We start from the raw sequence: 57671 nt of genomic DNA, 5'->3' as shown, positions 1-57671 counted from the left end.
ACAGAGAGCGTCTGAGCCACCTTTACCAGATAAGGCACTCCCGCTACCATGTCGCGCACATTCCCAAAATTCAAGTTACAATCCTCTCCGGCCAATTCCACGCTTTCCAACGCCTTCACCTCTTCAAAATACTTTCGAACCTGAGCCGAAGACAAATCAAACGGCAAGCAAACCATATTCCACAGCCCCGACAACAAGTTCTGCCGTACTGTCACCGTGCCATACGTCCCATCCCGCACGTCAAAACGACTATCATCCTCACTCAACTCCGATACGTCACTGCCATAATACATCAGCTTCACATCTGCCAAACCAACCCAATTTGCCGTATTGCCGACACCGCCCACCAGTCCTATTTCAGCCGTACGAGAAGAGACCGCACCTTCCACCGAGAAATAATCCAGCACCGCAGATGTCACGTCAGTCTGCTGCCCGTTCAAATACAGAGCCACATTCATGTCTGCCACATCAGCACTGCTCAATTCCACCTTTCGGAATGCCGCAGCCGTCAATTCATAGTTTCCATTCGGGAGCGAACCCACCGTCTGGTAAATGGGGCGTTTCCCATCCTTCAGTTCATTACCCGGACCAATCCAGTTTTCATAGAACACACCACCTCCGTATTCCCCATTCTGTGCAGTATTGACCAAGGAACGGAAGTTCACCGTCCCGTCGTTCAACCAGCCGCCGTCCGCATTGCAAGCGGCATTATTCACCTTGAACGTCATGTCAAAAGCGATGCCGTTCAACGGTTCCGCATCTATCACGTACCTCTGGCGTGCGGACTCTAAATTCTCGCACGCTTTCTGCACAGCCGACACATCTACGGCTTTCTCAGCCTCCGTTGCGGCAGATGCAATGTTGTTCTTGAAAATCGTAAGCGAAGAACTCAATTTAGGGACAGAATTCCCGGCAATCTCCTCTGCCACCATTTTCCGGTTCCGATATACTTCATAAGCCACCATGACACTGCGGGCATTCTCTATTTCCTTCATCAAGCCAGACAACGCCCGCCCCAAAGAATCCACTGTAATGGAAGACACGTCTACCGCCACAGCCTTATCCAACAACGTTTCTACAGCTTGCGGCAAAAGTTCGCGGTCGAGTGAGCGAGCCACATCCACCTGTGCCTCCCACGTCTGTCGCAAGTCATCATCTCCTACGCCCAGATACTCCAATACGAAATCATTCATCACACACCACATTCCGGCATTATCGCATACTGCGCCCACGGTCAACTGTCCATCACCCACAAAAACATCTGTATAAATACGCGAAACGGTTGCATCGGCATTCAAGTCCTCTGCATTCTGCCCCAGATGCAATGCCGTATTCGCCCCATCGGCCCGCGTCTTATCCACACTATACACCGAAACCGGTAAACCACCGGTAGTCTTCACATACAACCGGAAGTGCTTATTGGATGTGCCCAAATCGCTTCGCGCCTGCATACTCACCCGGCAGTTTCCTAACGGAAGTCCTGTCAACAATTGATGACAATCAAAAGTGGTATGCCAGAACTCCATCACCCCCTGACTGAACTTAGGATAGTTCGCATCCGATACCGTAAGCGTCCACCCGGTCGTATTCCCAATGTCAAAACCAGCATTTTGTATCCGTGCCGTCAAATCGACCGGATGTGCAACAGACGCATTATCCAAACGGTATTGCTCCATCGCATCCAGCAAGGCATGATAAGCCGCCATACGTTCACGTGCCTCACCGGACACCAATAATACACGCGCCTCATCGACCGCCTTTTTCAGAGCACCGCCCTTGTCTTCACCATACGTCAACGTATCTGAAGCCGCCACCGCTTCTTCAAGCAACATGTACGGACTTTGATACTCCAAAGCCACGTCGGCAAACGACACCCACTGACATGCATTATTCAAACCGGACTCCACTCCCACCGTCAAATCTTGGTCGAGTACATCCGTCGCCACTTCCGTCTCACGCAAAACCTTAACCGACGTCACCGGAGACCTGTCGTCATTGGCAAACAATTCTATTACCCCTCCGTCGGCTCCTTTCTGTGCAACCGCCTTGAAGACATAGCGCCCAACAGGCAACCCGGATGCAGACGCATAAATCAAACCCTGTCCGGCCAAGAAATTGCCCGTACAATAACGTTCTATCATGTTCTCTCCCGTAGCATCCCCACGCTGCGCATCCGACCCGTCTATGGCAAACACACGATAATTACCACCTTCAGCATCGGTCATCCAATGCGTACGGTTATCAAACATCACGTCGGTTCCCGAAGGCAACAGACGCCCTCCGTCCGGCAAAACCGAACTGACATCCATAGCTTTGCCCGCATGGGGTAAATAGGCCTTCCAAGCCTTATCCAAATTCTCATAAGCCCTGAAAACCTCATCGGCCGAACCCGCTGCGGCAAAAAGCTCCAATGCTTCTTTCAACGAGGCATCGTCCACTCCCTCCGTCTCCACAAACTTCTTATACCTCTCGTACGCGTCCTTGTAGTCCTCATAATGCACCTGCAACAGGTGTATCTCTCCCAACACGCGTTGATAACGCACGGCCGTCTCTATCCCATCCGAAGCCGATTCTTTCAATCCGAGCAACTGCAGCCAAAGCGCAGGTGTCACCTCATCCTCCCGAATGGCATCCGCCTCTTTTCGCATAGCGGACAAATCAACTGACAAATCCGTCTCCCCAAGGTAAAGCAAACTAAAGTTATCCATGGCAAACCAATTCATACCATTCGCCGAATAAGCATAATTCTGATCGGTCATATTCTTGGCTCCGAAAGTCACCTTGCCCTCTTCGCCGACATAGAACTCTACCGTAAAACGTCCGGCCTCCCCATCCAGTGAAGCCACCGGCGTATTTACCCCGTCGGCATACAAATACACATCTTTTACATAATTACGGGCAGCCTCTCCGCTCTTGCCTTGTTGCGTGGCAATGACAGATGCCCCCAATTCATATTTACCCGGCTTCAAACCTTCAAGGGTCTGGAATATGTTAAAACGTTCCTGTCCCCAACAAGTCCGACCATCCTCCGAAGCCGTACGTTTACGTTCGATATAAGGTTGGCTTAACCCCGAAACTGACGACACACCCTTTTGAAAACCTTCCACGTCCACCGCCCACAGTTCAGGTTTCTCACAATCAGGGTCCGGCAAAGAATGAGTCAACTCATTCTCATTGGGAATAATATGGAAGGATTTCTCTATCACGACTCCCGACTGGTTGGTCAAACGGAATATCAACTCGTGCTCCTGGTCATCCTCTAAAGTATAGGTATAGGAACCTCCCGTGGCCAGCTGCCTGCCGTTCTCATCATACCATATTTCACTTTCTATGTAATTCCAGTTCGCATAAGAAGTGCTCACGGTCAGCGAACGCCCTTTTCCCATCAAGACTTCACTGCCTTCCACCACCTGACCGTTATATACGGCCGTTGAGGACAACGTTCCTTTAATCCCCTCACCGCGTACGGACACGGAAAACATTTGTGTACTCTCTATTCCATGGGTATTCGTGTACGTAAGACGATATATTCCGGAATGTTCAGCCGTGACTTGCCGTTGCTGTCCGGCCACCCCGTCATCCCATGTCCATTTTCCCGTATTGCTCTCCCCCTCGGGTAAAGTAGCCGACAAGGTCAATACAGCCCCCGGTTCCACATCTCGGATTTCCGCATATTTTCGGGTTTCTGTCTTTCCGGCTATCACAGGAAAAAGAATTGTAGGCACTTGTTCCGCAGTAACCGGCCGGTCACTGTACATCAAGTCGCCGAACCCTGTATGGTCATACCCACCGCTGTTGTTCCCATACGAACCACCGCCACGCTCCATACCGATAATCCCTTTCATCGTCCGGCAAAAGTTCATCGGGATTCCCATCCGGTTCTCGTAATGATTGATGAACAACTGCCAAATAGGGCGCCATTGCCCGCGTCCGGTAGCATTCAATCCCCCCATCCACCAATTCTGTTTATAAGGCAGGTCGTCCGTGCCACTATTGTATGCTGCCACGTATTCTGCCGCACCGGCTACCATCGCCGCACCGGCCTGGCCTGGTATCAGCGTATTCGTCAAATTGCAAAAAGCATTGTCTCCCTGATTGTAAGCCGACTCAAAAGCGTACGACAACAAGCCCAACGCCGCCATGGCATGCCCTTGATCGCGCCCGCTCTCTTGCATTTGGTTCAAATAACCTAAGGGGGCACGCTCATCTTTATGGAACCAAGGTATCAGTCCCCAACCATAGCCGCACAAACCCTGTCCGAACGCATCGGGATGAAGGGCCGTCACGCAAAGCGACTCATTGCCCGGACCTTCTTTCAACCAATACATACCGTAATTATATATGTCCGGTAAGTCGCATAATACCCCCAAAGAAACACAGAAAAGCGCATTTCCCAATCCCCAGTTACTATGGTAATGATACCAGTTTTGTTCGCGCTCTACCGTATCATGCCGACGTTCCAAAAAATCTTGTGCCGTAGTAAACCATACATCTATCATGTATTGCTTAAACAATTCAAAATCTTCTTCCGGCCATTTCTTATAATCGCGCATGATTTCGGCAGCATTGATAAACTGGTAACCGATAAATCCGGGAATCAACGAAACATTCGTATTGCCGGCAAGTCCTTTGTTATAGATACGGTAAGCATTCAATACGTCTATGGCCACGTCGCCATAGCCCTCATCTCCCGTAATCTTCCATAACAATGCACATTGATAAGCCCGCGCCGCATTACGGTAAGCATTCATATAATTCTCCTGACCGGATATTCCACGTGAAATATACTCGTTCACGCCCCAGTTATGTCCGTGGTCTCCATTTACGGGAGGAGCCGTACGCAAGGCTTCCAAAGCCTCCAAAGCATGCTCATCTCCTGAGGCCAAGCGAGCACGCACGGCCTCAAAGTCATCCTCCGAGTGTAGCAGGCCAGGGTGGCGGAAAGCTGCCTCTTGGGCATATAACGTGCCTGCCACGAGAGCTACACTAAATAAACACAATAATAATCTTCGTTTCATGACAATAAAACTTTTCTATCCATATATTTTCTTGCAAAAAGAATGCCGCCCTTTCCCCAAAAAGGATACAGCATCCCCTCTATTTCATAAAGGACTTACCAAATATCCCATCCTCCGTTTTTATTCGAATACGCCTCGATGATATCATGTTCAGAGGCGTTACCGCCATAACCGATATTCACGTCACCACCCGCATTCACACTGCAAGCCATCATATCCGAGACTTCCATCTTTACCATCTCCACACGGGGAGACACATACATTTTCTTTTCCATTGTTTATTGTTTTTATAAGTTCGTACCTTTTATTTGATTACTTTCTTTCCGTCCACGATGTAGATGCCGCGTTCCAAGCCACGGAGGGCTTCAGCCTTCTTCACACCGACCTTCACCTTCACACCACTCAGAGTAAACACATCAACTATCTTTCCGCCATCTTCCGCCGTGTTGCCCAACACTTCACCGACACGAGTCACCGATCCGTCTATTTCGATGAGCAAGCGGTTGACACCGGCAACCGGAGATTCCGAATCCACATTGATATAGGCGCGGAAGCCTTTTAGGCTTACCTTGTCTGCTTGGTCGGCCAAATAGAACATATCATCATTGATAAAGTATGCCCCTTGCGGTACTGTGGTGGCACCGTAGTTTCCGGTCATCGAAACCAAATTCATCGGGAAAACTTCCGGCTGTTTTGCACTGACCATCACCCCGTCTGCCTTGATTTCCGTCACAGTTCCTGCCGGTTTCACCAAATAAGGCACACCGGCTTCCACGGCATCCACCTTGCCGAAATCCAACGTAATGTCCTTTCCCGACGCTTGCATTCCACTTAACCGCCTTACCTCACCCAGTTTATTGGCCTCAATCTGTTCGGCAGTCAGGGCAAAAGGCACACAGAAAGTGTTCCACTTTCCGGCCACCAACTTGCGCTGAAGGGTCACATCAGCATACATGTCAGCTTTCACGTCATAAGCCTTGGATTCATCCAAAGCCAAAGCCTCGGCCTTGGGAGCCACTTTATAGAGTTTCATGTCGTTACAGCCTATCCAGTTGGCCAGATTGCCCTCTTCCGTCTTCACGCCCAAACGCATTTCCCCTTCCGTACTCTGACAGAAAGAGACCTCACGATAAGCCAATGCTGTAGACTTCACCTCATCTCCTCGTTTCTCCCCAGCATATAAAGCCACCTTGGCTTCACCCGTACCCGGCACATTATTCACCGGCCCCGCAAAGGTAGCCAGACGCATGGTATAAAATCCTGAAGACAAGTTTACCGTTTGATATATAGCCCATAAGCCATCCGGTAATACGCCATCGGCATAACATTCAAAGAAAGCATCCCCACTCGTTTCACCGGCTTGAGCTGCATTATGTTGTGCACGAACTCCCCAACCTGCAACATTCATATTATCACCGTTCCATCCTTCTACTGCGCTCCAACTTCCGAAACCTGAAACATCCGGATTCTTCAACATAAACGTCATGTCGAACTGTTGTTCACCCATAGGGATAGCCGATTGTACAAAAGCCCTACGAGCATTCTCCAAAGCATTATAAGCCTTTCTCAAATCCTCCTCCTTATCGCACGATGCTTTCCCTGCGTCCGTAATAGCGGTTGCAAATACACTCTTGATTTCATCCGAAGCCTCTGAGTTCTGTTCATACTCCTTACAAGTCTCAACCAATGCAGCAATAGGGCAATCCGTCATATAACAATGGCATACCTCATAAACCTGCTTCAAAGCCAGATATGCTTTTGCCCAACCGTCCACAGTCTGTTCCGGCTCTTTCGCCAAAGCCTCCGCCATACGTTCTTTAAATGTTTCTGGCAAACCGGACACATCCATAGCCTGAGCTTTTTCTTTCATATCATCGTACAACTCTTTCACTTCAATCATTCCGCTTCCGGTTTTTTCCAACCGGAAATTATCAAAGAACAAATAGCAATTTTTATAAGGAGAAAAAAGATTCACTCCGACTTTTAATTTTCCATCAAGAACCAAAACATTGTTAATATAAGTACGCCCAATCTCTTTGTCCTCATCCCAAATTCTAGCAACGTCCTCGTACTTTGCATTTCCATTGTCTGTCCATCCCATGACCTCACGCAATCCAACCTCTTTTCTTCCTGTTGCACCGTCGACATAGAAATTCACACGGCCACCAATTCCGGCTTGTCCTTGAACGGAAACATTATACACCCCATTAGGCAATTCTACTTCTTGCCAAAAATCCACTGCAGAACCATTAGCTTCCCAATATGGCATTCCCTTATCTATACGATTCGGTTCAGCATTCCTCTCCCATCCTTTCAACGCATCGTCAGTATCGCTGAAATCCGGATTTACCATTTTTGAAGTCAAATCTTCTATTTCAGATACCAAACTAGCTTTTTGGCTATCATAGATGTTTTCAACTTCTTCTGCCGTCAACGCCTTGTCATACAGCCCAAGCTTATCAGCCTTGCCCTCGAACGTTCCCGTAAACGTACCTTTTCCCACATAGAAATGAGTGAAATGGTTGGAAATGTTCTCCAATATGCCCGGATATAAAGTAGAAACGTCAGCACTCGAATTAGAAGGACCATATTCCACTTTCTTCCCATCCACATAGAACGTGCAGCCATCCTTTGTAAACACCATTGCAATCATGGCAAACCGACCCACAGGAATGGCATTGGACGAAGATCCACCAGGACCACCATTAAAGTCAATCCACGAACCATCAATCTTAGCCATGTTGTACACCATATAAGTATTGGCCTGGAAGCCTAACATTCCACTCGTATTTTGATCCTCATAACCGTCTGTTCCCAATCCAAATCCCCAAACGGAATTGTCTGCAGTTCCGGTACGATACACCCACAAAGAGATTGTGGCGCCGTTGTCAAGTGTCTTGTCTTTAAAAGGATTTGCGATTTGCACATACCCCATATTTCGATTATCTGAAGCCATAAAGTCCAAACATTGTTCCGTTTCGCTGACCATTGAAAATTCTGGCTTTGTCCCGTTGCCAAAGCTTTTCAGTTCATACCCCTCTGCCGTTTCCGACTGAAAATCATAAAAGGCCAAAGGGACGGGCAGTTCAGCATTTTCATCCATAGGCATAGCCCAAGAATTCTCAACTCTGTTGACATTCCGCACATCAGCCCATGTCATCTGCGCGGTACCAGCCATAGCACTCATCAGTGCCGCTGTGAAAAGCAAATTTTTGTTCATTTCTACATTTTTAATGAATTAAACTTAGGTTAATATCACTTTTTCATTTGTTTTTATACGGCTTACGAACATACACCACCAAGAAGCACAATGGAATCTTTGTTTTTAATTCTTTTAACCCTTATCGTCTAGTACATTAACATTCCACGCCATCTATCAATCGCAAAAAACCGTTCATAAAACACAATAAAACAAAGATTTGTTTGGAGAAATGGACAAAAAGCCTTATTTTGCAGAAATTTTCAGTCAGCCAACTTATCGGGAAAAAGGGCTGATTCACGAAAACAAGGAAGCGTATGGCATTAAAAAAATTCTTTGCGTGCTGTTTTTGCTTAGTATGTGGAATAACAACTGTTCCGGCTCAAAAGCAACTGACCGGAAAAGCCAGTTATTATTCCGACAAGCTACATGGAAGAAAAATGAGCAACGGCGAAAGATACCACCGCGACAGCATGACCTGCGCACACAAGAAGTACCCTTTCGGTACCCTGCTGAAAGTACGTAACCCCCTAAATGGGAAAGAAGTGGTGGTGAGAGTAACCGACCGCGGCCCTTTCTCGAAACGTTATGTCATCGACCTTTCCAAGGCGGCAGCACGCGAGTTAGGATTCATCCGGAAAGGATTTTGCCAAGTGGAAATCACGCGGATACACCCCAACCGCATCCCGTTCAGACCGGAAGATGCCGAAGAAATTCCGGAACTGCACTTGGAATACCAGGATATAGTGACCTACCCTGTACCGGCATGGCAGCAGGAAATGTTAGAAGAAAAAAAGCCCCAACCGACAAAAATCAAGAAACTTAAAATCGACAAGAAATAGAATTCAATTTGTAGACACAAAATGGAAAAGAAACTCAGAAAAGAGTCTGTTTGCGTACAGGCCGGATGGACGCCAAAGAAAGGCGAACCACGCGTTTTACCTATTTATCAAAGTACTACTTTTAAATATGACAACAGCGAACAGATGGCTCGTTTGTTCGACTTGGAAGACACGGGATATTTCTATACCCGATTGCAAAACCCCACAAATGATGCCGTGGCTGCCAAGATTGCCGAACTAGAAGGAGGCGTAGGTGCCATGCTGACGTCTTCTGGACAAGCGGCCAACTTCTATGCCGTATTCAACATCTGTCAGGCAGGCGACCATTTCGTCACCTCCAACACCATCTACGGCGGAACCTACAACCTCTTCGGGGTAACGATGAAGAAATTAGGCATTGAATGCACATTCGTTGACCCGGAATGGGACGATGAACGCATTGAAGCCGCCTTCCGCCCGAACACCAAATGTTTCTTCGGCGAAACCATCTCCAACCCGGGCGGCCACGTGTTCGACATAGAACGCTTTGCCCGCATGGCCCATAAGCACGGCGTGCCTTTGATTGTGGACAACACCTTTGCCACACCAATCAACTGCCGCCCGTTTGAATGGGGGGCAGACATCGTGACCCATTCCACCACCAAATATATGGACGGGCACGCCACATCGGTGGGCGGTGCCATCGTGGACAGCGGGAACTTCGACTGGAACGCCCATGCCGACAAGTTCCCGGGACTTTGCCAACCGGACGAAAGTTACCATGGGCTGACTTATGCCAAGGCTTTCGGCAAGATGGCTTACATCACCAAAGCCACGGCGCAACTCATGCGTGACTTAGGTTCCATCCAAAGCCCCCAAAACGCATTCTTGCTCAACCTCGGACTGGAAACCCTGCACCTGCGCATGCCGCAGCATTGCCGCAACGCGCAGGCCGTGGCCGAATACCTCGAGAAAAACGAACGAGTGGCTTGGGTGAACTACTGCGGACTGAAAAGCAACAAATATTATGAATTAGGGCAAAAGTATCTGCCGAACGGGTCATGCGGTGTCATCGCATTCGGTCTGAAAGGCACGAAAGAGGATGCCATACGGTTCATGGACAGCCTGAAGATGATTTGCATCGTGACGCATGTGGCCGATGCCCGCACCTGCGTGCTGCATCCGGCCAGCCATACGCACCGCCAACTCTCCGACGAACAGTTGCGCGAAGCCGGAGTGGCACCCGACCTCATCCGCCTGTCGGTCGGCATCGAAAATGTAGAAGACATCATCGAAGACATCCAACAGGCATTGGATGCATCGAAATAAGTGGCGGTAGACGTTGGCTGTGGTGAAAGCCAAAGCTTAAAGGTTATCCCTACAAAAACAACCTTCCCCGGAAAATGCAGACCAATACGTTTCCGGGGAGGCTGTTTTTTGAAGGACACGGTTCCTCAATGCCCTGATTTACCACCCAACTTCTTCCGCAAGATTTCGCGCACCTCGTCGACCGAAGCCCCGACAGCCAACAGGGTTCCGTCACTATCGACAAGGAAAGTACCTCCGCCGGAGTTTCCTATACCGTGTAAAGACCATATATTATTGGCATCCTCCACCTCGGCATAACAGGTCCATGGGTAGCCGTCTTTCCGCACCGCCTGTTCCATGTCGCTCCGGTGCTTCTCACGAGCTATGCCCACCACCGTGAAGCCCTTGTCCTTGAACTCCTCATAAACGGGTATCATGGATTTGGAATTCGCGCGGCACGGCCCGCACCACGAAGCCCACAAGTCCACAAAGGCTATCTTGCCACGTATCAGGCCGGACATACGCAAGGAGCGGCCGTCATTCCCCGTAATCTCATAATCGGGATAAGGCTTCCCCACGGCCAATGTCCGGCATTGGCGCAAAGCGTTCACGACGGCATGGTAAGGATGTCCCGGCAAATAACCGGCATAGACAGAATCATAAACCGCCCACAACACTTGTTTCAGGCTGTCCGGATGTTCGAAATAGTCCAACTCGGAACGCAAGAAGGACAGGCCGGACACCGAGGGCTTGCGTGCCGCCTCGCGAAGCCGCCACGACTTCTCTTCTGCACGGCAGACGGCAAGGTAGTCCTCCAAAGCCATCATCCGGGGCGAATAAAGCCTGCGGGACTTTTCCAGACTGTCCAGTTGCTTATAAATCTTATTTGCCTCTTCCTGCGTCTCTGCTGCCCTCAGGCGTCCATACAAGTCCTTGCCTGCCGGAGTATAACAATCATCCTCACTGTAAAGGGTATCCACTCGGGCATTGTACAGTGCATACTTGGGACTGAATATGCTATCGACCTGATGCTCCACATACAACATGATCCGGTTCTCCGTCCCGTCGGTCTCCACTTTCGGCCTTCCCTGCTCTGGAAAAGTAATATGCAGGGTGGCATTCTCCCCCAAGAACTTTGCAGGATAGTAACCTCCATTCAACCAGTCGTGCCACAGATAAAGTTCCCAAGCCTCCGCATGGTCTGTGTACAAATCATATTCAAACTTCCCGTTATGCACCGGAATAGAAATAAAAGGCTTTACCCTGGCATCCAACCCGTAGCGGTGCAACACGAGGCGGCTCGCCTCCGTCGGCTTCTCCACCATCCCTGTCAAGCGGCAATGCAGCTTGCCTTCACGTTCCTCCTTCAAGTTCACGCCTTTGATGAATCCACCGCCTTTTCCTCCTTCTATGAAGTCGAACGAAGTATCACGGCCATCCAACGGTGGAAAGACCAGACGGAAACTCACATTACCGGAATCGGGCATATACACGTGCTGCCCCAACGCCACCCCCTCGCAACGCCGCAAGGGATAGTCTAGCCCCGTCACAGCACCGCGCAAATGCAGGACGGAATCCAACTGAATCCAATACCCCTTGCGGTTATAAGCCTCCATATACAAGGTCGTAGTTTCCGGTGTGCACTCCACGCGGCTGATTTCCACCGTCTCCATGTTACGGTCGCCCACTATGGGGTTCTTCACATCGCAAACTTGCGCTTCCTGCGCCCTCAACAGCCCTCCGCCGCACAAGAGGACAATCGCCGACAATAGATAATTCAAATAATGTCTCATCGTTTTTCATTTATTAAAGTTTTCTTATCCCAAGTCCACGTTTCCGTATGGAAATAACGGCAATCCCTATTCAATAAAGCACATGCCGTTCAAGCCACCAATCATTATAGCTTGATAGAAACATGACCCCATGATGGAAGTAGCGGTAGGCAATGGTCATGGGTTCCACCATGTCGGGGTATTCCTTTTCCACTATGCCCCGCAAACGGTAGAAGTCGTCATTAAAGCTGTAGTCATTACCCGCTCCCCCGTCTTCTTCAAAATATAACTTCGACCAATAAAACTGCCAGAACCGCATGATGTCCCCTTTCAACTCACGAGACAATAGCCAAAGCATGATGAAAGGCATGTTTTCCTTTCCATGGGGAGTGTAATACCCACTTTCATGAGAAGAATCACCCATCACCCCATGTAATAGACTGCGCAAGTAATTGGGGCCATCGGCATCATAGTAAGCTCCCCGGACAACAGAAATGAGTTTGGCGCAATATGTGGTGTCGTTAATGGCAGTAAGTCCCCCAAATGCTTCTACATAGTCGTAGATGTTTTCTTCATTACGGTTGCCCACTTCATAATCCATGATGAGATATTCATTCCAATTTCTTGGAAAAGCCCAAAAGAAGTCCTCCTGTGCCTTTTGTGTGGTGTCAGACTTCAGCCGGTTATAGGCTTTGTGCAATTCAGCCGTCCGGCAAGAATCCCACTGAGCCATGCCGTGCAAGACAAAGCTATTGAACAAGATGAAAAATATTACATACCGTTTCATAGGCTTCATGGTTCAAAAGGTGTTACATCAAGGTTCCAACTGTCGTTTCAAGTCCTCCAAATGCAAACGGAACTGCTCTTCCGGCGCATAGCGCAAACCACTCCGCACCACATTCCCCATGCGGTCGAGCGTCTCGTAATGCGGAATCCCCAAGAAATTGAACAGCTCCATCAGACGGTTGAAGTCGTCGCGGCTCACCTGCACCACGTCTTCTCCGGACAAGTGTTCGTCCACATAGTTCCGGTAGTTCTCTTCCGGGCCTTCCCCTTCGGTACTGATAAACAGGAAATCCACATCGGGATGGTTGCACAAGGCCTCGCGCATCGGCTTGGAACGCTCGATGCCCGAACGGCAAGGCCCACAAAACATTCCCCAAAAGTCTATCAGGACATATTTGCCCCGGTACTTCTCCGTGAGGCGGCGCAACAGTCTTCCGCCTTCCGTATCGGGCAGGGCGTAAGCAAGCGTGTTGCGGCGGCGTGCCTGTTCGAGCAACCGCCCGGCCTGGACACGCAACACCTCACGGACCATATACGCCAAGCGGTTTTGGTAAATGCTGTCGTACATGGACGGTGCTTCACTATAATTGCGTCCTAAATCGGAAGACAAGGCACGCAGCACCACCAAACGTCCGAGCAGCGAAGGCTCGTCCGCCCCCAATATCGCAGTGTCCACGGCCATCATGGCTGCATCCTCTTTGGCCACGCTGTCCGGTTCCATGGAACCAACCAATACAGCAGGGCTGCGCATGACCGAAGAAAACTCATAACGGTTAAGGAATATATCCAAGTCGCGAAGCACCAAAGCGGATACATCATCGCAAGGCATCTCGCGCAGGAAACGGTAGTTGGCCGGATCACGGTACGGTGCCATTTTCGCCCGTATTTCTTCCCACTTCATTTTTTCATAGTCGATGGCAAAACTTTGGTTCATCTCGTAATCGAACACTGCCATACCATGCGCCAACCGCGTCTGACACTCCGCCAAGTGACGTTCCCACGGCGTATAACCGAAACGCCAAACCACGTAGTCCACCGCCCGTAACCGCTCGCGCATCCGTCTCATGGCGTTTTCCGTGAAATCTTTAAAACCGAGCGAATCCGAAACAGCGGAAAACTCGTCATACGGGTAAGCGCAAAGCTCCGAAACTCCGTGCTCCAAAGAACGCTTCCGCCCAAACGGGCCGGAAGGCGCAGAAGCGCAAGACACCGAACCATCCGCCCGCATGACCATCTCCGAGGTCTGTCCCGGCACAGCATAGAAATTCAACCACTTGCGGAAATCCTTGCCTTCTATCAACAGTGCCCCCTCCACGGGATACCAAGCCCAGAAACGAAACTCGAACGTGCCGTCCTCACGGACATCCACCACGAGGGGGACGCGCTCGCCAGTGGTCGGCTCACAACGGTTATACAGCATGGTGGAATAGCCTTGGCTGCGCGAATATCCCTCGATGCGGCCACGGACACAAGCTGTGTCTGCCGTGAAAAACAGCCGCTCCAACTCGGGTGTCATCACGAACGACTCCCGTTCCTCGGGCACCTGCGGAGCCTTCCCCTCTTCGTGCACGCCGTAGATATTAAACGCTCCTTGCATATTCCCTTCGATAAAATCAAAGAAACGGGTTTTCCGGGGCATAGGCTCAAACAACACCTTGAATTCGCCTTCACCGCTTGGAGGAGTCACATAATGTTCCCCCAACACAATGCCCTCGCCCCACAAGGCTTTATACTTCCGGTTGTCATCGCCCAGAAGCCAGGAATCCTTGGACATTCGAATCCACCAACCCGGCTTGTACCGCTCGTGGAAACTGATAATCGTAGCGGTGTCGGCAAACTCTACCTTCGTAATACGGATAGTGGAAGTGGTACTGCCCACCCAAGCCGGACGAGAGAACGTCCGCACCCTCCGCGCAACCGCCTCCGGGGAAGCGCAGCACAGCACGGCCAAAAGCAGCCATGCCCATAACGTTGTCTCGTGTGTTGTTTTCATTTCGGTATTCATCGTTTAAGTATTTCCTTTTTACGCCTTTATCTTACCACGACTTTCTTCGTCACCAAGTTGCGCCCGTCGGCCGACAACACTTGGACGATATAGAAACCGGGAGACAAGGGAGTCTCTACCGCCGACGCCCCACACGGGAAGTCCGCCACGCAGGCACCGGAGAGCGCAGCGACACGCACCTCTGCCGCCACGGGCGACGGCTCCACGCGCAACGTGCGTCCGGACACCGACACGACAGGTGCGGACACGTCCATCGCCACTTCGCCTATCCCCGTCTCGTCCGGAAGGTTGGCCGACCCGTAACGGTTCGTATTGCCGAATTTTACCTGATAGGGCCACTGTTCGTCGTTCGCGTCGTTGTCGTCCCACACTTGCCGCCAATATTTCTTCGGGCCTCCGCTCACCACAAAGTAAAGCCGTTTGCAGTCCACCGGACAATCGAAGAATATCGTGTCCTTCGGGTTACGGTACACAGACTTTCCCATGTCGCCATACACCCGGCTGCCATCTTTAAGCAACGCTACAAAACCGTAACGCCACTCCGCGTAGGTCGCATTCTTCACGCGATAGCCCTCCTGACGGTTCAACCCCTCGAAACAAGCGGAAACCCTCGTACCGACCCTTTTGGGCAAATTCAGCCGGATGATGTTATGCCCCGTGTTCTCAGGAGCCGCAGCGGGGCTGATGCGCCAATAATTGCCGGACACCTTGAGCATGGCGGGCAAGGGACGGCTGTCCACTTTCGCGGCCCCGTACTCTTCCAAGGCCGGAATGTCCCAAGTGGCGAAACGGGCTGCACAATCGTACATTTCGTCATTGAACTCGCTGTCCGTGATGCCCGTGAGGCGCATATAAGCCTCGACGGCATCCTCCGGGTTCCGGCTCTGGTTCCAAAGCCGCCCCATGAAGTCCATCCCGTGCTTGTAACACCAGTAATCCTGTATGAAATAGTTGTTGTAACGCGGCGATTCGTGCAGGATATGCTTGTGCACGTTTTGCAGGTAGCCGTCGAACCATTCGTTGTTGAACTGGTCGGCCGGCATGATTTTATAGGCCTGCCATTGCGCGCACTGCTCCCAAAAAGCACACCCGTTGCCGTTGCCCGGGGCATACATCCAACCGTTCTGGTTGCCGTTGTCGCAATGCACTTGGTATTGGAAACAGTGCCCTATCTCGTGGTAAAGCGTCTGCCAGTTGCGCGACGGGGCGGCCCAAGGCGTGAGGGTGAGCAAACCGATCAGGTCGTCCACGCCCGAACCGGAAGCTTCCCAGCCTTCAGGTTCATAACGCAAGCGGATGACCATCTTATAGGTGTCGGTCTTCGACCTGCCCCGGCGGATGAACTTCAGCGAATCCGTGTAGAAATCGAAGGCGATTTCGGCATTCCTCAGCACCTCGTCTATGTCTATCGTATGGTTGCCGCATGTGAACACGGAAGGATTCTCACCGTATCCTTTTTCCCAGAACAGGATCCAATTCTTCGACTGACGCGTACGCCCGATATAATAAGCATTGTCCGGGTCGTTGACATCTCCCATCAACCACTGGGCCGTATAGACTTTCTTGTCTACCGTCTGCGTGACATCCTGCAAAGCCTGTGCGGCCGATCGGATTTGCTCCTCGGTCTGTTCCGTATTCTCCCAAACCTCCTGTGCGGCTTGGATGGCCGTCTCCATCTTTCCCCGCTTTTCCTCGTCTTCTTCATACCAGTCCTTCACTTGTCCGGCATAGCGGAGCGCGTCGGCCAAAACATCATAGACGGCCGCCGAGGCCTCGATAGCCGTCACGGCTTCGTCCAAGGCGACTTTCGCTTCCGCCATGGCTTTTTCATCCGGATTCTCCGCCGCCGAGGCTTTTTCGGCTGCTTCTATGGCTGCTTCCACCGCCTGGCGGACCGCAGACTGGATATGTTTCGCCTGCAATTCCTTACGGACATCATCGGCATAACGCGACAAATAAGCCGCATAATCTTCCGGGGTGTTCCCGCCGAGATAATACAGGCGGACGTTGTCGAGACAAATCCAGTTGCCCGTAGCGTTTTCGGCTTTAAACCCGATGGTAACTTGCCCGTCCACCACCGTAAAGTAGAGGTCTTTGTGAGCCTTCATCGTATCCACTGGCATATCATAAATCCCGGCATACAAGGTAACGCCCGTCTGCTTCTCTCCGGCATTCACCGTGCTGTTCGTGCCTTTCTGCTGGATATTGCCCACGGCAGCACGCAGGCAGTACTTCCCATCGGGGATGCCTTCCAACGTCTGCCGGATACCCACATCCGGCACTTTGGACCCGATGTTCACCCAACGCTCCAAATAAGTAGTACCGGATTTGCCCGGAAAACTCGTGTTGGTCTGCGCGAGCATCCCATCGTTTTCCCAACCGGTCGTACCGTCCTCAAAATTGGGATTCATGATGCGCGAAGTCATGGTCAGCGGATGTTCCGGCGATGCGTTTTTATATTGGTAAGTCTGCGTGGCCTCCGTCAACCGTTGTGTCGAGGCCAAGATATCCGTAACTGCGGCATGCTCGTCTTCATAAACCGTCTGCGCTTCGTCTATCGCAGCTTTCAATTCTTCGGCATACACACCCGAGCCGTCACCGTAAGCCGCCCGCGCCGCCGAAAGGGCTGTTTCCAAGCCGCCCTTATCCATCTCATCGCAGAGCAAATTCACGTAATCCACCAAAATCTTGGCATGGTTGGCCGACCCTACCCCCTCGTTGGCCGCAAAACCGATGCGTATCTTTCCGGTGGTTTGTGCCGTAAGCGTAAAAATGAGCTCGTCCGTTTTCCACGACTGCACGGGGAAATTTTTCACGTCGGAAACCGTAGCGGTTCCGTTATCCGGCAGCCAGGCCAACAGGCTGTTTCCAGCACCGGACGTACCCACGTTATAATAAGCCGAAGACAAACGGTAAGTTCCTTTAGGAAGGGTCACACTTTGGGAATACACAAGCCGCATGCCCCAACCCGTCGTCAATCCAAGCGCACCGCCTTCCGAGCCTTCGTAGCCTGAAGCCGGCAGCGCGAAACTGTTGTTGAACGTCACCTCCGGATTATAAGCAAACGTACCGGCCACGGTATAAGTGGCCGTGGTTTCGTTCGTCCAACCGTAAACTTCGTTTATGACATCCCCGGAAACATTGCCCGTTTGCCGGGCATCGTAATTGAAATTCGTATCAAAACCGTGGTTTTCCAAGAAGTAAGCGGATATATCCACTTGTGCCCAACCGTGCAGACTCGACGCAAGACACAAACACATGAATAAGTTTCTTTTCATATTATTAGGTATAATGTTTAGTGCCGTAAAGGTACATATTTTAAGCTAATAGCACAAAATCTCAAAAGAAAAAGTTATATCTTAAACGACTCTCAGGCAAATGAAAAATCGTTCTCAGGCAATTGATTTTTCGTTCGCCTGAGAATGATTTTCCGTTCTCAGGTAAATGATTTCAGATACGTAAGAAGCTGATAAACAAAAATATAAAGAAATATAAATTCTTTACAACAACATATTTCCTCTTACGTCCCTTCCTATCTGCAAGAAAACCGGAGGACAAAATATCCCTCACGTACAGATTAAAAGAGCAGGCATGAAAAAAGCCGCCCGAAGTTCCGGACGGCTTTTTCTCTTATAGCAAATTAAATTATTCGGCGCTTGCAGGTGTTTCTGTCGCAGTTTCTGCTGCCGGTGCTTCGGCTGCAGGAGCCTCTTCAGCCTTGACTGCAGACTTCTTGGAACGACGCGTACGAGTCTTCTTCGTAGCTTGCTTAGCCATGTTCTCATCATAGTCCACCAATTCGATGAAACACATCGCTGCGTTGTCACCCTGACGGAAACCGGTCTTGATGATACGGGTATAACCACCCGGACGGTCAGCCACCTTCACAGAGATTTCCTTGAACAACTCTGTTACGGCATACTTGTTCTGCAAATAGCTGAAAACGACACGACGAGAATTAGTAGTATCGTCCTTAGACTTTGTAATCAACGGCTCCACGTATTTCTTCAAAGCCTTGGCCTTTGCAAGAGTCGTAGTGATTCTTTTGTGCATGATCAGAGAGATGGCCATATTGGCTAACATCGCTTGTCTGTGGGATGCAGTACGACTCAAATGATTGAATTTTTTATTATGTCTCATTGTTTATTAATCTTTATCTAATTTATACTTAGAAATATCAGTTCCAAACGACAGATTCAGACTCTCTAGCAAATCATCAAGCTCAGTGAGCGATTTCTTACCGAAGTTTCTGAACTTCAACAAGTCGGTCTTGTTAAACTGTACCAAGTCGCCCAACGTTTCCACATCTGCGGCTTTCAGACAGTTCAAGGCACGGACAGAGAGATCCATGTCTACCAACTTAGTCTTCAGAAGTTGACGCATGTGCAACACCTCTTCATCGAACTCTTCATTGCCCTCACCATCGGAATTCTCCAATGTAATCTTCTCGTCAGAGAACAACATGAAGTGGTAAATCAGGATTTTTGCAGCCTCTTTCAGGGCGTCCTTCGGGTGAATGGAACCATCAGTAGAAATTTCAAGAACGAGTTTCTCGTAGTCAGTCTTCTGCTCTACACGATAGTTTTCAACAGCGTACTTAACATTTCTAATCGGAGTGTAAATTGAATCGATTGGAATCACATTCACATCAGTACAGAAGATACGGTTCTCATCAGCAGGAACGTATCCCCGACCTTTGTTAATGGACAACTCAATCTGCATCGTTGCTTTGGCATCTAAATGGCAAATAACTAATTCAGGGTTTAACACTTCAAATCCAGTCAGATACTTGTTAATATCTCCGGCTTTGAATTCTGTCGTATTCTCTACCGTGATACTCACTTTCTCATTCTCGAATTCTTCTACTATCTTCTTGAACCGTATTTGCTTGAGGTTCAAGATAATGTTGGTAACATCTTCTTTTACTCCGGGAACTGAAGCAAACTCGTGCTCTACCCCCGCAATACGCATGGTATTGATAGCATATCCCTCAAGGGATGAAAGAAGAATACGGCGCAAAGCATTACCAACAGTAATACCGAAACCGGGTTCCAACGGACGAAATTCGAACTTGCCGTATTTGTCATCCGCCTCCAACATTAATACTTTATCAGGTTTTTGAAATGCTAATATCGCCATTATCTTAATTATTATTTAGAGTACAACTCAACGATCAACTGCTCCTTAATGTTCTCTGGAATGTCTGCACGTTCCGGTTTGTGGAGTAACTTGCCGGACTTAGTATTCTCATCCCACTCTATCCAAGGATATTTGCTGTGGTTGAAACCAGCCAAAGCGTTGGCAATAACTTCCAAAGACTTAGATTTCTCGCGAACACCAATAATCTGACCAGGCTTAACAGCGTATGAAGGGATATTCACAACTTCACCGTCGACGATGATGTGCTTATGTCCCACCAACTGACGGGCAGCCGCACGGGTAGGAGCTATCCCCAAACGATAAACGACATTGTCCAAACGACACTCTAAATTCTGCAAAAGAATCTCACCGGTAATACCGCTCGTACGGGCAGCCTTCTCAAACATATTACGGAACTGTTTCTCCAAAACACCGTAAGTATATTTAGCCTTCTGCTTTTCAGCTAACATGACACCATACTCAGAAGTCTTCTTTCTTCTGTTGTTTCCATGTTGACCGGGAGGGAAGTTTCTTTTTGACAACACCTTGTCCGGTCCGAATATAGCTTCACCGAAACGACGAGCAATTCTTGATTTTGGTCCAGTATATCTAGCCATTTTAATTTCTAATTTTTAAAGGTTCTTGTAGGAATCCCAAGTCATTGCAGCCGCGACTACAGAAAGGAAATGAAGCCCTTGAAAATCATTGGAATCCCTACTGTTATTATGGGTTATCTCTTATTAAACTCTTCTTCTCTTAGGAGGACGACAACCGTTGTGTGGCAATGGAGTAACATCAATAATCTCCGTCACTTCAATGCCTGCGCCATGTATGGTACGAATAGCAGACTCACGTCCGTTACCTGGCCCCTTCACATAAGCCTTTACCTTTCTCAAGCCAAGATCGAATGCAACTTTCGCACAATCCTGGGCAGCCATCTGAGCTGCATAGGGAGTGTTCTTCTTCGAACCGCGGAATCCCATCTTACCGGCAGAGGACCATGAAATCACCTGCCCCTCGCTGTTTGCTAAAGACACAATGATATTGTTGAATGAGCTATGGACGTGCAACTGTCCCATAGCATCAACTTTCACATTTCTTTTCTTAGCTGCGACTGTTTTTTTTGCCATATCTAATTATTATTTAGTAGCTTTTTTCTTGTTTGCAACTGTCTTCTTCTTACCCTTACGCGTACGAGCATTGTTCTTCGTGCTCTGACCACGAACCGGCAAACCTAAACGGTGGCGAACACCACGATAACAACCAATATCCATCAGTCGCTTGATGTTCAACTGAATTTCAGCACGAAGATCACCTTCTACTTTGTATTCAGCACCAATCACGGCACGTATATTACTAGCCTGCTCGTCAGTCCAGTCTTTTACCTTAATGTCTTTGTCGACACCAGCCTTTGCAAGGATTTTTGCTGAACTACTACGACCTATACCATAAATATAAGTCAAAGCAATTTCACCTCTCTTATTCTGAGGCAAATCTACACCTACAATTCTTATTGCCATATACTTATTTTATTTCTTTTTGCTATAAAATATTAACCCTGACGCATTTTAAACTTAGGGTTTTTTTTGTTAATAACATACAAACGTCCTTTACGACGTACAATCTTGCACTCCGGAGTACGTTTTTTTAAAGATGCTCTTGTTTTCATATTTTTGCTTTTTTATTTATATCTAAATACAATGCGACCTTTAGAAAGATCATAAGGACTCATCTCCACCCGAACCTTATCACCGGGCAGGATTTTTATATAATGCATTCTCATTTTCCCGGAAATATGAGCCGTAATCTCATGCCCATTCTCCAACTCTACTCTAAACATTGCGTTAGAAAGAGCTTCTATAATCACACCATCTTGCTCAATTGCTGACTGTTTCGCCATACTTAATATAATTTTCCTTCTATTCTTTCTATTCCTTCAAACGAAGATAAAATATCAGCCTTCCCATGATGAATGGCTATCGTATGCTCGAAATGTGCCGCACACTTGCCATCACAAGTTTTGATTGTCCAACGGTCTGGCATCATCCCTATTTTGGGAGATCCTAAAGTAATCATGGGCTCGATAGCAATGCACAAACCATTCTTGATTAACGCGCCATTACCTCTTCTGCCGTAATTGGGAACTGCCGGTTCTTCATGCATCTCTTTCCCGATACCATGCCCGACAAACTCTCTAACCACTCCGTAGCCATTGGATTCACAATGACTTTGCACGGCATAACCGATATCACCGATTCTCTTTCCGGCCAAAGCTGCCTCAATTCCCAAATAAAGAGATTCTTTCGTTACTTTCAAAAGTCTCTTGACTTCTTCGGAAACTTCCCCTACACAAAAGGTATAGCAAGAATCACCATTATATCCGTCCAACAAAGTACCACAATCGACAGAAACAATGTCTCCCTCTTCAAGTGGCCTGTCATTCGGGATACCATGCACCACCTCATCATTGACAGATGTGCAAATTGATGCCGGAAACGGACCTCCATAAGGGTTGGGAAAGCCCTTAAAGGTAGGCAACGCTCCATGATCCCTAATGAACTCTTCGGCCAAGGCATCCAACTGTTTTGTTGTTACCCCTGGGCAAATATTCTTGGCAATCTCGGTCAACGTGTCAGCCACTAACAGGTTAGCAGCCCGCATCAACTCTATTTCATCCTCTGTCTTAAGAAATATCATATCAGATAAAACTTAATAAGCAGACATACCTGAACGACCGTGGATTCGACCCGAACTCAACAAGCCATCATAGTGCCTCATCAACAAATGGCTTTCTATCTGCTGCAAAGTATCCAAAACCACACCTACCAAAATAAGCAGGGAGGTCCCTCCGAAAAACTGCGCAAATTCCGCCTTCACATTCAACAATCCGGCAAACGCGGGCATACAAGCTATGATTGCCAAAGCCAACGAACCCGGCAAAGTAATACGTGACATAATCTGGTCTATGTATTCGGCCGTAGCTTTACCCGGCTTAATACCAGGAATAAAACCATTATTACGCTTCATATCCTCCGCCATCTGCGTAGGATTCAACGTGATGGCAGTATAGAAATATGTAAATGCAATGATTAGCAAAGCAAAAATCACATTATACAATACACTCGTATGGTCTACCATCATTTGCATAAAAGGAGTAGCCTGGTCGACAGACGTGAAACCTATCAGCGTAATAGGGATGAACATCAAAGCCTGGGCAAAGATAATAGGCATCACATTCGCTGCAAAAAGCTTCAAAGGAATGTACTGACGGGCACCACCGAATTGTTGGCCACCTACTACACGTTTAGCATATTGAACTGGAATCTTTCTTGTACCTTGCACCAACAATATTGCAGCGCAAACAACAAATAGAAGTATCACAACCTCTACGATAAACATCAAAAGCCCTCCACCACTCAAATTATTCAAACGTGCAACAAATTCCTGACCAAATGCCTCCGGCAGACGAGCAATAATACCAATCATGATGATTAATGACACGCCATTGCCGATTCCCTTGTCTGTAATACGCTCACCCAACCAAAGAATAAACATACTACCAGCTGCCAGAATAATAGTCGAAGTGATCATGAAAGTAGTCCAACTGATAGCAGGACTCAATGCTCCGGCAGACTGCATCTTCAGGTTTGTCAAATATGCAGGAGCTTGCACTAACAGAATAAGTATGGTCAAATAACGCGTGTACTGGTTCATCTTACGCCGGCCGCTCTCACCTTCACGCTGCATCTTCTGAAAAGCAGGAACCGCAATGCCTAACAACTGTATCACAATGGACGCAGAAATATAAGGCATGATTCCCAACGCAAAAATAGATGCGTTAGAAAATGCACCTCCAGAGAACATATTCAGCAAAGACATCAATCCAGCCTCCGTCTGCGTACGCAACGCCGTCAGTTGAGATGGGTCGATTCCCGGCAGGACCACAAACGACCCCAAACGATAGATTGCAATAAACAGAATGGTGATGAGGATCCTTTGTCTAAGATCCTCAATCATCCATATGTTCTTAAAGGTTTCTATTAACTTCTTCATCGAATCAAAGTTTTGTAGCGTTACCACCGGCAGCCTTAATAGCTGCTTCTGCACTCTTAGAGAATGCGTTCGCTTCTACATCAACTTTAGAAGTAAGCTGACCATTACCTAAAATCTTAACCAACTGCTTGGCAGAAGCCAAACCGGCAGCTACGATATCAGCCAAAGTGATTCTCTCCAAATTCTTGGCAGTAGCCAAAGCTTGGATAGCATCAAGGTTTACAGCCTTATACTCCACTCTATTGATGTTCTTGAAACCGAATTTCGGCAAGCGACGCTGCAAAGGCATCTGACCACCTTCGAAACCGATCTTCTTCTTATAACCAGATCTAGCCTTCGCACCCTTGTGACCGCGGGTTGAAGTACCGCCTAAACCGGAACCGGCACCACGTCCTACTCTTTTTCGAGTCTTAACCGAACCACAAGCTGGTTTTAAAGTATTTAATTTCATTTCGTATCAGTTTAATAGTAAATAATTAATCCACGACGATTACCAAATGGTGCAATTTCTGAACCATACCGCGAGTTGAGGGAGTATCTTCTACTTCAACTACCTGATTGATTTTTCTCAATCCCAAAGTATCAAGTGTTCTTTTCTGGTCTTTCGGAGCACCAATTCTACTTTTGATTTGCTTCACTTTTATAGTTGCCATAAAAACCTCCTTATCCTCTAAATACTTTATCCAAATTCACACCACGGTTCTGTGCAACCATCTTGGCATCACGCATTTCAGCCAATGCCAAAATAGTAGCTTTCACCAAATTGTGAGGATTAGACGACCCTTTAGACTTAGCCAGACAGTCCGTTATACCCACGCTATCACACACTGCACGCATGGCACCGCCTGCAACCACACCCGTTCCGGTCGATGCTGGCTTGATGAATACCTCAGCACCACCGAACTTTGCTTCTTGTTCGTGAGGCACAGTACCATTCAAAACGGGAACTTTCACCAAGTTCTTCTTGGCCGCTTCCACGCCTTTGGCAATAGCCGCTGTTACTTCTCCAGCCTTACCAAGTCCCCAACCAATGATACCATTACCATTACCAACTACAACAATGGCAGCGAAGGTAAACGTTCTACCACCCTTAGTTACCTTGGTAACACGATTGATAGCAACCAATCTGTCCTTTAATTCGATATCACTGCTTATCTTTACTCTATTAATTGCCATAATCCTTTAAAATTTAAGTCCACCGTTACGTGCAGCGTCTGCAACTTCTTTCACTCTACCGTGATACAAGTAACCGTTACGATCGAAAACAACAGTAGTAATACCTACTTCCAAAGCTTTTTTAGCAATCAACTCCCCTACTTTTGCAGCTTGTTCCTTCTTCGGCATCGTTTCCATACCTAAAGAAGAAGCCGCTACTAAAGTAGTTCCGGTCGTATCGTTAATGATCTGAACATAGATTTGCTTGTTACTTCTAAACACTGACATACGCGGACGTTCAGTAGTACCTGAAATCTTATTGCGTACTCTATATTTGATTTTGATTCGTCTTTCTAATTTCGTTATCATAATCTTACTGTTTTAAAATTACTTAGCACCAGCTGACTTACCAGATTTCCTACGAATCTGCTCGCCAACGAACAAAACACCTTTTCCTTTATATGGTTCAGGCTTACGGAAAGAACGAATTTTAGCACAAACTTGTCCCAACAATTGCTTGTCGCAAGACTCCAATATGATAAGAGGATTCTGATTTCTCTCAGATTTTGTCTCTACTTTAATTTCTTTCGGCAACTGAAGGAAGATGTTGTGCGTGTACCCCAACGCAAACTCAATCAAGTTGCCCTGATTGCTAGCACGGAAACCCACACCCACAAGTTCCAACTTCTTCACATAACCTTCTGAAACACCTACAACCATATTATGAACCAAAGAACGATATAGACCGTGGAAGGCTTGCTTCTGCTTCATTTCCACAGAATCATTCTGTTCATCAATAGTAAAAACGATCTCAGAATCAACAATCTCAACTTTGATTGAAGGATGTACAGCCTGACTCATCTCTCCTTTCGGTCCCTTTACGGAAACCACATTATCATCATTCACAGATACTGTAACGCCTGCAGGAATGCTAATCGGTAATTTTCCTATTCTAGACATATTATATCCTCCAATTAATATACATAACAAAGCACCTCACCACCTATCTTCAGGTCAGAAGCTTCCTTGTCAGTCATTACACCTTTAGATGTAGATATGATAGCAATACCCAATCCGTTAATTACTCTCGGCATATCCTTATAACCCGTATACTTACGCATACCCGGTGTGGATATACGGATCAACTTCTTAATCGCGTTGACCTTGTTCACTGAATCATACTTCAGTGCTACCTTGATTGTACCTTGAGGACCATCTTCAACGAACTTATAGTTCAAGATATAGCCCTTCTCAAAAAGGATCTTGGTGATTTCCTTTTTCAAATTCGACGCAGGAACCTCAACCACTCTGTGTTTAGCTTGAATGGCATTTCTCAAACGCGTCAAATAATCTGCTATTGGATCAGTCATTTTATATAAGAATTAATTAATCGGGACTCTCCCGACAATATTAAATAATAAATTACCAACTTGACTTTTTTACACCCGGAATCAAACCACTTGAAGCCATTTCACGGAATTGGATACGTGATATTCCGAATTGACGCATATAACCTTTCGGACGTCCCGTCAGCTTGCAACGGTTGTGCAAACGAATAGGATTTGCATTTTTCGGAATCCGCTGCAACTTCTGAGCAGCCTCAAAAGCTTCAACGGGGTCTCCTGTATTCACGATTTTCTTCAAAGCGGCACGCTTCTCGGCATACTTAGCTACCATCTTGGCTCTCTTAACTTCACGAGCCTTCATTGATTCTTTTGCCATATTGTATTAATCGTTTTTAGCATTTTTAAAAGGCAGACCAAACTCTTTGAGCAAGGCATAACCTTCTTCATCAGTCTTAGCAGTAGTTACGAACGTAATGTTCATACCAAGAATTCTATCTATCGAATCGATATTGATTTCCGGGAAGATAATTTGTTCCTGAACACCCAAAGTATAGTTTCCACGACCGTCAAACTTAGTTTCGATACCTTTGAAGTCACGGATACGAGGCAAAGCCACACGAATCAACTTCTCCAAGAACTCATACATTCTTTCACGACGCAATGTCACCATCACACCGATAGGCATCTTTTTACGCAATTTGAAGTTTGCAACGTCTTTCTTTGAAACAGTAGCCACTGCTTTCTGGCCCGTGATTGCCGAAATTTCATTAATAGCCACATCAATGATTTTCTTATCTGCAGTAGCCATACCCAATCCCTGATTGATCACAATCTTCTTGAGCACCGGAATCTGCATAGTAGAAGTATAATTGAACTGTTTCATCAAAGCAGGAGCAATACGCTCTGCATATTCTTTTTTAAGGCTCGCAGTATTTCCCATTACTTAATCTCCTCTCCTGATTTTTTAGCATAACGAACCAACTTGCCGTCAGCATTTAATTTTCTACCAATACGTGTCGGTTTGCCAGTCTTCGGGTCCACAACGTTCAAGTTTGAAATATGAATAGGAGCCTCTTGCTTTACGATGCCTCCCTGAGGATTCTTTGCGCTCGGCTTCTGGCTCTTAGAAACCATATTCAGACCTTCAACGATGGCACGGCGTTTATCCACAAACACCTTCAACACCTTACCAGTCCGGCCCTTGTCTTCACCGGCATTCACGTAAACTGTATCGCCTTTTTTAATATGTAACTTACTCATTACTTTATTTCTTAAAATTAAAGTACTTCAGGTGCCAAAGAAACGACTTTCATGTTTGCAGCACGCAACTCACGGGCAACCGGGCCGAAAATACGACTTCCTCTCAATTCACCGGCGTTATTCAAAAGAACGCAAGCGTTATCATCAAAACGGATGTATGAACCGTCAACACGACGGATTTCCTTTTTAGTACGTACAATCAAAGCCTTTGATACTGCACCTTTTTTAATATCACTTGACGGGATGACGCTCTTGACAGAGACAACAATCACATCACCTACAGAAGCATAACGTCTTCTCGTTCCGCCTAAAACGCGGATACAAAGAGCTTCACGAGCACCGCTATTATCTGCAACAACTAATCTAGATTCTGCTTGTATCATAATTACTTAGCTCTTTCTACGATTTCTACAACTCTCCAAGTCTTCGTCTTGCTCAAAGGACGAGTCTCCATAATCAACACTGTATCACCTACGTGACAATCATTTTTCTCGTCATGAGCATGGTATTTTTTCGTCTTGGAAACGAACTTACCATAAATCGGGTGTTTCTCTTTAAACTTAGCAGCCACAACAATGGTCTTATCCATTTTGTCGCTGATTACAACACCTGTTCTTGTCTTTCTTAAATTTCTAGCTTCCATGTGTGGACCATTATTATTTGTTAAGTTCTCTCTGACGCAATACGGTCTTCATACGGGCAATATTACGACGTGCAGCCTTAATCTGTGCAGGATTCTCCAACGGAGAGACAGAATGGTTTAACAGCATCTGAGTATAATTCGCCTCTTCCGTCTGAATACGCTCGGCCAATTCATTGGTCGCTAATTCTCTAATTTCTGCAATCTTCATAATCAAGCGTTTTTATCGTAATCACGTCTAACAATAAACTTAGTTGTAACCGGAAGTTTCTGCGCAGCAAGACGCAAAGCCTCCTTTGCAATCTCATAAGAGACGCCTTCCACCTCAAAAATAATACGTCCCGGAGTAATAGGGAATACATATCCCACAGGATCTCCCTTACCTTTACCCATACGTACATCAGCCGGCTTCTTCGTTACAGGCTTATCTGGGAATATACGAATCCAAATCTGACCTTCACGCTGCATGTAACGGGTCACAGCAATACGGGCAGCCTCTATCTGACGACCGGTAATCCAATGCGTTTCGAGAGACTTAATACCGAACGTTCCGAAAGCCAATTGGTTACCGCGCTGAGCATTACCTTTGCAACGGCCCTTCTGCGGTCTTCTATATTTTGTTCTTTTCGGTTGTAACATAATTCCTAAAATTCAAATTTAACGATTAATGTTCTTCTTCTTACGGAAGTTCTTGCCACCGTTGCCACCACGGCTATTCTCTTTCGTCTGAGCAAAATTCGGAGCCAAATCACGTTTGCCATATACCTCACCGCGGCAAATCCATACCTTAATGCCCAACAAACCGACTTTCGTCAAGGCTTCAGCCTGGCAATAATCTATATCCGCACGGAAAGTGTGCAACGGAGTACGTCCCTCCTTATACATCTCAGAACGCGCCATTTCAGCACCATTCAAACGGCCTGATATCAAGATTTTGATACCTTCAGCGCCACTTCTCATCGTATTGGCAATAGCCATTTTGATAGCACGACGATAAGCAATCTTACCTTCTACCTGACGGGCGATGTTATTAGCCACAATCACGGCGTCAAGCTCCGGCTTCTTTATCTCGAAGATATTGATTTGGATATCCTTATCTGTAATCTTCTTCAATTCTTCCTTCAACTTATCAACTTCCTGTCCACCTTTACCAATGATCAATCCCGGACGTGCAGTGCAAACTGTAATCGTCACGAGTTTCAGAGTACGTTCAATAACGATTCTAGATACGCTAGCCTGAGCCAAACGAGCGTTCAAGTACTTACGAATCTTGCTGTCCTCCAACAAAGAATCACCAAAGTCCTTGCCACCGTACCAGTTAGAATCCCAACCTCTAATAATACCTAATCGGTTGCTTATCGGATTTACTTTCTGTCCCATACTACTTTTAATTAATCATTAGTTTTAGTGCCTACGAACAAAGTCACGTGATTTGAACGTTTGCGAATTCTATAACCTCTACCTTGTGGAGCCGGTCTCATTCTCTTTAACGTAGCGCCACCGTCAACATAAATCTTTGTCACGAACAATTCACCGTCTTCGGCCTTACGTTCGTTCTTTTGTTCCCAGTTTGCAATAGCAGAGCGCAATAACTTCTCTACATCGGCAGAAGCAGCTTTTGAAGAGAACTTCAAAGTACCAAGTGCTCTGTTCACCTCCATGCCGCGAATCATATCCACCACATATCTCATCTTGCGCGGAGAGGAAGGCACATTCTGCAACTTAGCAAAATACTGGGTTTTAAGGGCTTCTTTTCTTTTTTCAGCCGCAATTTTCTTTCTTGCTCCCATTTATATAATTACTTTATTATTTCAAATAATCAACCTGCTTACTTCTTCTTGTTACCAGCATGGCCACCGAACTTACGCGTAGGGGCAAACTCACCCAACTTGTGTCCAACCATATTCTCAGTAACGTAAACAGGAATAAACTTATTTCCGTTGTGAACTGCAATTGTATGACCTACAAAATCAGGAGATATCATTGAAGCTCTGGCCCAAGTCTTTACCACGCTCTTCTTACCGCTCTCATTCATTGCGAGAACTTTCTTTTCGAGCTTTACTTCGATGTATGGACCTTTTTTTAATGAACGACTCATAATTTACTCAGATTTACTTGTTACTTCTTATTACATCTTTCGATAATATACTTGTTGGACTGCTTTTTCGGAGCTCTTGTCTTCAAGCCCTTAGCATACAATCCCTTGCGTGAACGTGGGTGTCCTCCGGACTGACGGCCTTCACCACCACCCATCGGATGGTCATGCGGGTTCATAACCACACCACGGTTATGAGGACGACGACCCAACCAACGAGAACGCCCGGCTTTACCAGAACTTTCCAACGCATGATCTGAGTTACCTACGCTACCGACAGTAGCCTTACAAGCACTAAGAATCTGACGAGTCTCGCCTGAAGGCAACTTGATTACACAATAACGTCCCTCACGAGAGGTCAACTGTGCAAAATTACCGGCAGAGCGAACGAGCAAAGCACCTTGACCGGGACGCAATTCAATATTGTGAATTACGGTACCGACAGGGATGTACTCCAAAGGAAGTGCATTACCAATCTCAGGCGCTGCATCCTTTCCAGACATCAACGTGCTGCCCACCTGCAAGCCGTTAGGAGCAATAATATAACGTTTTTCACCATCTGCGTAAAACAACAAAGCAATACGAGCCGAACGGTTCGGATCGTATTCAATCGTCTTCACTACAGCTGGAACACCGTCTTTCTCTCTCTTGAAATCAATCAAACGGAACTTTCTCTTGTGACCGCCGCCCAAATAGCGCATTGTCATCTTACCGACATTGTTACGACCACCTGTTGAACGTTTGCCATATACAAGAGACTTTTCTGGTACCGATGCAGTAATCTCTTCAAAAGTACCAATAATCTTGTGTCTCTGCCCCGGTGTTGTGGGCTTAAATTTACGTACTGCCATCTTTTATTTAAATATTGCTGTAAAAATCAATAGTTTCGCCTTCCTTCAAAGTCACAATAGCCTTTTTGTAAGCATTTGTACGACCCTGAATAAGACCAGACTTGGTGTAACGGCTCTTGGATTTACCTGCATATCTGCAAGTATTCACCGCTACTACAGTAACATTGTACAAAGCTTCGACTTCTTTCCTAATTTCCAATTTATTAGCCTCAGGACGAACAATGAAGCCGAATTTATTCTGCTTCTCTGTAATTGCGGTCATCTTCTCAGTGACCAACGGTTTAATAATATATCCCATAATGGTTCTCTATTCCTTATTTGGTTAAGATTTCATCGACAACTTTAAGCGAGTTTTCAGTCACAACCATAACGTCCGCGTTCAATACCTTATAAGTATTCAGCGCAGCCGCAGTCATAACATTAACACGTTCGATGTTACGAGCTGACAAATATACGTTTTTATTTGCACCCGGTAAAACGAACAAGGCTTTCTTGCCACCAACTTTAAGATTATTTATAATTTCTATAAATTGCTTAGTCTTCGGAACTTCCATAGTAAAGTCCTCAACCACCACAATTGCATTCTCTTTCGCCTTGTAAGACAGAGCCGACTTACGAGCCAAAACCTTAACCTTCTTATTCAATTTGAAACCGTAATCACGAGGCTTAGGACCGAATACACGACCACCACCTACCAATACGGGAGAGTTGATATCACCGCGACGGGCACCACCACCACCTTTTTGGCGACCCAACTTACGGGTAGAACCGCTCACTTCACTTCTTTCCTTTGACTTAGCCGTACCCTGACGTTGGTTAGCCAAATATTGCTTTACGTCAAGGTAAATCACATGGTCATTAGGCTCGATATTGAAGATAGAATCATTCAGAAGAACTTTTCTTCCGGTATCTTCACCCTTGATATTTAATACACTAACTTCCATTATTTTTCAATTATTACGATTGAACCTTTGTAACCGGGCACTGAACCTTTAATAAGAAGCAGATTGTGTTCCGGAATTACTTTTAACACTTGCAAATTTTGTGCAGTTACACGCTCGTTTCCCATCTGACCGCCCATACGCAAGCCTTTGAATACTTTAGCGGGATAAGAACAAGCTCCGATAGAACCGGGCTTACGGGCACGGTTGTGCTGACCATGAGTAGTCTGACCTACACCACCGAAACCGTGACGTTTAACTACACCTTGGAAGCCTTTACCTTTTGAAGTTCCGATTACATCTACATAAACGGTCCCTTCAAACATGTCTACCGTAACGGTGTCACCTAAATTCAACTCTTGTTCGAAACCTGTGAACTCGGCCAAGTGTCTCTTGGGAGTAGTACCTGCTTTCTTGAAGTGTCCCATAAGAGGAGCCGTCGTATTCTTCTCCTTAGCTTCCTGGAAGCCGAGTTGAACAGCAGCATAACCGTCTTTTTCTACACTCTTAATCTGAGTTACTACACAAGGACCAGCTTCGATAACAGTGCATGGAACATTCTTACCATCGGCACTGAATACGGATGTCATTCCGATTTTCTTTCCTAATAATCCTGGCATTTCAGTTAATTTTTAATAGTACTAAACTTTAATTTCTACTTCTACACCGCTTGGCAATTCAAGCTTCATCAATGCATCCACAGTCTTAGCAGTAGAACTGTAGATATCAATCAATCTCTTGTAAGAAGACAACTCGAACTGCTCACGAGATTTCTTGTTTACGAAAGTTGAACGGTTCACCGTAAAAATACGTTTGTGCGTAGGGAGAGGTATCGGACCGCTCACAATCGCACCTGTCACTTTCACTGTCTTCACAATCTTCTCAGCCGACTTGTCTACCAAGTTGTGGTCGTAAGATTTCAGTTTAATTCTGATTTTCTGACTCATTGTTTTATTAATTTAATGATTAATGAAAAGGAAAGAAGGTATACCGATTAAGAGTCATTCGCTAACCGGCACCTTCTATCCAGTTTATTGTTTTTTATACCAAATCGGTACGTCCTTTGATTTCCTCAAGTACAACCTTGGCGATAGAACTTGACACAGGAGCATGATGGTCATACGTCATGGAAGACGTAGCTCTACCAGAAGTGATCGTACGCAAAGCCGTCACGTAACCGAACATTTCTGCCAATGGCACCATTGCCTTCACTATACGAGCACCGCTACGGCTGGGATCCATACCTTCAACCTGCCCGCGACGCTTGTTCAAGTCACCAATCACATCACCCATATTTTCTTCCGGAGTCACAACTTCCAATTTCATGATAGGCTCCATCAATACGGGCTTAGCTTGAGCACAAGCGTTCCTGTAAGCCTGTAATGCACAGATTTCGAATGACAACTGGTCTGAGTCTACCGGATGGAACGAGCCGTCAAGCAACTCTACCTTCAAGCTGTCCATCGGGAACCCACCCAAAATACCGTTCTTCATTGCACTCTCGAAACCTTTCTGCACAGAAGGAATGAATTCTTTGGGAATATTACCGCCAGTCACCTTATTTTCGAACTGCAAGCCACCCTCTTTGAAGTCTTCGTCTACCGGACCTACATTTACAATAATATCTGCAAACTTACCGCGACCACCAGACTGCTTCTTGTAAACCTCACGCAAGTTGACTGTCTTGGTAATTGCTTCCTTGTAATTCACCTGAGGTTTACCTTGGTTACATTCCACCTTAAACTCACGTTTCAAACGGTCGATAATAATATCCAAGTGCAACTCACCCATACCGGAAATTACCGTCTGCCCCGTCTGTTCATCTGTCTTCACTGTGAATGTAGGATCCTCTTCGGCCAACTTTGCCAAACCATTAGACAACTTGTCCAAGTCTTTCTGCGTTTTCGGCTCTACCGCAATACCGATAACCGGATCTGGGAAATCCATAGACTCCAATACGATAGGAGCATCCTCATCACACAAAGTATCACCCGTACGGATATCCTTGAAACCGACACCCGCACCGATATCTCCGGCACCAATCACATCAACTGGATTCTGATGATTTGAATGCATCTGGAACAAACGTGAAACACGCTCTTTCTTACCGGAACGAGAGTTATAAATATACGAACCTGCCTCAACCTTACCCGAATAAACACGGATAAATGTCAAACGACCCACATACGGATCGGTAGCAATCTTAAATGCCAAGGCCGAAGTCTTTTCGTCTTCCGACGGCTTACGATCCTCTTCAGCACCAGTATCCGGATTTGTTCCTACAACGTTCGGTGTATCCAACGGAGAAGGCAAGAAAGCACAAACATAATCCAACAACGTCTGTACGCCCTTATTCTTGAACGAAGAACCGCAAAGCATAGGAGTCACTTCCATTGCCACAGTTGCAGCACGCAAAGCCCGGAGGATTTCCTCCTCAGTAATAGTGGAAGGATCGTCGAAGTATTTGCTCATCAAATCATCGTCGAACTCAGCCACCTTCTCCAACATCTTATCTCTCCATTCTTCTGCTTCAGCCTGCAAGTCCGCAGGAATTTCCTCAACAGAATAATCCGCTCCCATTGTCTCGTCATGCCACAAGATAGCCTTCATCTTAATCAAATCGACTACCCCTTTGAAGTTTTCCTCTGCACCGATAGGAATTACAACCGGACAAGGGTTTGCACCCAAGACATCCTTCATCTGACGTACAACCTCAAAGAAGTCAGCACCAGAACGGTCCATCTTGTTGACATACCCCATACGCGGCACATTATACTTATCAGCCTGACGCCATACCGTTTCAGACTGCGGTTCAACACCACCTACGGCACAGTACGCAGCCACGGCACCATCCAACACACGCAACGAACGTTCTACCTCTGCAGTAAAATCCACGTGTCCCGGAGTATCAATCAAGTTAATTTTATATGTTTGGCCATTCCAATTCCAACGAGTTGTAGTAGCTGCTGAAGTAATAGTGATACCACGTTCCTGCTCCTGAGCCATCCAGTCCATCGTAGCGGCACCGTCGTGAACCTCACCAATCTTATGCGTAAGACCGGTGTAGAAAAGGATACGCTCCGAAGTCGTTGTCTTACCGGCATCAATATGGGCCATGATACCGATATTACGGGTCAAATGTAAATCTTGCTTTGCCATTGTTAGCTACTTTAATAAAAATTAGAATCTAAAGTGTGCGAATGCACGATTAGCCTCGGCCATACGGTGCATATCTTCCTTGCGCTTGAAAGCACCACCCTGTTCATTGTAAGCATCCATGATTTCTGCGGCCAATTTGTCCGCCATGGTTTTTCCACCACGCTTACGGGCAAAAAGAATCAAGTTCTTCATTGAGATAGACTCCTTACGTTCAGGACGGACTTCCGTCGGCACTTGGAATGTAGCACCACCCACACGACGAGACTTCACTTCCACTTGCGGAGTCACCTTATCCAAAGCGGCCTTCCAAATTTCCAATGCACTTTTTTCCTCATTGGCCATTTTAGCCTTTACTGTTTCAAGTGCTGCATAAAAAATCTCATACGAAAGATTTTTCTTGCCGTCATACATCAAATGGTTTACAAACTTAGAAACTTTAACATCGTTAAAGACAGGATCCGGAAGGATCACACGTTTTTTTGGTTTTGCTTTTCTCATTTCAAAAAGTTTTTTCAGTTTGGCTGTACTTCGATAATCTTCAACCCTCCCTCCGGAGCATTTACTCAACCTTTAGCTCAACAAACCAAAACTAATAAATAATAGATTCGTTACAATCAAATGATTACTTCTTACCTGCTTTAGGACGCTTTGCACCATACTTGGAACGACGCTGCGTGCGGTTGGCCACACCGGCCGTATCCAAAGTACCACGTACGATGTGGTAACGAACACCCGGAAGGTCTTTCACACGACCGCCACGTACCAATACGATAGAGTGTTCCTGCAAGTTATGACCTTCACCCGGAATGTAAGAGTTCACTTCCTTCATGTTAGTCAAACGCACACGAGCGACCTTACGCATCGCTGAATTAGGTTTCTTCGGTGTGGTAGTGTACACACGGACGCAAACGCCACGACGCTGAGGACAGTTGTCCAACGCCGGTGATTTGCTCTTTTCTACCAACACTGTTCTACCTTTTCTTACCAATTGTTGAATAGTAGGCATTGTTCTTGTTTTTTAAATTATATATATTGTTATTTATATGATGCAAATTCGTAAAAGTCCACATTAAGGGCTTTCAGGCCGCAAAGTTACGAATTTTATTCCAATACACAATGTGTTTTCCTCTAATTTAAAGGTTTACCCACGTACAAAGCCTCCTGCGGCATAGTATTTTAACTTATTTTTCACCGAAAAAGTGTTTTTTACGGATTCAAGGCAAAAAAAGAAGGAGGACTAAGCCTCCCCCTTATTGATTTTGAACGGAGCCACCGTACGAGGTCCGCCCTGATGCATATCTATTTCTCCGAAGTTATGTTCGTACTTATTAATATTGTCCTGCAAGGCATAAAGCAGACGCTTGGCATGCTCCGGAGCCATGACGATACGGGATTTCACATTCGCCTTTGGCAATCCCGGCATCATGCACACGAAGTCTATAATCACCTCGGATGTGGAGTGTGCAATCATGGCCAAGTTTGCGTATGTTCCCTGAGCTACTTCCGGACTGATCTCTATTTGCAGCATACCTTCCTGCTGCGGTTTTTCTTCATTACTCATAATCGTTAGAATTTATATTTCATATACCTATTTATATATAGGTACAAATATAGTGATTTTCTCCCGTAACGGCAACATGCTTTCTAAAAATATCCTTCACGCAACCACAAGAACAGAGAGTGCAGAGCCCAACAGCAAATGCAACGTTACGAAAAAGCCCGAAGAAACTCATCCTATTTTACATATATTACATCAAATGTAACATTCACGTAAAATACGCATTTTTTTGCTATTCTTTCTCACTTTACCACAATTTCTGCCGCCCGTCCACCATCTCAAAGATACGGTCGTCGCTGCCGCGCGTATGGTCGCGAAGGTAAAGCAACGCGCCCCGAGGCACTTTGTAAACCAAAGAATCAGACTCCGCCGTCTGTTCGCCCAACGACTCCCAACCGGCCGCCGTGGCATAGAACAGCTCATAACGGTCGCCTGTGCGGATAAAGTTGTCACGGTTGCGCGGCATATAGACCAACTTGCCAATATGCATGGGGCGGCCGAAATCCATTCCCACCCATCCGCCGGACGGTTCACGGTAATCCATCGAAGTGTAAGGGTCACCGTCGAACACGTTGCCGAACTGGTTCACGATACGGCCTTCCGCCACGCCCGGAGGGCTGACAATACGCCCGCACAAGGCCGCCGTGTCTGCAGCAGAAACGTAGAAGGCCAACTCGGATACATTACAATGGCGCGTAGGAGGCCCGTAGTAGCGGACGTAACGGCGGGCCTCCCCTTTATCCGGCAAACATACCACATTCCTTAAACGAGGCGGACGCCCCTTAATGGCAAACAAGGTATCAGGACAGCGGAAATCCAGATGGTCCGATGCCTCGAACACACCGCCCACCATGTGGGCCTGGAAATCCTCCTTGAACTTTTGCAGCAACACGGCTTTTTGCCGTTCCTCCCCGGCACGGAAGAAGCGCACCGCCCCGGTATACTTCTCCAAAAGGAACGGCACGCCGAGCGACACCAAATGCCCTTTGCGGCAAACCACCAGGCGGAACACCACATCGCCCTGCACATTGTCGATGCGCACCGTATCGCCCTCGAAACGCCCATACCCCACGGGCACCCACGTCCCACGCGTGGCAAGGCAAAGGTAGACCGTCTCGCCCGCGTGCGGGACAAGGGCGAGGCTGTCTGCCGGAATGCGCAGGAAGCGGTTGATTTTCCCGGCATAGGCTGCCGTCACGTCTTGCATCAACGGTTCGCGGAACACCGGCGGGACATCCGTCGTGTCACACCCGCAGGCATCGCGCATCGCCCTGTTCAGGCTGAACGTCTCCCGGTAAACTTTCCCTTTCGGGTCCCAATACGTCTCGGCTTTCGCAAACTGCTTCGAGCTTTGGCCGATGGAGGCAAAATAAGTGGAATCTTCACCGTCCACCACGAAATTCCAATAATGCGCCACATTCTTGTCACCGCGCATCAGCATCTTGTCGCATCCGCCGGGGATGCCTAAAGCACGGAACACATACGTCACCAAGTCCGTCAGTTCACGGCAGTTGCCCGAACGCCACTCCACGAGGTCTGGCCCCACCGTGATGCCCGAGGGGAACAAGCCCGTAAAATAAACCGTCCCCACAGACAAGGAATCCATCAAGGCCTGCGCCACGGCCAACACATCCGTGCTGTCTGCCGAGGCACGGATGCTGTCCAACATCGGGTTGTAGCGGTCATAGACCTCCTGCCGCCAGTCGGAAAGCGTCTCCGTCCCCACCCGGTAGGGCAGGATGAATTCCAAGAAGTCGGCAAAGTCCACGTGCCGCCCCCATGGTTGTTCGCGCCATACCTCGAAAGCCTGGTCGATGTTACGGATAAGGTAATCGGATTTAATGACATGTATGTCGTAAACCTTGTATAATGAGTCGGGACAAAATGCACCATCAACTTCAAGCAAAGAATCACGTACAAACGCGGGGCCGCGCCAAGCGCACGGCGGGAACCGCTCGAAATATCGGTGGTATTTCTCCAACTCCTTTCCCGCATAAGCATAATGGCAGGGCATATTCTCTATCAAGAATTGCGCGGCAAGGGATTTCAGGCTGTCACCACGGTAGTGATCCAACACTTGTTCCAACTCTGAACGGTTCTCGCCCGCTGCTTCCAATGCTTCTTCAAGCCGGGATTTTCCCGGATGGCAAGCCAGGAACACTGCCACGCATATCCCGGCCCACACTGCCATCCACATCTTTAGACTACTCATATTCCTTTGGGTCTTAACAAAAAACATACGATGCCCCAAAATTACAATTATCCCTCCAATCACACTTTCGCGTATGTTACATATATTTCTTGATATGAAACATCAGGTACTTTTTACCACATCCCATAAAACAAAAGCACCCCTAAAGTTTCCTCTTATAACAAAACGAAAGCAAAAAGTCAATTCCATCATATCTTAAGTAAGTAAGAAAGAAACTATATGACAAACGTAAAAAGTCCATCAGCAACCATCCAAAAAGATTTTTATGAATAAATATCCAAAAAAACACCAAACAAATGGATATTTCGCGCATATATGCAAATCAATCACAGCCAAACGAAAAATCATTCGGCTGAAAGCGAAAAATCGTTCGGCGCAGAATGAGGAAAAGCAGTGCGGGAAAAAGCCCAAAAACATCCCCAAAATGGGAAAAGATGGACTGAAAACGGCCCGCCAAAAGCCAGAACGGACGTTTCGGCATACATTTGGCAACTATCAAAAAGCTCCCGGAAACGCCATCGCGCTTTACCGGAACGGCACGCCATGCGCCCCACCCGACCGAGCTTCCGGCAAAAAGGTAGCCTAAGCCCTCATTCCCTTACAAACAGGAAACCGCAAAACCGATGAGAATCGTCTATTTTCCTCCACGCCCCCACTCGTCCCCAAATGAACGATTCTCAAAGGGGAGAAACTTACTTTTTGACATTCTGCCGTTTCCCTCCCTTGATGGTTCCTCCCCTCATTCATTGAAAATGCACTGCCCGTCCGGTGTGACACCCTCAGCGGATATCCGGATTTCACGGCAAGACGAATTGTTGTAAAACTCGATAATAGCCTCGCCATTCCCGTCCATCCGCACGTCCGGGTTCCAATACAGCGTGCGGCGGAAGTCCTCCGCCGGGGGCATCAGGGAATAATCCGGCATCTCGAACGTGGAAGGCACATTGTAACCTTGGAAGAATGTGCGGCGAACGCCTTTCTCCATCCTCCGACGAGGAGAGAAATGCGTGTAGACGAATACGGTAACCACATCCTCTGCATAAGGGGGATAATGGTAAGCTACCGACGCATTGGGATTCTCCGTAATATACACGGACTTCGCTTCATCCAAGAAAAGAGGGAACAAAGGTAAAGCTATGGTCTCTTTCGTTCGTTCTCTTAAAGGAACCTCTATAGCCATCTTCCCTCCTCCTTTTGCATATTCGTTATCCAAGATCCACACGATTGGACGCCCCTTGTAACGTCCCCATTCCACATGTTCCTTCCCAAAGGTAGGACTTTTCTCCACATCCCCTGCCTCCACTGCGGCTTCTTCAAGCGGATTTGAATCCATTTCACCGGACACCCCTGTATAGAACGGAGTATGGCTTAAATCCACAAACTCACTCCGCTCCATGAACCAATCACAAAACAACGGGATTTCTTTCCCTTCATCCAAATACCGTTCCGTTTCCTCATCGCAGTCATAATACACGTCGGCCCAATACTGCCCGCGCTTCTCCGTAGCCCAGGCCGCACGGGCACCGTCCGTGAAACGGCGCTTGGCCTTCACAGCCACCTCGGGAAGCTTGTGAAGCCGTTCCGAGAGGGAAAGAAGGGGCAACGTGTCGAACTCCATCGTGTCCGGCAGCAAGGGCAAGTCCGACGGAAGGACCGGAAGGGCACGGCACTCGTAAGGGGACAAGCGGCGGGCCGGAGGACCGAAACGACGGTCAACCGTCAAGAGGTAACGGCTCTTGAGCTTCTTCACACCAGCCTTGAGCTGAAGGTTCCACTCCCCCCATACGTCCGGAAGCGAAAAGGCATAACGGCCCGCGCTGTCTGTCAACATCTCACCGTCCGTGTAACTTCCACCGGAATACACGTAGACTTTAATCGGAATGCCATCCACCGGCAAGGACTTCTTAACCGAACGCAAATGTCCCGTGATATACAACATGTCTTCTACCGGATACCACTCCTCCGGACTGCGCGGGCGATACCCGGACAGCTCCTCCCAGTCGTAACGCCGCCAGCCCTGGACCAACATCAACAGGTCGGACGCACGGCGGTGCACCGAATCGTCCGACTCGAAATAATAACCCACATTGTCGATGTAACCCTTCACTTCGGAAGACAGCAGCAGCCATGACTTCACCGAAGGGCCGCGCCCGTTGAACACCGTGCCGCCGTCCATCGCAGAAAAGGAGAAGACAGAGCCGGGGACGGAACGCAGGCGGAGGCGGACCTTGCCGCAGGGCGTGAGGCGGGACGTCTCTGACATGATGCCGATCGTGTCGGAAGGGAAAGGTTTAGGAAAAAGGAAAAACAAGCGTTCGCACAGGATGCGGCCGCTGCCGTCGAACACCGTCAGCTGGTTCACGCCCTCGGGGAGGCTGTCCCGAAGGTACGACTTATGGTAACCCGAGCCCACGCGGAACGTGTCGCAAGTCCATACACGGCCGTAGTTCATCAGCATGTAGCCCAACAGGCGGTCGCGGTACGACGCCGTGCCACGGACGCTGAAGCGCAAAGAGTCGTCAAAACAAGGGGGGAGCTCCAACACGCAACCCTCTGAGGATGACTCCGGCAAGGGAAATTCCTTAATACGGCCACGGGCGTCACGCAGGCGGAAACGAAGACCGTCGCAGGATGACGGGACTGTGAACACGCCACGACCCGTGCTGTCCGAGGAGCCACGGCACACCACACGCCCCGAGCCGTCCAGCAGCTCACCCGCGGCATGCACATGACGCCCACTGCCGTCGGATACCTGAAAGGCCACGCGGCTGCGCAAGCCCGACACCAACCGGCCGCCCTCCGGATAAAAGGACACGTTCAGGCGCGAACGCTGCAACGTGTCCGCCTCACGGAAATCCGGCAAGCGGCGGCGGTAACTGCGCTCGTCCATCACCGGTTCATAAGCTCCCGGGGTGGGAGGGGTGCGGAACACCGGGAACACGCGGGAGAAACACGCCGCGCCCCCCCAGTTCGACATGTAACGGGTGAAGGCGCGGACCTCATAGAAGCCCGCGCCGTAAAGGGAATCCAACGATAGGTCACCGTGCGCATGGCCACGCCCGTCTATCTTCAGCTTCCGCCGCTGCACCACGTCGCCACTCGGGTTCAGCAGCTCCACGTAGAGCACGCGGCTACGGACGCCGGGACGGTGCCCGTCTGCACGGACCACATAGGCCGTGAACCACATCTTCTCGCCCATGAAGTAACCTGTATTGTCGAAATGGAGGTAGACCTTCTCCTGGACCATACGACGTGTCGCGGACACCACACGGGTCATGCATCCTAAAAGGCTGTCCAATGCAGACGGAGCGCATACCGTTTGGGCCAAGGTTTGGCAACACCACCCGAAAAGGAAAGATAATGTAATCAAGGATTTCAAGTTATCCCATTTTCTAATAAGTCCTATCATAAAAAAGCCTCACAAGAATTATACATATTTATTTCACTATAAAGGTGGATAAAATAAACCGACCAAACAATAGGAATATATAAAATGTAACACCAAACAAACGATTCGTTACACTACAAAAAAAACCGCCCCGGAATATATCCGGAAGCGGTCTTGTCAACACTCCTTTACAAGATTTATCTACTTGTCAAAATCAAGTATGGACTTACGATTGGCCATCAGGCGATCGTATTCCTCCTGACAACCTACGACAATCTTACCGAACTCACGAAGCCCCGTACCCGCCGGTATCAGATGACCGCAAATCACGTTCTCCTTCATACCTTCGAGTTTATCGGTCTTTCCATTGATGGCCGCGTCATTCAGCACCTTCGTCGTTTCCTGGAAGGAAGCTGCCGACATGAAGCTCGAAGTCTGCAGTGCCGCACGGGTAATACCTTGCAGAATCTGGATTGAAGTGGCCGGCATGGCGTCACGTACCTGCACTAACTTCAAATCCTTACGTTTCAACGTAGAATTCTCGTCACGCAACTTACGGGCCGTCACAATCATACCTTTCTGCATCGTTTCCGAGTCACCGGCATCCACCACGACTTTCTTGCCCCAAATGCGGTCGTTCTCTTCTGCGAAATCGAGTTTGTCCACAATCTGCTGTTCCAAGAACCGCGTGTCGCCCGGTTCGTCAATCTGCACTTTGCGCATCATCTGGCGGACAATCACCTCAAAGTGCTTATCGTTAATCTTCACACCCTGCAGACGGTACACGTCCTGTATCTCGTTCACGATATACTCCTGCACCGCCGTTGGACCTTTAATGGCCAAAATGTCGGCAGGCGTAGTGGCACCGTCAGACAACGGAGTACCAGCACGTACATAGTCGTTCTCTTGTACCAGAATCTGTTTGGACAACGGCACGAGATACTTCTTCACTTCACCCAACTTGGAAGTGACGATAATCTCACGGTTACCGCGTTTCAGTTTACCCATCGTGATTTCACCGTCGATTTCCGAAACCACTGCGGGATTGGACGGATTACGCGCTTCGAACAACTCCGTCACACGCGGAAGACCTCCCGTAATGTCGCCGGCTTTACCTACGGCACGCGGAATCTTCACCAATACGTCTCCGGCTTTGACAATCTGATTGTCCTCAATAGCCAAGTGTCCGCCGATGGGGAAGTTATACGTACGAATCAGCTCTCCGTTCTCGTCTAAGATATGAGCCGAAGGAACCTTCGTCCTGTCTTTTGACTCTATGATGATCATCTCGCGCAGACCCGTCGTCTCGTCGGCTTCCACACGATAAGTCACACCTTCTATCACGTCTTCAAACTGAATCTTACCCGGAGTTTCCGTCACGATAACCGCGTTAAACGGATCCCACTTGGCTATCAGCTTGCCTTTCTCTACTTTATCTCCTTCGTTCACATACAAAGTAGAACCGTAAGGCACATTTTGCGTGAAGAGGACAATATCGGTATTCACGTCGACGAAGCGGACCTCGGCCAAACGTCCTACCACCATCTTGGCTGCATTTCCGGTCTCATCGGTAATGTCTACCGTACGCAACTCTTCAAACTCTACCTTCGAATCGTACTTCGCGACGATAGACGCATTGGCTGCCGCATTCGAAGCCACACCACCGGCATGGAACGTACGCAACGTCAACTGTGTACCCGGCTCACCGATGGACTGGGCGGCAATCACACCGACCGCCTCGCCTTTCTGTACCATCCTGCTCGTAGCCAAGTTGCGGCCATAGCACTTCATGCAGACTCCCTTACGGCTCTCGCAAGTCAATACGGAACGGATTTCCACGCTCTCAATCGGAGAGTCTTCGATTTCCTGTGCCTTGTCTTCCGTGATTTCCTCCCCGGCGGAAACAATCAACTTACCCGTCGTAGGATTGATAATATCATGCACGGACACACGTCCGAGGATACGTTCGTAAAGTGAAGAAATGACTTCATCGCCGTTCTTCAAAGCCGTACATACCAGACCGCGCAACGTACCGCAATCCTCTTCCGTGATAATCACATCGTGGGATACGTCCACAAGACGACGCGTCAAGTAACCGGCATCGGCTGTCTTCAAGGCCGTATCGGCCAGACCCTTACGGGCACCGTGGGTAGAAATGAAGTACTCTAACACACTCATGCCTTCCTTGAAGTTGGAAAGAATCGGGTTTTCGATAATCTGGGCGCCTTCGGCTCCGGCTTTCTGGGGCTTGGCCATCAAACCACGCATACCGGAAAGCTGGCTGATCTGTCCGGCAGAACCACGGGCTCCGGAATCCAACATCATATATACGGCATTGAAACCCTGATCGGCTTCTTTCATGGTCTTCATCAAGACCTTGGAAAGGTCGTTATTGACGTGTGTCCAAGTATCGATGACCTGGTTATAACGTTCGTTGTCCGTAATGAAACCCATACCATAATCATTGGCAATACGTTCCACTTCTTCGTTTCCGCGACGAACCAGTTCCTCTTTTTCTTCCGGAATGATAATATCCCCCAAGTTGAAAGACAAACCGCCCACGTATGCCATGCGATAACCCAGATTCTTGATACCGTCCAGGAATTCGCAGGCACGAGCCACACCTACCGTCTTGATCACGTCGGTAATGATGCCGCGCAAGGTCTTTTTGGAAATGATGTCATTGAAATATCCGACTTCTTCCGGTATAATCTCGTTGACAATCACACGACCTACAGACGTTTCCACCATCTTCTTTTCCAACTCGCCATTCGCATTCAGGTCTTTTACCACAACTTTAATAGGCGCATGAATGTCCACACGCTTCTCATTGTAAGCAATGATAGCCTCTTCGGGACCATAGAATGTCAAACCTTCGCCCTTAGAACCGGGACGGAGCTTGGTAATATAGTAGAGGCCCAACACCATATCCTGAGAAGGCACCGTAATCGGCGCACCGTTTGCCGGATTCAGAATATTGTGAGACTGCAACATCAGAATCTGCGCTTCCAGAATCGCTTCGTTGCTCAAAGGCAAATGCACGGCCATCTGGTCACCGTCGAAATCGGCATTGAACGCCGTACAAGCCAACGGATGCAACTGGATAGCCTTACCTTCTATCATCTTGGGTTGGAAAGCCTGGATACCCAAGCGGTGCAATGTCGGAGCACGGTTCAATAACACCGGGTGTCCTTTCATCACGTATTCCAAAATATCCCAAATCACAGGCTCCTTGCGGTCTACAATCTTCTTGGCAGACTTCACGGTCTTCACGATACCGCGTTCTATGAGCTTACGGATGATGAACGGCTTATAAAGTTCTGCGGCCATCAATTTAGGCAGACCGCATTCTCCCATCTTCAACTCCGGCCCTACAACGATAACCGAACGGGCTGAATAGTCCACACGCTTACCCAACAGGTTCTGACGGAAACGGCCTTGCTTACCTTTCAACGAATCGGAAAGGGACTTCAAAGGACGGTTGGCATCCGTCTTTACCGCACTGGACTTGCGGGAGTTGTCGAACAAGCTGTCCACGGCCTCTTGCAACATACGTTTCTCATTACGCAAAATCACCTCGGGAGCTTTGATTTCAATCAGTCGCTTCAGACGGTTGTTACGGATAATGACACGGCGATACAAGTCGTTCAAGTCGGAAGTGGCAAAACGGCCGCCATCCAACGGAACCAACGGACGCAGTTCGGGCGGAATCACCGGAAGGATTTTCATAATCATCCATTCGGGCTTATTGCGTCCCCGGCTGGCACGGAATGACTCAACCACCTGCAATCGCTTCAGAGCTTCGGTCTTACGCTGCTGGGCCGTATCGGCATTGGCACTGTCACGCAATTCGTATGACAATTTATCCAAATCCAAACGGATTAAAAGGTCATAAATAGCCTCTGCTCCCATCTTGGCTATGAACTTATTAGGATCCGAATCATCCAAATACTGGTTCTCTTTGGGGAGTTTCTCCAAATAATCCAAATATTCATCTTCGGTCAGCAAATCGTTTGCTGCGATTCCTTCTTCGCCCAACACACCCGGTTGGATGACAATATAACGTTCGTAGTAAATGACTGCATCCAACTTCTTTGTCGGTATTCCCAACAAATAACCGATTTTGTTAGGTAACGAACGAAAATACCATATATGAGCTACAGGTACCACCAACGCAATGTGTCCTGAACGTTCGCGACGTACCTTCTTTTCTGTTACTTCCACGCCACAACGGTCGCAAACAATACCTTTATAACGAATCCGTTTGTACTTTCCGCAATGGCATTCATAATCCTTCGTCGGACCGAAAATACGCTCGCAGAACAAACCGTCACGTTCGGGTTTATAGGTACGATAGTTAATGGTTTCGGGTTTCAAAACCTCACCATACGAATTTTCCAGGATTTCTTCGGGCGAAGCCAATCCGATGGTAATCTTCGTAAAGTTACTCTTTATTTTAGATTCTTTTCTAAAAGCCATATTCTGTTATTAATAAAAGAGTTCAACTGTTATTCAAGCGTAATGCTCAACCCCAAGCCTCTCAACTCGTGGAGCAACACATTCAGTGATTCCGGGATACCCGGAGTCGGCATCGGCTCGCCCTTGACAATCGCTTCGTATGCTTTCGAACGGCCTACCACATCGTCCGACTTGATAGTCAAGATTTCCTGTAGCACATGAGATGCACCGAACGCCTCGATGGCCCAGACTTCCATTTCTCCGAAACGCTGACCACCGAACTGTGCCTTACCACCGAGCGGCTGTTGGGTAATCAATGAATACGGACCGATGGAACGGGCGTGCATCTTGTCTTCTACCATGTGGCCTAACTTCAACATATAAGCAATACCGACAGTGGCCAACTGGTCGAACTTCTCACCGGTCTCGCCATCATACAACTGCGTAGAGCAATAGCGCGGCAAACCGGCCTTATCCGTCCATTCACACAAGTCATCCAACGTAGCACCATCGAAAATCGGAGTCGCAAACTTCACTCCAAGTTCTTTTCCGGCAGCCCCTAAAACAGTCTCGAAAATCTGACCGATGTTCATACGAGAAGGCACACCCAACGGATTCAAAACGATATCGACCGGCGTTCCGTCGGCCAAGAACGGCATGTCTTCCTGACGTACGATTTTTGATACGATACCCTTGTTTCCGTGACGTCCGGCCATCTTGTCGCCGACACCGATCTTACGTTTCTTGGCGATATAAACCTTAGCCATCTGAATGATACCTGAAGGCAACTCATCGCCAATCGTAATCGCAAACTTCTTACGTTTCAGTTCGGCATCAAGCAACTTGTATTTCTTCAGGAAGTTTATAATCAGTTGAGATATCAAGCCGTTCAGATGCTCGTCGTCCGTCCAGCCACTTAACTGTATCGTCGTAAAATCGAGTCCTTCCAAAGCGGAAGCCGCAAACTTACGTCCCGAAGCAATCACATCGCTACCCATATAATCTTTCACGCCTTGTGAAACCTTGTCTTTCGTCAGTTCCAACAATTTGTCTATCAAGATGGCCTTCAGATCTTCAACCTTACTGTTGAATTCCTCATCTATTTTCGGAAGGATCAGCTTGTCCGCAGCCTTGGCAGCACGTGTCTTGATGGCACGGGAGAACAACTTCTTATCTATCACCACACCATTCAATGACGGAGAAGCTTTCAAAGAAGCATCCTTCACATCACCGGCTTTATCACCGAAAATGGCACGCAGCAGCTTCTCTTCGGGCGAAGGATCGCTCTCACCCTTCGGAGTAATCTTACCAATCATAATATCACCCGGCTGAATGCGGGCACCGACGCGGACAATACCATTTTCATCCAAATCTTTAGTAGCTTCTTCGCTTACATTCGGAATGTCGGCCGTCAACTCTTCCACTCCACGTTTCGTTTCACGCACTTCCAACGAGAATTCTTCCACATGGATAGAAGTCAAAATATCTTCGCGTACCACGCGTTCGTTCAGCACAATGGCATCTTCATAGTTATAGCCTTTCCATGGCATGTAAGCCACCAAAAGGTTCTTGCCCAACGCCAGTTCTCCTTGTTGGGTAGAATAACCTTCCGTCAAGATGTCTCCGGCTTTTACGCGTTGACCTTTATCGCAGATAGGACGCAGGTCTATCGTCATATTCTGGTTTGTACGACGGAACTTCGGAATACGGTATTCTTTCAACGCTGGCTCGAAACTTACGAACTCTTCTTCTTCCGTACGGTCGTACAAAATACGAATGGTCGTAGCGTCCACATACTCTATCACACCATCACCCTCGGCTGTAATCATCGTACGGGAATCCTCACATACCTGCTTTTCTATACCGGTACCTACAATCGGAGATTCGCTACGCAACAAAGGCACCGCCTGGCGCATCATGTTTGAACCCATCAACGCACGGTGCGCATCGTCATGCTCCAAGAACGGAATCAAAGATGCGGCAATAGAAGCAATCTGCTGCGGAGCCACGTCCATCAGATTCACATCAGAAGGGGGAACAACTGGATAATCGTCATCCTGACGACACTTTACTTTCTTACGGATAAACGTACCGTCATCATTCAACGGCGCATTACCCTGTCCGATAATCTTGCCTTCTTCCTCTTCTGCTGTCAAATATTCAATACCGGTTTCCAATGATAAATCAACCACTCCGTCTTGCACCTTACGGTAGGGGGTTTCGATGAAACCGAGGTCGTTAATCTTGGCATATACACACAAAGAAGAAATCAAACCGATGTTCGGTCCTTCAGGAGATTCGATAGGACACAGGCGGCCATAGTGTGTATAGTGTACGTCACGCACCTCAAAACCGGCACGTTCACGAGACAAACCGCCAGGACCGAGGGCAGACAAACGACGTTTGTGCGTTACCTCTGCCAAAGGGTTGGTCTGGTCCATGAATTGCGAAAGGGCATTGGTCCCGAAGAAAGAATTAATCACGGAAGAAATGGTCTTCGCATTAATCAGGTCCGTCGGAGTAAAGACTTCGTTATCACGTACATTCATACGTTCCCGAATCGTACGACTCATGCGAGCCAAACCAATAGCAAACTGATTGCTTAATTGTTCGCCCACAGTCCTTACACGACGATTGCTCAAATGGTCAATGTCATCCACAAGTGCCTTCGAGTTTATCAACTCTATCAAATACTTGATAATCTCGATAATATCTTCTTTCGTCAATACGCGGACGTCCATATCCGTAGAAAGATTCAGTTTTCTATTGATACGGTATCGTCCCACTTCGCCCAAATCATAACGTTTCTCTGAAAAGAACAAGTTATTGATAACTTCACGTGCACTGGCATCATCTGCGGGGTCGGCATTACGCAACTGACGGTAAATGTATAATACAGCCTCCTTCTCAGAATTACTCGGGTCTTTCTGAAGTGTATTGAAAATGATAGAATAATCAGACGTATTTATCTCTTCCTTATGCAACAACACACTTTGGACACCGCTATCCAAAATGATACAAATATTGTCTTCGTCCAATATAGCCTCACGGTCTAAGATGACTTCATTACGCTCTATTGAAACCACCTCACCGGTATCTTCATCCACGAAATCTTCAATCCAACTCTTCAGTACGCGCGCAGCTAACTTCTTACCTATGTATTTCTTTAAATTGGTTTTCGTCGCTTTGACTTCTTCTGCCAAGTTGAATATCTCCAAAATATCCTTGTCGTCCTCGAAACCTATGGCACGCAACAAAGTCGTAACAGGCAATTTCTTCTTGCGGTCGATATACGCATACATGACATTATTGATGTCTGTAGCAAATTCAATCCATGAACCTTTGAATGGAATGATTCGTGCCGAATACAGTTGCGTCCCATTCGCGTGAATACTTGAACCGAAGAAAACACCTGGAGAACGATGTAACTGAGAAACTACAACTCGTTCAGCACCGTTAATAATAAAAGTTCCATTATCGGTCATATAGGGAATAGGACCTAAGAACACATCCTGAATAACCGTGTCAAAGTCTTCGTGGTCCGGGTCGGTACAGTACAACTTCAATTTGGCCTTGAGCGGCACACTATAGGTGAGTCCCCGCTCTAAACACTCTTCTATAGTATAGCGCGGCGGATCAATATAATAATCAAGGAACTCCAAAACGAAGTTATTACGCGTATCGGCAATTGGAAAATTCTCTGAGAAGACTTTATACAAGCCGTCGTTTTTACGTTTCTCAGGAGGAGTATCCAACTGCAGGAAGTCCTTAAACGACTTCAATTGCACATCAAGAAAATCCGGATAAGGCATCGGACTCTTAACTGTTGCAAAGTTAACTCTCTGATTTACAAGATTAGAAGACATCTATATTATTATTAGTTGAACTTGTTGATAGTTTTAGACACAAAAAGGTAAAGAACCCTCTACCAGAGGATTCTTTACCGACAAACCTGCTAATACAGGCTTTTTAATTACTTCAACTCGATTTCAGCACCAGCTTCTTCGAGAGTCTTCTTCAAAGCTTCAGCATCAGCTTTCGGCATTCCTTCCTTCAGCACGCTAGGAGCACCGTCAACCATTTCTTTTGCTTCTTTCAAGCCAAGGCCACAAGCTTCTTTCACAGCCTTAACTACCTGCAACTTAGCTGCACCTGCACTCTTCAATACAACATCGAAAGAATCCTTTGCAGCAGCAGCTTCAGCACCGCCAGCAGCAGGACCAGCAGCAACAGCAACAGCTGCAGCAGCAGGTTCAATTCCATACTCATCCTTCAGGATAGTTGCCAATTCATTAACTTCCTTAACTGTCAAATTTACCAATTCTTCAGCAATAGCTTTCAAATCTGCCATTTTTATTCTATTTTTTATTTGTTTGATACTAATTTAAATTATTCGGGTCTTTCACCGAGAGTCTTGAGAACTCCATGAATAGTGTTTCCACCTGATTGAAGAGCAGAAAGTACATTCTTCGCCGGTGATTGCAACAAAGCCACAATCTCGGCAATAACTTCATCCTTACTCTTGATAGCCGTGAGAGCTTCGAGTTGGTCTGCACCCACATAGAAACCTTCTTCAGCATAAGCCGCTTTCAATGCAGGCATTCCATCCTTAGCAAAATCTTTCAACAACTTTGCTGGAGCATTTGCCGTATTTGCAAACAACACAGCAGTCGTGCCCTTTAAGCAATCGTACAAAGGAGTATAATCCGTTTCAGCTGCTTCCAAAGCTTTGTGAAGTAATGTATTCTTCACAACTACCATTTTAATTTCAGACTGAAAACATTTTCTTCTCATCGCACTGGTCGTTGCGGCATTTAACCCCGTCACATCAACCAGATAGAAATGAGCATACTCATTCAAGACTTCGCCAAGTTGGGCTATAATATTACCTTTATCTTCCTTTCTCATGATTCAATTACTTTTTAAATTTCCTCAACAGCCTTCGGGTCAATCTTGATACCGCGGCTCATCGTACTTGAAAGATAAATACTCTTAATATAGGTACCCTTAGCGGCTGCAGGTTTCAACTTATTGATAGTTGAAATAAACTCTTTCGCATTCTGTGCAATTTGCTCAGCAGTAAAAGAAACCTTACCTATAGAAGTGTGTACAATACCAGATTTATCTACTTTAAAGTCTATCTTACCTTGTTTCACTTCTTTTACAGCCTTGGCCACATCCATAGTTACAGTACCACTCTTCGGGTTAGGCATCAATCCGCGAGGACCGAGTACACGACCGAGGGCACCGATTTTTCCCATTATTGAAGGCATCGTGATAATGACATCCACGTCAGTCCAACCGCCCTTTATCTTCTCGATATATTCATCAAGACCTACATAGTCAGCGCCTGCTTCCTTAGCAGCAGCTTCAGCATCTGGAGTACACAAGCAAAGAACCCGCGTAACTTTACCCGTACCATTTGGCAGAGACACAACACCTCTCACCATCTGATTGGCTTTACGGGGATCCACACCTAAACGTACATCAATGTCCACGGAAGCATCAAACTTGGTTGTCGTGATATCCTTAACCAACTGAGAAGCTTCTTTCAAAGAGTATGCTTTCCCTGCTTCAATCTTGTCAGCGACCAACTTCTGGTTTTTTGTCAGTTTACTCATTTTAATTGAAGATTTTAATTATTAACCCGGGAAGTCTCCTTTTACAGTGATACCCATACTTCTTGCTGTTCCTGCAACCAATTTCATCGCAGCTTCTATTGTAAAGCAATTCAAATCAGGCATTTTATCCTGAGCAATCGTACGCACTTGCTCCCAAGAGATTTCAGCAATCTTTTTACGGTTCGGTTCAGCAGAACCACCTTTTAACTTCGCAATCTCCATCAACTGTACTGCTACGGGAGGAGTCTTGACGATAAAGTCATATGACTTATCAGTATAATAGGTGATTACCACCGGGAGCACCTTACCGGCTTTCTCCTGCGTTCTGGCGTTGAATGCTTTACAGAAATCCATGATATTGATACCCTTGGAACCCAAAGCAGGACCTACTGGGGGTGATGGATTTGCAGCGCCTCCTTTAATCTGTAATTTGATTAATCCAGCAACTTCTTTAGCCATTTTTTTGTTATTTATTGAATTTGATATTCAAGAACAATACGCGTAACAAAACGCATCATTCTTTCTCCACTTGCATAAAACCTAATTCCAACGGCGTCTTACGGCCGAAAATCTTAACCATTACTTTCAGCTTCTTCTTTTCGTTATTCACTTCTTCGATTACGGCAGAAAAGCCACTAAAAGGTCCTTCTGTTACCTTAACCGTTTCCCCTTCAGCATAAGGTATCAACACTTCTTCAGGTACATCTTGCATTTCGTCAACAGCACCTAAAAGACGATTAACCTCAGATTGACGCAACGGAGTAGGGTTACTATTAGATTCACCCAAAAAGCCCAATACGTTCGGCGTATTACGCAACAATACAGGTATCTCACCCACTAAAGCCGCCTCTACCAACACATAACCCGGTAAATGATTACGTTCCTTAACGATACGTTTACCATTACGAACCTGAACTACTTTTTCTGTCGGTATCAACACCTGAGAGACGAATTTTCCAAAGTCACCTTTTTTAATTTCGGCATCAATGTACTCCTTCACCTTGCTTTCCTTTCCACTCACGGCACGCATAACGTACCATTTCATTTCAGTATCAGCCATCTCTCTACTTAATTAGGATAAATAACTTCCATTGCGCTCTGGAATACGAAGTCCATAGCAAAAACAACCAGTGCAATGAGTAGGGAAGCAGATAATACTACGACTGCACTGTTAGTAAGTTCTGAACGAGTCGGCCAAGTTGTTTTATGGACAAGCTCATCATAAGATTCCTTACAATATTTAAAGATCTTCTTAAACATACTCTTTATTATTAGCACGGGAGGAGAGGCTCGAACTCCCGACACCCGGTTTTGGAGACCGGTGCTCTACCAACTGAGCTACTCCCGTAAATGGCTCTCTCTTAGGGGAGAGCCTATGATGACCTTAAATTAGTCAAAAACTTCAGTAATCTGACCAGAACCTACCGTACGTCCACCTTCACGGATAGCGAAACGCAAACCTACGTTCAAGGCTACCGGATAAATCAAGTTTACTGTAATTTCCACGTTATCACCCGGCATTACCATTTCTGTACCTTCTGGCAAGTGAATTTCACCTGTACAGTCCATAGTACGCAGATAGAATTGAGGACGGTATTTGTTTCCGAACGGAGTATGGCGTCCACCTTCTTCTTTCTTCAAAACGTAGATAGAAGCCTTGAAACCAGAGTGAGGAGTAATAGACCCCGGATGAGTAATTACCATACCACGCTTGATTTCTGTTTTATCGATACCACGAAGCAACAAACCAACGTTATCACCAGCTTCACCTTCGTCCAACAACTTACGGAACATTTCTACACCGGTAATCACAGACTTCTTGTCTTCGCCCAAACCGAGAATCTGAACTTCATCACCTACTTTCACAACACCAGTCTCGATACGACCAGTTGCTACAGTACCACGACCAGTAATAGAGAATACGTCCTCAACCGGCATCAAGAAAGGCTTTTCAACGTCACGAACAGGCTCCTGGATCCAAGTATCACAAGCGTCCATAAGTTCCATTACCTTATCTTCCCATTCAGGTACACCATTCAATGCGCCCAAAGCAGAACCACGGATAATCGGAGTATCTTCTTCGAAGTCATAAGCTGCCAACAGTTCACGCATCTCCATCTCAACGAGTTCCAACATTTCTTCGTCATCAACCATATCGCACTTGTTCAAGAATACGACCAAACGCGGAACGTTTACCTGACGAGCCAACAAGATGTGCTCACGAGTCTGAGGCATCGGACCATCAGTTGCAGCAACCACGATGATTGCACCATCCATCTGCGCAGCACCAGTTACCATGTTCTTTACATAGTCGGCATGTCCCGGGCAGTCAACGTGTGCATAGTGACGGTTTGCAGTTTCATACTCAACGTGTGATGTATTGATAGTAATACCACGCTCTTTTTCTTCGGGAGCGTTATCAATCTGATCAAACGATTTTACTTCTGACAAACCCTTCTTTGCCAATACTGTAGTAATAGCAGCAGTCAAAGTAGTCTTTCCGTGGTCTACGTGACCGATAGTACCAATGTTTACATGAGGTTTGGTACGCTCAAACTTCTCTTTAGCCATAGCTTTTTCCTTTTTATTTAATTAATGAATAATCTAATGCTCATCCGAGCTGTTACCGAGACTTGAACTCGGGACCTCTTCCTTACCAAGGAAGTGCTCTACCGCTGAGCTATAACAGCAAAAAATCAGAGCGGAAAACGGGACTCAAACCCGCGACCCCCAGCTTGGAAGGCTAGTGCTCTATCGACTGAGCTATTTCCGCAGCTTCATTATTTGACCTTTTACAAGTTCCTCAATGAGTGTGGGCAAAGATGGATTCGAACCACCGAAGGCGTAAGCCAGCAGATTTACAGTCTGCCCCATTTGGCCACTCTGGTATTTGCCCTTCTTATAATAGTTTTGCTTGAGCCTCTTGTCGGATTCGAACCAACGACCCCGAGATTACAAATCACGTGCTCTGGCCAACTGAGCTAAAGAGGCGTTTGCAGCCTACACATCTAACGACATGCCTTAAACGGCTGCAAAGTTAAGTCTATTTTTTGAAATCACAAATAAAAATCTCTTTTTTTTTAATGACTTCTTTGTTTTTCCTTATATTTGGATATTTGGCGTACCAACGCATCCAAACAAACATCTACTGCTTCTTCAAATGTGTCGCAAACTTTCTCCGCAAAAAACTCTCCTGTCGAGGCCAAAACCTTGATGGATGCCTCTTTATTCATGGAGGTCTCGGGCTTTACGACCTTTAATGACACCTCTACCTTTCTTATTTCTTCGCTAAATTTTCCGAACTTTGCTACTTTCTTCTCGATAAACTCTTGGAGTTTCTCTGTGGCATCAAAATGAATTGCCTGAATTTTTACTTCCATAGTCTTGTCTTTTTAAGCTCTTGGATGAGCCTGGTTATACATTTCTTTTAACTCCTCAAAAGTTGTGTGCGTGTAAATCTCCGTAGTAGAAATACTCTCATGACCCAACAACTCTTTTAAAGATTCTAAATCTGCATGATGGTTCAACATCGAGGTTGCAAAAGTATGCCGTAACACGTGCGGACTCCTTTTCTTCTGTGTAGTCACCATTCCTAAATAATGCCGCACAAGATTCCGCACCTTTACATTTGTAAGCCGCTCGCCCTTCTCGTCCACGAACATCGCACCCCCATCTTCCAGACCTAAAGATGATTTCTCATCCAGATATGCCGTGAGTAATGCTTCCAATTCGTCACCGAACGGAACGATTCTCTGTTTATTTCGTTTTCCCGTGACTCTTATCACGCCCCCCCACATATCCACGTCCTGATTATTCAGGCTCGTCAACTCAGAAAGGCGAATACCCGTCACATAAAACGTGTTCACTATCAACTTATCTCTTTTGCCTAAGAAATCATTACCGAAAAAATCACCGTCTAAAAGACGGTTCATCTCACTTTCTTTCAAGAACACCGGCAATGGCTTCTTTTTCTTGGGACCTTGTATATTTCGCACAGGATCTACTTTTATCCAATCCCGCCTCAACAAATACCGATAAAACGTACGCAAGGCACTCAATCTACGGTTAACCGTAGTAGCCGTACGGCCTGCCTCCATCATCGAGACCATCCAGTCTCTCACGACATCTCCGTCCATCGTTTCCCAAGACAATGTGGAGTCCACCTTTTTATAATACGATTCAAACGCATTCAAATCGTCGCGGTATTCTTCGACTGTCCTCAACGAATAATTCCGTTCAAGCGTCAAATATTCCAAAAAAGCTTCTGTCCACATACCTCGTTGCTTTTACGACAACGAATATAGGAAATAAAAATGAAAGTTCAAAGAAAAACAGCTAAATTATTCTTCTACACGTTGCATTTTCTGAACGTAAATCGCACGTTCCTTAGCGAGCCTCTTGACCACCGAAGGTTTGTCAAACTGTTGTCTGCGTCTCAATTCCTTCACGACACCAGTCTTTTCAAATTTTCTTTTGAATTTCTTCAGCGCTCTCTCGATGTTCTCGCCTTCTTTTACAGGTACTACAATCATGTTTTTTGTTTTTAATAATAATGTATGAATACTATTTTTGCAAAATGCGGTGCAAAATTAAACAATGTTTTTTGAATCGGCAAAGAAAACACGTTTTTTCTATGACACAAACCTTAAAAAAGGTGCATATCCCATCGAGACATGCACCTTCTAAACCTTATTGACATCAACAGGTTACAGATTCGGATTGATTTTGCTCCACTCTGAAATAGCAGGAACAATATTCAATGTCACGAGTTCGTCGCGCATCTTGCAAAGGTGTGCGTAGCTGGCATCCAATTTGGCAATTTCCTCGGCCGTACCTTCAGGCATCGTATAATGACAACCGTTTGCGTCCAAAGTTGTATTCATAGC

At 47.0% G+C, this 57671-nt stretch carries 59 protein-coding genes and 5 tRNA genes (2 of these 64 cut by a window edge); 3 read left to right on the top strand and 61 right to left on the bottom strand.

What is annotated here, in order from left to right:
• The 3 genes from AC5RDV_RS08295 to AC5RDV_RS08285 form a co-directional block, all read right to left on the bottom strand.
• Nucleotides 1–5018: the 5' portion of an alginate lyase family protein gene (locus tag AC5RDV_RS08295; protein ID WP_282747020.1), read on the bottom strand. The gene continues 415 nt to the left of window position 1, outside the view; the window shows 5018 of its 5433 coding nt (coding positions 1–5018); its start codon is at nt 5016–5018; its stop codon lies beyond the left edge, outside the window.
• Between the two features lie 95 nt (nt 5019–5113).
• Nucleotides 5114–5293: a hypothetical protein gene (locus tag AC5RDV_RS08290; RefSeq protein WP_282747018.1), complete on the bottom strand. Its 180-nt coding sequence runs from the start codon at nt 5291–5293 to the stop codon at nt 5114–5116.
• A gap of 29 nt (nt 5294–5322) precedes the next feature.
• Complete coding sequence (locus tag AC5RDV_RS08285) at nt 5323–8238, bottom strand: LamG-like jellyroll fold domain-containing protein (RefSeq protein ID WP_282747016.1); 2916 nt, start codon at nt 8236–8238, stop codon at nt 5323–5325.
• A gap of 296 nt (nt 8239–8534) precedes the next feature.
• On the opposite strand from AC5RDV_RS08285, the gene AC5RDV_RS08280 reads away from it, so the two are divergent.
• Entirely contained in the window at nt 8535–9059 is a 525-nt protein-coding gene (locus AC5RDV_RS08280; RefSeq protein WP_130893535.1) for a septal ring lytic transglycosylase RlpA family protein, read from the top strand.
• Between the two features lie 21 nt (nt 9060–9080).
• On the top strand, nt 9081–10367 hold the full coding sequence (locus AC5RDV_RS08275; RefSeq protein ID WP_008628137.1) for an O-acetylhomoserine aminocarboxypropyltransferase/cysteine synthase family protein: 1287 nt from the start codon (nt 9081–9083) through the stop codon (nt 10365–10367).
• A gap of 125 nt (nt 10368–10492) precedes the next feature.
• Here AC5RDV_RS08275 and AC5RDV_RS08270 read toward each other — a convergent pair whose 3' ends face one another.
• The 39 genes from AC5RDV_RS08270 to AC5RDV_RS08080 form a co-directional block, all read right to left on the bottom strand.
• Nucleotides 10493–12139 (bottom strand): TlpA family protein disulfide reductase, encoded by a 1647-nt coding sequence (locus tag AC5RDV_RS08270; protein ID WP_282747014.1) that lies wholly within the window; start codon nt 12137–12139, stop codon nt 10493–10495.
• Nucleotides 12140–12209: 70 nt separating this feature from the next.
• Nucleotides 12210–12905, bottom strand: coding sequence for a hypothetical protein (locus AC5RDV_RS08265; protein ID WP_282747013.1), 696 nt, complete (start codon nt 12903–12905; stop codon nt 12210–12212).
• Between the two features lie 27 nt (nt 12906–12932).
• Nucleotides 12933–14897, bottom strand: a complete 1965-nt coding sequence (locus AC5RDV_RS08260) for a TlpA family protein disulfide reductase (RefSeq protein WP_282747011.1) — start codon at nt 14895–14897, stop codon at nt 12933–12935.
• A gap of 38 nt (nt 14898–14935) precedes the next feature.
• Nucleotides 14936–18187 (bottom strand): DUF6055 domain-containing protein, encoded by a 3252-nt coding sequence (locus tag AC5RDV_RS08255; RefSeq protein ID WP_282747010.1) that lies wholly within the window; start codon nt 18185–18187, stop codon nt 14936–14938.
• 367 nt (nt 18188–18554) lie between these two features.
• Nucleotides 18555–19049: a 50S ribosomal protein L17 gene (gene rplQ / locus AC5RDV_RS08250; RefSeq protein ID WP_282747008.1), complete on the bottom strand. Its 495-nt coding sequence runs from the start codon at nt 19047–19049 to the stop codon at nt 18555–18557.
• Between the two features lie 6 nt (nt 19050–19055).
• Complete coding sequence (locus tag AC5RDV_RS08245) at nt 19056–20048, bottom strand: DNA-directed RNA polymerase subunit alpha (RefSeq protein ID WP_008628144.1); 993 nt, start codon at nt 20046–20048, stop codon at nt 19056–19058.
• An 11-nt stretch (nt 20049–20059) separates the two neighbouring features.
• The gene (gene rpsD, locus AC5RDV_RS08240; protein ID WP_008623094.1) at nt 20060–20665 is read right to left on the bottom strand and encodes a 30S ribosomal protein S4; all 606 of its coding nucleotides are present in this window, start codon (nt 20663–20665) and stop codon (nt 20060–20062) included.
• Between the two features lie 123 nt (nt 20666–20788).
• Entirely contained in the window at nt 20789–21178 is a 390-nt protein-coding gene (gene rpsK / locus AC5RDV_RS08235; RefSeq protein ID WP_008623097.1) for a 30S ribosomal protein S11, read from the bottom strand.
• Nucleotides 21179–21187: 9 nt separating this feature from the next.
• Complete coding sequence (rpsM, locus tag AC5RDV_RS08230) at nt 21188–21568, bottom strand: 30S ribosomal protein S13 (RefSeq protein ID WP_008628145.1); 381 nt, start codon at nt 21566–21568, stop codon at nt 21188–21190.
• Nucleotides 21569–21600: 32 nt separating this feature from the next.
• Nucleotides 21601–21717, bottom strand: coding sequence for a type B 50S ribosomal protein L36 (gene ykgO / locus AC5RDV_RS08225; RefSeq protein ID WP_008623101.1), 117 nt, complete (start codon nt 21715–21717; stop codon nt 21601–21603).
• Between the two features lie 12 nt (nt 21718–21729).
• Nucleotides 21730–21948, bottom strand: a complete 219-nt coding sequence (infA, locus tag AC5RDV_RS08220) for a translation initiation factor IF-1 (RefSeq protein ID WP_008623102.1) — start codon at nt 21946–21948, stop codon at nt 21730–21732.
• 2 nt (nt 21949–21950) lie between these two features.
• Nucleotides 21951–22745 carry a type I methionyl aminopeptidase gene (map, locus tag AC5RDV_RS08215; protein ID WP_282747006.1) on the bottom strand — a complete coding sequence of 265 codons (795 nt, stop codon included), beginning with the start codon at nt 22743–22745 and terminating at the stop codon, nt 21951–21953.
• 12 nt (nt 22746–22757) lie between these two features.
• Nucleotides 22758–24101 (bottom strand): preprotein translocase subunit SecY, encoded by a 1344-nt coding sequence (secY, locus tag AC5RDV_RS08210; protein WP_008623106.1) that lies wholly within the window; start codon nt 24099–24101, stop codon nt 22758–22760.
• 4 nt (nt 24102–24105) lie between these two features.
• Nucleotides 24106–24552 (bottom strand): 50S ribosomal protein L15, encoded by a 447-nt coding sequence (rplO, locus tag AC5RDV_RS08205; protein WP_008628149.1) that lies wholly within the window; start codon nt 24550–24552, stop codon nt 24106–24108.
• A gap of 25 nt (nt 24553–24577) precedes the next feature.
• The gene (rpmD, locus tag AC5RDV_RS08200; RefSeq protein WP_008623109.1) at nt 24578–24754 is read right to left on the bottom strand and encodes a 50S ribosomal protein L30; all 177 of its coding nucleotides are present in this window, start codon (nt 24752–24754) and stop codon (nt 24578–24580) included.
• 10 nt (nt 24755–24764) lie between these two features.
• A complete protein-coding gene (rpsE, locus tag AC5RDV_RS08195; protein WP_008628151.1) occupies nt 24765–25277 on the bottom strand; it encodes a 30S ribosomal protein S5 in 513 nt (170 codons plus the stop codon).
• A gap of 6 nt (nt 25278–25283) precedes the next feature.
• Complete coding sequence (rplR, locus tag AC5RDV_RS08190; RefSeq protein WP_282747002.1) at nt 25284–25625, bottom strand: 50S ribosomal protein L18; 342 nt, start codon at nt 25623–25625, stop codon at nt 25284–25286.
• 18 nt (nt 25626–25643) lie between these two features.
• Nucleotides 25644–26216, bottom strand: a complete 573-nt coding sequence (gene rplF / locus AC5RDV_RS08185; protein WP_008628153.1) for a 50S ribosomal protein L6 — start codon at nt 26214–26216, stop codon at nt 25644–25646.
• 14 nt (nt 26217–26230) lie between these two features.
• Nucleotides 26231–26626: a 30S ribosomal protein S8 gene (gene rpsH / locus AC5RDV_RS08180; RefSeq protein ID WP_008628155.1), complete on the bottom strand. Its 396-nt coding sequence runs from the start codon at nt 26624–26626 to the stop codon at nt 26231–26233.
• A gap of 52 nt (nt 26627–26678) precedes the next feature.
• Complete coding sequence (rpsN, locus tag AC5RDV_RS08175) at nt 26679–26978, bottom strand: 30S ribosomal protein S14 (RefSeq protein WP_008623118.1); 300 nt, start codon at nt 26976–26978, stop codon at nt 26679–26681.
• 6 nt (nt 26979–26984) lie between these two features.
• On the bottom strand, nt 26985–27542 hold the full coding sequence (gene rplE / locus AC5RDV_RS08170) for a 50S ribosomal protein L5 (protein ID WP_008628156.1): 558 nt from the start codon (nt 27540–27542) through the stop codon (nt 26985–26987).
• Nucleotides 27542–27862 carry a 50S ribosomal protein L24 gene (rplX, locus tag AC5RDV_RS08165; RefSeq protein WP_008623121.1) on the bottom strand — a complete coding sequence of 107 codons (321 nt, stop codon included), beginning with the start codon at nt 27860–27862 and terminating at the stop codon, nt 27542–27544. Before rplX ends, rplE begins: the two co-directional genes overlap by 1 nt.
• Nucleotides 27863–27879: 17 nt before the next feature.
• Nucleotides 27880–28245, bottom strand: a complete 366-nt coding sequence (rplN, locus tag AC5RDV_RS08160) for a 50S ribosomal protein L14 (protein ID WP_008628164.1) — start codon at nt 28243–28245, stop codon at nt 27880–27882.
• Nucleotides 28246–28247: 2 nt separating this feature from the next.
• Nucleotides 28248–28505 carry a 30S ribosomal protein S17 gene (rpsQ, locus tag AC5RDV_RS08155; protein ID WP_008628166.1) on the bottom strand — a complete coding sequence of 86 codons (258 nt, stop codon included), beginning with the start codon at nt 28503–28505 and terminating at the stop codon, nt 28248–28250.
• A gap of 13 nt (nt 28506–28518) precedes the next feature.
• Nucleotides 28519–28713: a 50S ribosomal protein L29 gene (rpmC, locus tag AC5RDV_RS08150; protein WP_008623124.1), complete on the bottom strand. Its 195-nt coding sequence runs from the start codon at nt 28711–28713 to the stop codon at nt 28519–28521.
• Between the two features lie 2 nt (nt 28714–28715).
• Complete coding sequence (rplP, locus tag AC5RDV_RS08145; protein ID WP_008623125.1) at nt 28716–29141, bottom strand: 50S ribosomal protein L16; 426 nt, start codon at nt 29139–29141, stop codon at nt 28716–28718.
• Nucleotides 29142–29159: 18 nt separating this feature from the next.
• Nucleotides 29160–29882: a 30S ribosomal protein S3 gene (gene rpsC / locus AC5RDV_RS08140; protein WP_008623126.1), complete on the bottom strand. Its 723-nt coding sequence runs from the start codon at nt 29880–29882 to the stop codon at nt 29160–29162.
• An 11-nt stretch (nt 29883–29893) separates the two neighbouring features.
• Nucleotides 29894–30292, bottom strand: a complete 399-nt coding sequence (gene rplV, locus AC5RDV_RS08135; protein WP_008623129.1) for a 50S ribosomal protein L22 — start codon at nt 30290–30292, stop codon at nt 29894–29896.
• Between the two features lie 38 nt (nt 30293–30330).
• Nucleotides 30331–30600: a 30S ribosomal protein S19 gene (gene rpsS / locus AC5RDV_RS08130; RefSeq protein ID WP_008623131.1), complete on the bottom strand. Its 270-nt coding sequence runs from the start codon at nt 30598–30600 to the stop codon at nt 30331–30333.
• 20 nt (nt 30601–30620) lie between these two features.
• Complete coding sequence (gene rplB / locus AC5RDV_RS08125; protein ID WP_008628169.1) at nt 30621–31448, bottom strand: 50S ribosomal protein L2; 828 nt, start codon at nt 31446–31448, stop codon at nt 30621–30623.
• A gap of 7 nt (nt 31449–31455) precedes the next feature.
• Nucleotides 31456–31746 (bottom strand): 50S ribosomal protein L23, encoded by a 291-nt coding sequence (gene rplW, locus AC5RDV_RS08120; RefSeq protein ID WP_008623135.1) that lies wholly within the window; start codon nt 31744–31746, stop codon nt 31456–31458.
• 16 nt (nt 31747–31762) lie between these two features.
• Nucleotides 31763–32392 carry a 50S ribosomal protein L4 gene (rplD, locus tag AC5RDV_RS08115; protein WP_008628171.1) on the bottom strand — a complete coding sequence of 210 codons (630 nt, stop codon included), beginning with the start codon at nt 32390–32392 and terminating at the stop codon, nt 31763–31765.
• Nucleotides 32392–33009, bottom strand: a complete 618-nt coding sequence (gene rplC / locus AC5RDV_RS08110; RefSeq protein ID WP_008623143.1) for a 50S ribosomal protein L3 — start codon at nt 33007–33009, stop codon at nt 32392–32394. Before rplC ends, rplD begins: the two co-directional genes overlap by 1 nt.
• A 21-nt stretch (nt 33010–33030) precedes the next feature.
• Entirely contained in the window at nt 33031–33336 is a 306-nt protein-coding gene (rpsJ, locus tag AC5RDV_RS08105) for a 30S ribosomal protein S10 (RefSeq protein WP_008623145.1), read from the bottom strand.
• Between the two features lie 94 nt (nt 33337–33430).
• The gene (gene fusA, locus AC5RDV_RS08100; RefSeq protein ID WP_282746990.1) at nt 33431–35548 is read right to left on the bottom strand and encodes an elongation factor G; all 2118 of its coding nucleotides are present in this window, start codon (nt 35546–35548) and stop codon (nt 33431–33433) included.
• 21 nt (nt 35549–35569) lie between these two features.
• Nucleotides 35570–36046 carry a 30S ribosomal protein S7 gene (rpsG, locus tag AC5RDV_RS08095; protein WP_008628176.1) on the bottom strand — a complete coding sequence of 159 codons (477 nt, stop codon included), beginning with the start codon at nt 36044–36046 and terminating at the stop codon, nt 35570–35572.
• 124 nt (nt 36047–36170) lie between these two features.
• Nucleotides 36171–36554 carry a 30S ribosomal protein S12 gene (rpsL, locus tag AC5RDV_RS08090; protein ID WP_008628177.1) on the bottom strand — a complete coding sequence of 128 codons (384 nt, stop codon included), beginning with the start codon at nt 36552–36554 and terminating at the stop codon, nt 36171–36173.
• A 231-nt stretch (nt 36555–36785) separates the two neighbouring features.
• Nucleotides 36786–37109, bottom strand: a complete 324-nt coding sequence (locus tag AC5RDV_RS08085; RefSeq protein ID WP_008623152.1) for a DUF3467 domain-containing protein — start codon at nt 37107–37109, stop codon at nt 36786–36788.
• A 244-nt stretch (nt 37110–37353) separates the two neighbouring features.
• Nucleotides 37354–39318 carry a hypothetical protein gene (locus AC5RDV_RS08080; RefSeq protein ID WP_282746987.1) on the bottom strand — a complete coding sequence of 655 codons (1965 nt, stop codon included), beginning with the start codon at nt 39316–39318 and terminating at the stop codon, nt 37354–37356.
• A gap of 424 nt (nt 39319–39742) precedes the next feature.
• On the opposite strand from AC5RDV_RS08080, the gene AC5RDV_RS08075 reads away from it, so the two are divergent.
• Entirely contained in the window at nt 39743–39904 is a 162-nt protein-coding gene (locus AC5RDV_RS08075) for a hypothetical protein (protein ID WP_282746986.1), read from the top strand.
• 153 nt (nt 39905–40057) lie between these two features.
• Here AC5RDV_RS08075 and AC5RDV_RS08070 read toward each other — a convergent pair whose 3' ends face one another.
• The 19 genes from AC5RDV_RS08070 to AC5RDV_RS07980 form a co-directional block, all read right to left on the bottom strand.
• Nucleotides 40058–42688, bottom strand: coding sequence for a hypothetical protein (locus tag AC5RDV_RS08070; RefSeq protein WP_282746985.1), 2631 nt, complete (start codon nt 42686–42688; stop codon nt 40058–40060).
• A gap of 219 nt (nt 42689–42907) precedes the next feature.
• Nucleotides 42908–47185, bottom strand: coding sequence for a DNA-directed RNA polymerase subunit beta' (gene rpoC / locus AC5RDV_RS08065; protein WP_282746984.1), 4278 nt, complete (start codon nt 47183–47185; stop codon nt 42908–42910).
• A gap of 29 nt (nt 47186–47214) precedes the next feature.
• Nucleotides 47215–51030, bottom strand: a complete 3816-nt coding sequence (gene rpoB, locus AC5RDV_RS08060) for a DNA-directed RNA polymerase subunit beta (protein WP_008623168.1) — start codon at nt 51028–51030, stop codon at nt 47215–47217.
• Nucleotides 51031–51137: 107 nt separating this feature from the next.
• On the bottom strand, nt 51138–51515 hold the full coding sequence (rplL, locus tag AC5RDV_RS08055; protein WP_008623169.1) for a 50S ribosomal protein L7/L12: 378 nt from the start codon (nt 51513–51515) through the stop codon (nt 51138–51140).
• 38 nt (nt 51516–51553) lie between these two features.
• A complete protein-coding gene (gene rplJ / locus AC5RDV_RS08050; protein ID WP_021980206.1) occupies nt 51554–52072 on the bottom strand; it encodes a 50S ribosomal protein L10 in 519 nt (172 codons plus the stop codon).
• A gap of 14 nt (nt 52073–52086) precedes the next feature.
• Nucleotides 52087–52785 carry a 50S ribosomal protein L1 gene (rplA, locus tag AC5RDV_RS08045; protein WP_008628199.1) on the bottom strand — a complete coding sequence of 233 codons (699 nt, stop codon included), beginning with the start codon at nt 52783–52785 and terminating at the stop codon, nt 52087–52089.
• 21 nt (nt 52786–52806) lie between these two features.
• Nucleotides 52807–53244, bottom strand: a complete 438-nt coding sequence (gene rplK / locus AC5RDV_RS08040) for a 50S ribosomal protein L11 (protein WP_008628200.1) — start codon at nt 53242–53244, stop codon at nt 52807–52809.
• Between the two features lie 55 nt (nt 53245–53299).
• Complete coding sequence (gene nusG, locus AC5RDV_RS08035) at nt 53300–53845, bottom strand: transcription termination/antitermination protein NusG (RefSeq protein WP_008628201.1); 546 nt, start codon at nt 53843–53845, stop codon at nt 53300–53302.
• Nucleotides 53846–53853: 8 nt separating this feature from the next.
• Complete coding sequence (gene secE, locus AC5RDV_RS08030; RefSeq protein WP_008623176.1) at nt 53854–54045, bottom strand: preprotein translocase subunit SecE; 192 nt, start codon at nt 54043–54045, stop codon at nt 53854–53856.
• 15 nt (nt 54046–54060) lie between these two features.
• Nucleotides 54061–54133, bottom strand: a tRNA-Trp gene (locus tag AC5RDV_RS08025).
• A gap of 41 nt (nt 54134–54174) precedes the next feature.
• A complete protein-coding gene (gene tuf / locus AC5RDV_RS08020; protein WP_008628203.1) occupies nt 54175–55356 on the bottom strand; it encodes an elongation factor Tu in 1182 nt (393 codons plus the stop codon).
• A gap of 47 nt (nt 55357–55403) precedes the next feature.
• Nucleotides 55404–55475, bottom strand: a tRNA-Thr gene (locus AC5RDV_RS08015).
• Between the two features lie 10 nt (nt 55476–55485).
• Nucleotides 55486–55558, bottom strand: a tRNA-Gly gene (locus tag AC5RDV_RS08010).
• Between the two features lie 40 nt (nt 55559–55598).
• Nucleotides 55599–55681, bottom strand: a tRNA-Tyr gene (locus AC5RDV_RS08005).
• A 21-nt stretch (nt 55682–55702) separates the two neighbouring features.
• A tRNA-Thr gene (locus AC5RDV_RS08000) sits at nt 55703–55776 on the bottom strand.
• An 89-nt stretch (nt 55777–55865) separates the two neighbouring features.
• Nucleotides 55866–56165, bottom strand: coding sequence for a ribosome hibernation-promoting factor, HPF/YfiA family (gene hpf / locus AC5RDV_RS07995; protein ID WP_008628206.1), 300 nt, complete (start codon nt 56163–56165; stop codon nt 55866–55868).
• Nucleotides 56166–56177: 12 nt separating this feature from the next.
• Nucleotides 56178–57059 (bottom strand): tyrosine recombinase XerC, encoded by an 882-nt coding sequence (locus AC5RDV_RS07990; RefSeq protein ID WP_008628207.1) that lies wholly within the window; start codon nt 57057–57059, stop codon nt 56178–56180.
• A gap of 66 nt (nt 57060–57125) precedes the next feature.
• Nucleotides 57126–57317: a 30S ribosomal protein S21 gene (rpsU, locus tag AC5RDV_RS07985; RefSeq protein WP_008628208.1), complete on the bottom strand. Its 192-nt coding sequence runs from the start codon at nt 57315–57317 to the stop codon at nt 57126–57128.
• A gap of 174 nt (nt 57318–57491) precedes the next feature.
• Nucleotides 57492–57671 carry the end of a malate dehydrogenase gene (locus tag AC5RDV_RS07980; protein WP_008628210.1) on the bottom strand. It continues 813 nt past the right edge of the window, so only the last 180 of its 993 coding nucleotides appear in the window; its start codon lies off the right edge, out of view; the stop codon is at nt 57492–57494.

This window comes from Paraprevotella sp. (assembly GCF_986071375.1).
The sequence above is the reverse complement of the archived record's forward strand: the minus strand, read 5'-3'. Positions and strand labels throughout refer to the sequence as shown.

Bases quoted from the DNA above. Each gene is read 5' to 3' on its own strand.
- hpf (WP_008628206.1), bottom strand. From the start codon at position 56,165: ATGGAAGTAAAAATTCAGGCAATTCATTTTGATGCCACAGAGAAACTC.
- rplV (WP_008623129.1), bottom strand. From the start codon at position 30,292: ATGGGAGCAAGAAAGAAAATTGCGGCTGAAAAAAGAAAAGAAGCCCTT.
- rpsH (WP_008628155.1), bottom strand. From the start codon at position 26,626: ATGACTGATCCAATAGCAGATTATTTGACGCGTTTGAGAAATGCCATT.
- rpsK (WP_008623097.1), bottom strand. From the start codon at position 21,178: ATGGCAAAAAAAACAGTCGCAGCTAAGAAAAGAAATGTGAAAGTTGAT.
- ykgO (WP_008623101.1), bottom strand. From the start codon at position 21,717: ATGAAAACAAGAGCATCTTTAAAAAAACGTACTCCGGAGTGCAAGATT.
- AC5RDV_RS08085 (WP_008623152.1), bottom strand. From the start codon at position 37,109: ATGAGTAATGAAGAAAAACCGCAGCAGGAAGGTATGCTGCAAATAGAG.
- rpsM (WP_008628145.1), bottom strand. From the start codon at position 21,568: ATGGCAATAAGAATTGTAGGTGTAGATTTGCCTCAGAATAAGAGAGGT.
- AC5RDV_RS08270 (WP_282747014.1), bottom strand. From the start codon at position 12,139: ATGAGACATTATTTGAATTATCTATTGTCGGCGATTGTCCTCTTGTGC.
- secY (WP_008623106.1), bottom strand. From the start codon at position 24,101: ATGAAGAAGTTAATAGAAACCTTTAAGAACATATGGATGATTGAGGAT.
- rpsL (WP_008628177.1), bottom strand. From the start codon at position 36,554: ATGCCTACTATTCAACAATTGGTAAGAAAAGGTAGAACAGTGTTGGTA.
- rpoC (WP_282746984.1), bottom strand. From the start codon at position 47,185: ATGGCTTTTAGAAAAGAATCTAAAATAAAGAGTAACTTTACGAAGATT.
- infA (WP_008623102.1), bottom strand. From the start codon at position 21,948: ATGGCGAAACAGTCAGCAATTGAGCAAGATGGTGTGATTATAGAAGCT.
- AC5RDV_RS08245 (WP_008628144.1), bottom strand. From the start codon at position 20,048: ATGGCGATATTAGCATTTCAAAAACCTGATAAAGTATTAATGTTGGAG.
- rpoB (WP_008623168.1), bottom strand. From the start codon at position 51,030: ATGTCTTCTAATCTTGTAAATCAGAGAGTTAACTTTGCAACAGTTAAG.
- nusG (WP_008628201.1), bottom strand. From the start codon at position 53,845: ATGGCTGATACTGAAATGAAATGGTACGTTATGCGTGCCGTGAGTGGA.
- rplJ (WP_021980206.1), bottom strand. From the start codon at position 52,072: ATGAGAAAGGAAGATAAAGGTAATATTATAGCCCAACTTGGCGAAGTC.
- AC5RDV_RS08080 (WP_282746987.1), bottom strand. From the start codon at position 39,318: ATGAGTAGTCTAAAGATGTGGATGGCAGTGTGGGCCGGGATATGCGTG.
- rpsN (WP_008623118.1), bottom strand. From the start codon at position 26,978: ATGGCAAAAGAATCAATGAAGGCTCGTGAAGTTAAGAGAGCCAAGATG.
- rpsS (WP_008623131.1), bottom strand. From the start codon at position 30,600: ATGAGTCGTTCATTAAAAAAAGGTCCATACATCGAAGTAAAGCTCGAA.
- rplR (WP_282747002.1), bottom strand. From the start codon at position 25,625: ATGATAACGAAATTAGAAAGACGAATCAAAATCAAATATAGAGTACGC.
- rplB (WP_008628169.1), bottom strand. From the start codon at position 31,448: ATGGCAGTACGTAAATTTAAGCCCACAACACCGGGGCAGAGACACAAG.
- rpsC (WP_008623126.1), bottom strand. From the start codon at position 29,882: ATGGGACAGAAAGTAAATCCGATAAGCAACCGATTAGGTATTATTAGA.
- rplN (WP_008628164.1), bottom strand. From the start codon at position 28,245: ATGATACAAGCAGAATCTAGATTAGTTGTTGCAGATAATAGCGGTGCT.
- AC5RDV_RS08265 (WP_282747013.1), bottom strand. From the start codon at position 12,905: ATGAAACGGTATGTAATATTTTTCATCTTGTTCAATAGCTTTGTCTTG.
- rplP (WP_008623125.1), bottom strand. From the start codon at position 29,141: ATGTTACAACCGAAAAGAACAAAATATAGAAGACCGCAGAAGGGCCGT.
- rplA (WP_008628199.1), bottom strand. From the start codon at position 52,785: ATGAGTAAACTGACAAAAAACCAGAAGTTGGTCGCTGACAAGATTGAA.
- rplQ (WP_282747008.1), bottom strand. From the start codon at position 19,049: ATGAGACATAATAAAAAATTCAATCATTTGAGTCGTACTGCATCCCAC.
- map (WP_282747006.1), bottom strand. From the start codon at position 22,745: ATGATATTTCTTAAGACAGAGGATGAAATAGAGTTGATGCGGGCTGCT.
- rplX (WP_008623121.1), bottom strand. From the start codon at position 27,862: ATGAGTAAGTTACATATTAAAAAAGGCGATACAGTTTACGTGAATGCC.
- rplC (WP_008623143.1), bottom strand. From the start codon at position 33,009: ATGCCAGGATTATTAGGAAAGAAAATCGGAATGACATCCGTATTCAGT.
- rpsE (WP_008628151.1), bottom strand. From the start codon at position 25,277: ATGGCAATTAATAGAGTAAAGATAAGCAGTGATATCGAATTAAAGGAC.
- rplL (WP_008623169.1), bottom strand. From the start codon at position 51,515: ATGGCAGATTTGAAAGCTATTGCTGAAGAATTGGTAAATTTGACAGTT.
- fusA (WP_282746990.1), bottom strand. From the start codon at position 35,548: ATGGCAAAGCAAGATTTACATTTGACCCGTAATATCGGTATCATGGCC.
- AC5RDV_RS08280 (WP_130893535.1), top strand. From the start codon at position 8,535: ATGGCATTAAAAAAATTCTTTGCGTGCTGTTTTTGCTTAGTATGTGGA.
- AC5RDV_RS08255 (WP_282747010.1), bottom strand. From the start codon at position 18,187: ATGAAAAGAAACTTATTCATGTGTTTGTGTCTTGCGTCGAGTCTGCAC.
- AC5RDV_RS08075 (WP_282746986.1), top strand. From the start codon at position 39,743: ATGGGAAAAGATGGACTGAAAACGGCCCGCCAAAAGCCAGAACGGACG.
- rplO (WP_008628149.1), bottom strand. From the start codon at position 24,552: ATGAAATTAAATACTTTAAAACCAGCTTGTGGTTCGGTTAAGACTCGA.
- rplK (WP_008628200.1), bottom strand. From the start codon at position 53,244: ATGGCTAAAGAAGTTGCTGGATTAATCAAATTACAGATTAAAGGAGGC.
- rpsU (WP_008628208.1), bottom strand. From the start codon at position 57,317: ATGATTGTAGTACCTGTAAAAGAAGGCGAGAACATCGAGAGAGCGCTG.
- rplD (WP_008628171.1), bottom strand. From the start codon at position 32,392: ATGGAAGTTAGTGTATTAAATATCAAGGGTGAAGATACCGGAAGAAAA.
- rpmD (WP_008623109.1), bottom strand. From the start codon at position 24,754: ATGGCAACTATAAAAGTGAAGCAAATCAAAAGTAGAATTGGTGCTCCG.
- rplW (WP_008623135.1), bottom strand. From the start codon at position 31,746: ATGGGATATATTATTAAACCGTTGGTCACTGAGAAGATGACCGCAATT.
- tuf (WP_008628203.1), bottom strand. From the start codon at position 55,356: ATGGCTAAAGAGAAGTTTGAGCGTACCAAACCTCATGTAAACATTGGT.
- rpsD (WP_008623094.1), bottom strand. From the start codon at position 20,665: ATGGCTAGATATACTGGACCAAAATCAAGAATTGCTCGTCGTTTCGGT.
- rpsQ (WP_008628166.1), bottom strand. From the start codon at position 28,505: ATGGAAGCTAGAAATTTAAGAAAGACAAGAACAGGTGTTGTAATCAGC.
- rplF (WP_008628153.1), bottom strand. From the start codon at position 26,216: ATGTCTAGAATAGGAAAATTACCGATTAGCATTCCTGCAGGCGTTACA.
- AC5RDV_RS08260 (WP_282747011.1), bottom strand. From the start codon at position 14,897: ATGAAAACAACACACGAGACAACGTTATGGGCATGGCTGCTTTTGGCC.
- AC5RDV_RS07990 (WP_008628207.1), bottom strand. From the start codon at position 57,059: ATGTGGACAGAAGCTTTTTTGGAATATTTGACGCTTGAACGGAATTAT.
- rpsG (WP_008628176.1), bottom strand. From the start codon at position 36,046: ATGAGAAAAGCAAAACCAAAAAAACGTGTGATCCTTCCGGATCCTGTC.
- secE (WP_008623176.1), bottom strand. From the start codon at position 54,045: ATGTTTAAGAAGATCTTTAAATATTGTAAGGAATCTTATGATGAGCTT.
- AC5RDV_RS08290 (WP_282747018.1), bottom strand. From the start codon at position 5,293: ATGGAAAAGAAAATGTATGTGTCTCCCCGTGTGGAGATGGTAAAGATG.
- rpsJ (WP_008623145.1), bottom strand. From the start codon at position 33,336: ATGAGTCAGAAAATCAGAATTAAACTGAAATCTTACGACCACAACTTG.
- rpmC (WP_008623124.1), bottom strand. From the start codon at position 28,713: ATGAAGATTGCAGAAATTAGAGAATTAGCGACCAATGAATTGGCCGAG.
- AC5RDV_RS08285 (WP_282747016.1), bottom strand. From the start codon at position 8,238: ATGAACAAAAATTTGCTTTTCACAGCGGCACTGATGAGTGCTATGGCT.
- rplE (WP_008628156.1), bottom strand. From the start codon at position 27,542: ATGGGAAATACTGCGAGCCTTAAAAAAGAATATGCAGAGCGTATTGCT.
- AC5RDV_RS08275 (WP_008628137.1), top strand. From the start codon at position 9,081: ATGGAAAAGAAACTCAGAAAAGAGTCTGTTTGCGTACAGGCCGGATGG.